Annotated in this window: 50 protein-coding genes, 1 tRNA gene, 1 other RNA gene and 1 CRISPR repeat array (2 of these 53 running past the window's edge); of the genes, 35 read left to right on the forward strand and 17 right to left on the reverse strand. The window is 32.7% G+C overall.

Annotated elements, in window-relative coordinates; all coding sequences use genetic code 11:
- The 5 genes from AAGV28_RS07970 to cas2 form a co-directional block, all read left to right on the forward strand.
- Nucleotides 1-260, forward strand: the 3' portion of a protein-coding gene (locus AAGV28_RS07970; protein WP_373406292.1) for a hypothetical protein. The gene continues 52 nt to the left of window position 1, outside the view; the window shows 260 of its 312 coding nt (coding positions 53-312); its start codon lies off the left edge, out of view; the stop codon is at nt 258-260.
- Nucleotides 261-473: 213 nt separating this feature from the next.
- On the forward strand, nt 474-905 hold the full coding sequence (tnpA, locus tag AAGV28_RS07975; RefSeq protein ID WP_373406293.1) for an IS200/IS605 family transposase: 432 nt from the start codon (nt 474-476) through the stop codon (nt 903-905).
- A 3-nt stretch (nt 906-908) separates the two neighbouring features.
- On the forward strand, nt 909-1085 hold the full coding sequence (locus tag AAGV28_RS07980) for a hypothetical protein (protein WP_373406294.1): 177 nt from the start codon (nt 909-911) through the stop codon (nt 1083-1085).
- Nucleotides 1085-2014, forward strand: a complete 930-nt coding sequence (gene cas1 / locus AAGV28_RS07985; RefSeq protein ID WP_373406295.1) for a type II CRISPR-associated endonuclease Cas1 — start codon at nt 1085-1087, stop codon at nt 2012-2014. The genes AAGV28_RS07980 and cas1 overlap by 1 nt, the downstream gene beginning before the upstream one ends.
- Entirely contained in the window at nt 2007-2354 is a 348-nt protein-coding gene (gene cas2, locus AAGV28_RS07990; protein WP_144892671.1) for a CRISPR-associated endonuclease Cas2, read from the forward strand. Before cas1 ends, cas2 begins: the two co-directional genes overlap by 8 nt.
- A gap of 116 nt (nt 2355-2470) precedes the next feature.
- Nucleotides 2471-7818: direct repeats of the CRISPR family, unit length 46 nt; unit sequence GTTGGGAATTATAAGCTAAAATACAATTTTGAAAGCAATTCACAAC.
- Nucleotides 7819-7863: 45 nt separating this feature from the next.
- Here cas2 and AAGV28_RS08005 read toward each other — a convergent pair.
- The 6 genes from AAGV28_RS08005 to AAGV28_RS08030 all read right to left on the reverse strand — a co-directional run bounded on the left by AAGV28_RS08005 (nt 7864) and on the right by AAGV28_RS08030 (nt 12073).
- The gene (locus tag AAGV28_RS08005) at nt 7864-8412 is read right to left on the reverse strand and encodes an IS630 family transposase (protein WP_373406372.1); all 549 of its coding nucleotides are present in this window, start codon (nt 8410-8412) and stop codon (nt 7864-7866) included.
- Nucleotides 8412-8912, reverse strand: a complete 501-nt coding sequence (locus AAGV28_RS08010) for a helix-turn-helix domain-containing protein (RefSeq protein ID WP_373406298.1) — start codon at nt 8910-8912, stop codon at nt 8412-8414. The genes AAGV28_RS08005 and AAGV28_RS08010 overlap by 1 nt, the downstream gene beginning before the upstream one ends.
- 596 nt (nt 8913-9508) lie before the next feature.
- Nucleotides 9509-9582 (reverse strand) — tRNA-His (locus AAGV28_RS08015).
- 74 nt (nt 9583-9656) lie between these two features.
- On the reverse strand, nt 9657-10373 hold the full coding sequence (gene bshB1 / locus AAGV28_RS08020; protein WP_373406299.1) for a bacillithiol biosynthesis deacetylase BshB1: 717 nt from the start codon (nt 10371-10373) through the stop codon (nt 9657-9659).
- Nucleotides 10374-10539: 166 nt separating this feature from the next.
- Nucleotides 10540-11601, reverse strand: a complete 1062-nt coding sequence (locus tag AAGV28_RS08025; RefSeq protein ID WP_373406300.1) for an isochorismate synthase — start codon at nt 11599-11601, stop codon at nt 10540-10542.
- Between the two features lie 37 nt (nt 11602-11638).
- On the reverse strand, nt 11639-12073 hold the full coding sequence (locus AAGV28_RS08030; protein WP_373406301.1) for a PaaI family thioesterase: 435 nt from the start codon (nt 12071-12073) through the stop codon (nt 11639-11641).
- Between the two features lie 139 nt (nt 12074-12212).
- Between AAGV28_RS08030 and AAGV28_RS08035 the strand changes: the two genes are divergently transcribed.
- The 8 genes from AAGV28_RS08035 (at nt 12213) to AAGV28_RS08070 (ending at nt 24431) form a co-directional block, all read left to right on the forward strand.
- Nucleotides 12213-13724 carry a hypothetical protein gene (locus AAGV28_RS08035; protein WP_373406302.1) on the forward strand — a complete coding sequence of 504 codons (1512 nt, stop codon included), beginning with the start codon at nt 12213-12215 and terminating at the stop codon, nt 13722-13724.
- Nucleotides 13725-14006: 282 nt separating this feature from the next.
- A complete protein-coding gene (gene purL / locus AAGV28_RS08040; RefSeq protein ID WP_373406303.1) occupies nt 14007-17699 on the forward strand; it encodes a phosphoribosylformylglycinamidine synthase in 3693 nt (1230 codons plus the stop codon).
- 124 nt (nt 17700-17823) lie between these two features.
- Nucleotides 17824-18579: a LuxR C-terminal-related transcriptional regulator gene (locus tag AAGV28_RS08045; RefSeq protein WP_373406304.1), complete on the forward strand. Its 756-nt coding sequence runs from the start codon at nt 17824-17826 to the stop codon at nt 18577-18579.
- Nucleotides 18580-18742: 163 nt separating this feature from the next.
- Nucleotides 18743-20038, forward strand: a complete 1296-nt coding sequence (locus tag AAGV28_RS08050) for a tetratricopeptide repeat protein (protein WP_373406305.1) — start codon at nt 18743-18745, stop codon at nt 20036-20038.
- A gap of 18 nt (nt 20039-20056) precedes the next feature.
- Nucleotides 20057-21376, forward strand: a complete 1320-nt coding sequence (locus AAGV28_RS08055) for a tetratricopeptide repeat protein (protein ID WP_373406306.1) — start codon at nt 20057-20059, stop codon at nt 21374-21376.
- A 32-nt stretch (nt 21377-21408) separates the two neighbouring features.
- On the forward strand, nt 21409-23115 hold the full coding sequence (locus AAGV28_RS08060) for a hypothetical protein (protein ID WP_373406307.1): 1707 nt from the start codon (nt 21409-21411) through the stop codon (nt 23113-23115).
- Nucleotides 23116-23300: 185 nt separating this feature from the next.
- Nucleotides 23301-23741, forward strand: coding sequence for a DUF2059 domain-containing protein (locus AAGV28_RS08065; protein ID WP_373406308.1), 441 nt, complete (start codon nt 23301-23303; stop codon nt 23739-23741).
- Nucleotides 23742-24005: 264 nt separating this feature from the next.
- The gene (locus tag AAGV28_RS08070) at nt 24006-24431 is read left to right on the forward strand and encodes an HIT family protein (protein ID WP_373406309.1); all 426 of its coding nucleotides are present in this window, start codon (nt 24006-24008) and stop codon (nt 24429-24431) included.
- 463 nt (nt 24432-24894) lie between these two features.
- Here AAGV28_RS08070 and AAGV28_RS08075 read toward each other — a convergent pair whose 3' ends face one another.
- Nucleotides 24895-25773 (reverse strand): SDR family oxidoreductase, encoded by an 879-nt coding sequence (locus AAGV28_RS08075; protein WP_373406310.1) that lies wholly within the window; start codon nt 25771-25773, stop codon nt 24895-24897.
- 121 nt (nt 25774-25894) lie between these two features.
- Here AAGV28_RS08075 and AAGV28_RS08080 point away from each other — a divergent pair, with 121 nt between their 5' ends.
- Nucleotides 25895-26263 carry a winged helix-turn-helix transcriptional regulator gene (locus tag AAGV28_RS08080; protein WP_373406311.1) on the forward strand — a complete coding sequence of 123 codons (369 nt, stop codon included), beginning with the start codon at nt 25895-25897 and terminating at the stop codon, nt 26261-26263.
- On the opposite strand, the gene AAGV28_RS08085 is transcribed toward AAGV28_RS08080, so the two are convergent.
- Nucleotides 26260-27681 carry an ATP-dependent DNA helicase gene (locus tag AAGV28_RS08085; RefSeq protein WP_373406312.1) on the reverse strand — a complete coding sequence of 474 codons (1422 nt, stop codon included), beginning with the start codon at nt 27679-27681 and terminating at the stop codon, nt 26260-26262. The genes AAGV28_RS08080 and AAGV28_RS08085 overlap by 4 nt on opposite strands.
- Before the next feature lie 453 nt (nt 27682-28134).
- Between AAGV28_RS08085 and AAGV28_RS08090 the strand changes: the two genes are divergently transcribed.
- Both AAGV28_RS08090 and AAGV28_RS08095 read left to right on the forward strand, forming a co-directional pair.
- A complete protein-coding gene (locus AAGV28_RS08090) occupies nt 28135-28941 on the forward strand; it encodes a DUF3822 family protein (RefSeq protein ID WP_373406373.1) in 807 nt (268 codons plus the stop codon).
- Entirely contained in the window at nt 28938-29528 is a 591-nt protein-coding gene (locus AAGV28_RS08095) for an RsmD family RNA methyltransferase (protein ID WP_373406313.1), read from the forward strand. Before AAGV28_RS08090 ends, AAGV28_RS08095 begins: the two co-directional genes overlap by 4 nt.
- 72 nt (nt 29529-29600) lie before the next feature.
- On the opposite strand, the gene rnpB is transcribed toward AAGV28_RS08095, so the two are convergent.
- An RNA gene (gene rnpB, locus AAGV28_RS08100) (RNase P RNA component class A) lies at nt 29601-29966 on the reverse strand.
- A gap of 132 nt (nt 29967-30098) precedes the next feature.
- On the opposite strand from rnpB, the gene AAGV28_RS08105 reads away from it, so the two are divergent.
- The gene (locus AAGV28_RS08105) at nt 30099-30404 is read left to right on the forward strand and encodes a hypothetical protein (protein WP_373406314.1); all 306 of its coding nucleotides are present in this window, start codon (nt 30099-30101) and stop codon (nt 30402-30404) included.
- A gap of 197 nt (nt 30405-30601) precedes the next feature.
- Here the strand turns inward: AAGV28_RS08105 and AAGV28_RS08110 are convergent, their stop codons facing one another.
- The 4 genes from AAGV28_RS08110 to AAGV28_RS08125 all read right to left on the reverse strand — a co-directional run bounded on the left by AAGV28_RS08110 (nt 30602) and on the right by AAGV28_RS08125 (nt 34034).
- A complete protein-coding gene (locus tag AAGV28_RS08110; protein WP_373406315.1) occupies nt 30602-31129 on the reverse strand; it encodes an NADPH-dependent FMN reductase in 528 nt (175 codons plus the stop codon).
- Nucleotides 31126-32058 carry a YihY/virulence factor BrkB family protein gene (locus AAGV28_RS08115; RefSeq protein ID WP_373406316.1) on the reverse strand — a complete coding sequence of 311 codons (933 nt, stop codon included), beginning with the start codon at nt 32056-32058 and terminating at the stop codon, nt 31126-31128. The genes AAGV28_RS08110 and AAGV28_RS08115 overlap by 4 nt, the downstream gene beginning before the upstream one ends.
- A gap of 310 nt (nt 32059-32368) precedes the next feature.
- Nucleotides 32369-33463, reverse strand: a complete 1095-nt coding sequence (ychF, locus tag AAGV28_RS08120; RefSeq protein WP_373406317.1) for a redox-regulated ATPase YchF — start codon at nt 33461-33463, stop codon at nt 32369-32371.
- A 220-nt stretch (nt 33464-33683) separates the two neighbouring features.
- Complete coding sequence (locus AAGV28_RS08125) at nt 33684-34034, reverse strand: 4Fe-4S dicluster domain-containing protein (protein ID WP_373406318.1); 351 nt, start codon at nt 34032-34034, stop codon at nt 33684-33686.
- Between the two features lie 135 nt (nt 34035-34169).
- On the opposite strand from AAGV28_RS08125, the gene AAGV28_RS08130 reads away from it, so the two are divergent.
- From AAGV28_RS08130 to AAGV28_RS08155, 6 genes are all read left to right on the forward strand, one after another.
- Nucleotides 34170-35228 (forward strand): acyl-CoA reductase, encoded by a 1059-nt coding sequence (locus AAGV28_RS08130; RefSeq protein ID WP_373406319.1) that lies wholly within the window; start codon nt 34170-34172, stop codon nt 35226-35228.
- 93 nt (nt 35229-35321) lie between these two features.
- Entirely contained in the window at nt 35322-36392 is a 1071-nt protein-coding gene (gene serC / locus AAGV28_RS08135; RefSeq protein WP_373406320.1) for a 3-phosphoserine/phosphohydroxythreonine transaminase, read from the forward strand.
- A gap of 251 nt (nt 36393-36643) precedes the next feature.
- Nucleotides 36644-37594: a D-2-hydroxyacid dehydrogenase gene (locus tag AAGV28_RS08140; RefSeq protein ID WP_373406321.1), complete on the forward strand. Its 951-nt coding sequence runs from the start codon at nt 36644-36646 to the stop codon at nt 37592-37594.
- A gap of 96 nt (nt 37595-37690) precedes the next feature.
- Nucleotides 37691-38248: a hypothetical protein gene (locus AAGV28_RS08145; RefSeq protein ID WP_373406322.1), complete on the forward strand. Its 558-nt coding sequence runs from the start codon at nt 37691-37693 to the stop codon at nt 38246-38248.
- 115 nt (nt 38249-38363) lie between these two features.
- On the forward strand, nt 38364-38801 hold the full coding sequence (locus AAGV28_RS08150; RefSeq protein WP_373406323.1) for a DUF6146 family protein: 438 nt from the start codon (nt 38364-38366) through the stop codon (nt 38799-38801).
- Nucleotides 38802-38833: 32 nt separating this feature from the next.
- Nucleotides 38834-39148 (forward strand): DUF6787 family protein, encoded by a 315-nt coding sequence (locus tag AAGV28_RS08155; protein ID WP_373406324.1) that lies wholly within the window; start codon nt 38834-38836, stop codon nt 39146-39148.
- Here the strand turns inward: AAGV28_RS08155 and AAGV28_RS08160 are convergent.
- Both AAGV28_RS08160 and msrA read right to left on the reverse strand, forming a co-directional pair.
- Nucleotides 39145-39411: a hypothetical protein gene (locus AAGV28_RS08160; RefSeq protein WP_373406325.1), complete on the reverse strand. Its 267-nt coding sequence runs from the start codon at nt 39409-39411 to the stop codon at nt 39145-39147. The two genes, AAGV28_RS08155 and AAGV28_RS08160, sit on opposite strands and share 4 nt — an antisense overlap.
- Nucleotides 39412-39420: 9 nt before the next feature.
- On the reverse strand, nt 39421-39972 hold the full coding sequence (msrA, locus tag AAGV28_RS08165) for a peptide-methionine (S)-S-oxide reductase MsrA (protein WP_373406326.1): 552 nt from the start codon (nt 39970-39972) through the stop codon (nt 39421-39423).
- A gap of 157 nt (nt 39973-40129) precedes the next feature.
- Between msrA and AAGV28_RS08170 the strand changes: the two genes are divergently transcribed.
- From AAGV28_RS08170 to AAGV28_RS08205, 8 genes are all read left to right on the forward strand, one after another.
- Complete coding sequence (locus AAGV28_RS08170; RefSeq protein WP_373406327.1) at nt 40130-40819, forward strand: ABC transporter ATP-binding protein; 690 nt, start codon at nt 40130-40132, stop codon at nt 40817-40819.
- A gap of 91 nt (nt 40820-40910) precedes the next feature.
- Nucleotides 40911-41675, forward strand: coding sequence for a TIGR02757 family protein (locus AAGV28_RS08175; RefSeq protein WP_373406328.1), 765 nt, complete (start codon nt 40911-40913; stop codon nt 41673-41675).
- Between the two features lie 1037 nt (nt 41676-42712).
- Complete coding sequence (locus AAGV28_RS08180) at nt 42713-43081, forward strand: response regulator transcription factor (protein WP_373406329.1); 369 nt, start codon at nt 42713-42715, stop codon at nt 43079-43081.
- Between the two features lie 18 nt (nt 43082-43099).
- Nucleotides 43100-44209, forward strand: a complete 1110-nt coding sequence (locus AAGV28_RS08185; protein WP_373406330.1) for a hypothetical protein — start codon at nt 43100-43102, stop codon at nt 44207-44209.
- A 2-nt stretch (nt 44210-44211) separates the two neighbouring features.
- Nucleotides 44212-45642: a glycosyltransferase family 2 protein gene (locus AAGV28_RS08190; RefSeq protein WP_373406331.1), complete on the forward strand. Its 1431-nt coding sequence runs from the start codon at nt 44212-44214 to the stop codon at nt 45640-45642.
- A 27-nt stretch (nt 45643-45669) separates the two neighbouring features.
- Nucleotides 45670-48096, forward strand: coding sequence for a sulfatase-like hydrolase/transferase (locus AAGV28_RS08195; RefSeq protein WP_373406332.1), 2427 nt, complete (start codon nt 45670-45672; stop codon nt 48094-48096).
- A complete protein-coding gene (locus AAGV28_RS08200; protein WP_373406333.1) occupies nt 48096-49361 on the forward strand; it encodes a YaiO family outer membrane beta-barrel protein in 1266 nt (421 codons plus the stop codon). Before AAGV28_RS08195 ends, AAGV28_RS08200 begins: the two co-directional genes overlap by 1 nt.
- A 237-nt stretch (nt 49362-49598) precedes the next feature.
- Nucleotides 49599-50948, forward strand: coding sequence for a DEAD/DEAH box helicase (locus tag AAGV28_RS08205; protein WP_373406334.1), 1350 nt, complete (start codon nt 49599-49601; stop codon nt 50946-50948).
- 135 nt (nt 50949-51083) lie between these two features.
- Here the strand turns inward: AAGV28_RS08205 and AAGV28_RS08210 are convergent, their stop codons facing one another.
- Nucleotides 51084-52193 carry a lactonase family protein gene (locus tag AAGV28_RS08210; RefSeq protein WP_373406335.1) on the reverse strand — a complete coding sequence of 370 codons (1110 nt, stop codon included), beginning with the start codon at nt 52191-52193 and terminating at the stop codon, nt 51084-51086.
- A 255-nt stretch (nt 52194-52448) separates the two neighbouring features.
- On the opposite strand from AAGV28_RS08210, the gene AAGV28_RS08215 reads away from it, so the two are divergent.
- From AAGV28_RS08215 to AAGV28_RS08230, 4 genes are all read left to right on the forward strand, one after another.
- Nucleotides 52449-54377 carry a BatA domain-containing protein gene (locus AAGV28_RS08215; protein ID WP_373406336.1) on the forward strand — a complete coding sequence of 643 codons (1929 nt, stop codon included), beginning with the start codon at nt 52449-52451 and terminating at the stop codon, nt 54375-54377.
- A 15-nt stretch (nt 54378-54392) separates the two neighbouring features.
- A complete protein-coding gene (locus tag AAGV28_RS08220) occupies nt 54393-55646 on the forward strand; it encodes a dihydroorotase (protein WP_373406337.1) in 1254 nt (417 codons plus the stop codon).
- Between the two features lie 3 nt (nt 55647-55649).
- Nucleotides 55650-55976, forward strand: coding sequence for a hypothetical protein (locus AAGV28_RS08225; RefSeq protein WP_373406338.1), 327 nt, complete (start codon nt 55650-55652; stop codon nt 55974-55976).
- A 114-nt stretch (nt 55977-56090) separates the two neighbouring features.
- Nucleotides 56091-56738: an alpha/beta hydrolase gene (locus AAGV28_RS08230; RefSeq protein WP_373406339.1), complete on the forward strand. Its 648-nt coding sequence runs from the start codon at nt 56091-56093 to the stop codon at nt 56736-56738.
- A gap of 462 nt (nt 56739-57200) precedes the next feature.
- Here the strand turns inward: AAGV28_RS08230 and AAGV28_RS08235 are convergent, their stop codons facing one another.
- Nucleotides 57201-57671: the final stretch of an FKBP-type peptidyl-prolyl cis-trans isomerase gene (locus AAGV28_RS08235; protein WP_373406340.1), read on the reverse strand. It continues 528 nt past the right edge of the window; 471 of the gene's 999 nt are visible here — the last part of the coding sequence; its start codon lies beyond the right edge, outside the window — the gene reads right to left on this strand; its stop codon occupies nt 57201-57203.

Below are 57671 nucleotides of genomic sequence, written 5' to 3' on the forward strand. Positions count from 1 at the left end.
AAATTCAAAAGCTGGAGGCGATTCAAAAGCTGGAGGCAATTCAAAAGCTGGAGGTAATTCAAAAGCTGGAGGCAATGCAAAAGCTGGAGGCAATTCAAAAGCTGGAGGAAATGCAAATGCTGGAGGAAATTCAAATGCTGGAGGAAATTAAAATGCTCGAGGAAATTCAAATGCTGGAGGAAATTCAAAAACTGGAGGAAATTCAAAAGCAAAAAATAATTCAAAAGCTAAAGCAGGAGGCAATTCAAAAGTTGATTTAAAATTAGAGACATTTAAAAATTACAAAATGAAAAAAAATGGATTAAATTTATAATTCAGGATGCCTCAAAATCAATAGGATTGGGTTTTACCCCAATCGATACTATCGAATGTTTGAGATTGGCTTTTTCCAAAAAAATTAGGCTAAAGCCTTTTTAAATAAATCATTAAATCCCTCCAGCTAAAGCTGGAGGCAACTCAATAAACCACAAAATATGCCCTACATCAAAACCTATATTCATTTTGTTTGGAGTACAAAAAACAGAATTCCTTTTCTGGACAACAAAGAATTAAGACAAAAAGTGTGGCATCATATCAAAGAGAATGCTAAAGACAAAGGCATTTTTGTAGATTTTGTGAATGGATATAAAGACCATTGTCATTGTTTGGTTTCTTTAGGAGCCGACCAAACCATTCAAAAGACAATGCAACTGATAAAAGGAGAATCATCCTTTTGGATTAACAAAAACAAATTCTGTTTAGACAAATTTGAATGGCAGGATGAATATTTTGCTGTTTCAGTTTCGGAATCTATGCTTGACAAGGTTAGAAATTACATTAAGAACCAAGAAGAACATCATAGCAAACAAAGCTTTCAAGAAGAATATGATGAATTCATGGATAAATATGATTTTCGAAATAAATAAATTTTGGCTAAAGCCATTTTTAAAATCAATTATCATCCTCCTCCAGCTAATGCAGGAGGCAATTCAAGGGAAAATGCCAAATCAATAGGATTGGGCTTTAGCCCATTCGAAACAAATAATACAACCCAGATTGGCTTTAGCCAAAATATTTCACAATCATTTTTTAATCCAAAAAAATAATGATAAAAAGAACCCTATTCTTCGGTAATCCTGCTTATTTGAGCTCCAAAAATGAGCAAATAGTAATTTCTTATCCCAGCCCCTCCCCAGCCCTCCCCGAAGGAGAGGGAGAAAAAAAACAAGAAACCAAAACGGTTGCCATAGAAGATATTGGTGTTATCGTTTTGGAAAACCAACAAATCACAATTACAAATGGTTTACTCGAAAAACTGACTAACAATAATGTAGCATTAATCAATTGCGACCAATACCACTTACCTATTGGTTTGTTAATGCCGCTTAGTGGTCATACCGAACAAACGGAGCGTTTTAAAAACCAAATTAATGCTTCTGTTCCGCTAAAAAAGAATTTATGGCAACAAACCATTAGTTCCAAAATTATGAACCAAGCGGGATTACTCAAAGAAAAAGGAATTCCTTGCCGGAAAATGGAACTTTGGGCAAAAGAAGTTACCTCGGGGGATGCACTCAATCATGAATCGAGAGCAGCCGTATTTTATTGGCAAAACCTCATCAAAATTGAAAATTTCACAAGAGGTCAAAAAGGAATTCCCCCTAATAATTTATTGAACTATGGGTATGCTATTTTAAGAGCGATTACAGCAAGAGCGATTGTCAGTTCTGGAATGTTGCCTACTTTAGGTATCTTTCATCGCAACAAATACAATGCTTATTGCCTAGCCGATGATATAATGGAACCCTATCGGCCTTATGTAGATTTGATTGTGTGTCATATTATGGAAACCGAAGATAGTTATGACGAACTGACTATTGAAATTAAAAAACAATTGTTAAGTATTGCAACCATCGATGTCTTTATAGACGGAAAAAATAGTCCGTTGATGGTTGCCATGAGCAGAACAACCCATTCCTTACACGAATGCTTTGAAGGAACAGCAAGGAAAATTTTATACCCTGTTTATGTATGACGAACATTACACCCGTTTAAATCAATATAGAAGTTTGTGGATATTAGTATTTTTTGATCTGCCCACCGAAACACGCAAAGAGCGTAAAATTGCTAGTACTTTTAGAAAGAAATTATTAGACGATGGTTTTTCTATGTTCCAATTTTCCATCTATATGCGTTTTTGTGCCAGTAGAGAAAATGCCGAAGTACATACTAAAAGAATAAAAAACAATCTCCCCGAACACGGAAAAATTGGTGTGATGCAAATAACCGACAAACAATTTGGGATGATGGAACTTTTTTATGGTAAAAAACCAATAGAACCCGAAAAACCTTCTCAACAATTAGAACTTTTCTAATAAACAGGATTAGAAAAAACACCAACTCACGGTAATACAACAAAGAAACACTACTTCTTTTTATTTTCAAAACAAGCTCATAACTACCAACATATCAAACGATTGACTCTCGGTATGTTGGGAATTATAAGCTAAAATACAATTTTGAAAGCAATTCACAACCCGGTGTTGTAACTGATTTGGATGTTTCTGGTTGGGAATTATAAGCTAAAATACAATTTTGAAAGCAATTCACAACTCTTCTGACATTGTTTTTTGTTGAATTAAGTTGGGAATTATAAGCTAAAATACAATTTTGAAAGCAATTCACAACTACTTTCGGATAATCTTCATTCAGAATCGCGTTGGGAATTATAAGCTAAAATACAATTTTGAAAGCAATTCACAACTGCAATCTTCAGAAAAACCTTTAGCGGTGGGTTGGGAATTATAAGCTAAAATACAATTTTGAAAGCAATTCACAACTCTCCAGCTGTTGTTGGTGGCGCTTTATGTGTTGGGAATTATAAGCTAAAATACAATTTTGAAAGCAATTCACAACTCAACTGCTATCGCGTGGCTTCCAGAACCGTTGGGAATTATAAGCTAAAATACAATTTTGAAAGCAATTCACAACTAACGAGCATAAATTTGATTCAGTACGGAAGTTGGGAATTATAAGCTAAAATACAATTTTGAAAGCAATTCACAACTTTGGCTGAATTGTTAAAAATCCGGACTTCGTTGGGAATTATAAGCTAAAATACAATTTTGAAAGCAATTCACAACTATTCTTAGTGAGGTTAATACAAATCTTTGTTGGGAATTATAAGCTAAAATACAATTTTGAAAGCAATTCACAACTACCATATCCTTACTTACTTATTTCGTTTAGTTGGGAATTATAAGCTAAAATACAATTTTGAAAGCAATTCACAACACAATTCCAAAGGTGGTCAAATATGACGATGTTGGGAATTATAAGCTAAAATACAATTTTGAAAGCAATTCACAACAATAAGCATGAGCGTCTAATTGCCATTGGGTTGGGAATTATAAGCTAAAATACAATTTTGAAAGCAATTCACAACTAAAAGCTATGATGAATTCATTCCAAAAATGTTGGGAATTATAAGCTAAAATACAATTTTGAAAGCAATTCACAACTTGTGCGTTACAAACTCTTGAAGTTCCACCGTTGGGAATTATAAGCTAAAATACAATTTTGAAAGCAATTCACAACGCCAAGAAATGAATAATAGAAACTAAAACGTTGGGAATTATAAGCTAAAATACAATTTTGAAAGCAATTCACAACTTTCCGTCATTTATTGACTGGTCAAATTTTGTTGGGAATTATAAGCTAAAATACAATTTTGAAAGCAATTCACAACATTCAAAACATTTAAAACCTGAGGGTCTTAGTTGGGAATTATAAGCTAAAATACAATTTTGAAAGCAATTCACAACAAAACACCCCTTCTAAATGTTGGTAATCTGGTTGGGAATTATAAGCTAAAATACAATTTTGAAAGCAATTCACAACATAAGGAAATAAGTATTAATGGGGAAAAAGTTGGGAATTATAAGCTAAAATACAATTTTGAAAGCAATTCACAACTCTAAAAACTTACTTACTTCGCAAACCACTGTTGGGAATTATAAGCTAAAATACAATTTTGAAAGCAATTCACAACACTTCAAAACCAGTTCTATCTACATTTTTTGTTGGGAATTATAAGCTAAAATACAATTTTGAAAGCAATTCACAACACAGCTTGGCTTCAAAAAGAAAGTAAAATAGTTGGGAATTATAAGCTAAAATACAATTTTGAAAGCAATTCACAACCAAGGGGTCTTAGAAATAATAACCCGGGTAGTTGGGAATTATAAGCTAAAATACAATTTTGAAAGCAATTCACAACTTTACACGCATTATTAAAATCGCCACTAGGGTTGGGAATTATAAGCTAAAATACAATTTTGAAAGCAATTCACAACTCTAAGTGAAGCGATGAATAGTTCCCAGAAGTTGGGAATTATAAGCTAAAATACAATTTTGAAAGCAATTCACAACGGAGATTTACAAAATACTTTGGAGAAATCAGTTGGGAATTATAAGCTAAAATACAATTTTGAAAGCAATTCACAACACTCGTTTGGGTGTGGCAAACTTTCAGGTTGTTGGGAATTATAAGCTAAAATACAATTTTGAAAGCAATTCACAACAGCTAAAAAATTATGCTATTTTTATTAAAAGTTGGGAATTATAAGCTAAAATACAATTTTGAAAGCAATTCACAACATAAATAGGCATACTGTTTTTTTTATAACGTTGGGAATTATAAGCTAAAATACAATTTTGAAAGCAATTCACAACTCGGATCCAGAAGAGAATTTTCAAACCGTGGTTGGGAATTATAAGCTAAAATACAATTTTGAAAGCAATTCACAACCAATGAGGTTTTGAATAAAATATGATAAAGTTGGGAATTATAAGCTAAAATACAATTTTGAAAGCAATTCACAACCAAATTGCTATGAATACTGCTATGGCAATTGTTGGGAATTATAAGCTAAAATACAATTTTGAAAGCAATTCACAACTAGGGAACACTGTATATTTCAATGAAGATAGTTGGGAATTATAAGCTAAAATACAATTTTGAAAGCAATTCACAACCGCTCACTTGATAATTGTGGATGATCCATTGTTGGGAATTATAAGCTAAAATACAATTTTGAAAGCAATTCACAACAGAAATAGACAGGATGCAATGGTATAGAATGTTGGGAATTATAAGCTAAAATACAATTTTGAAAGCAATTCACAACCACTATCATAAAAACAGTGAAGCCTTTTTTGTTGGGAATTATAAGCTAAAATACAATTTTGAAAGCAATTCACAACCTAGCTCCTAAACCTTGTTCGATACCTCTTGTTGGGAATTATAAGCTAAAATACAATTTTGAAAGCAATTCACAACCGTTTACTTATCCATTGTACGATCGATTTTGTTGGGAATTATAAGCTAAAATACAATTTTGAAAGCAATTCACAACTGGGGAACAACTGATTATTATCCTAAAAAGTTGGGAATTATAAGCTAAAATACAATTTTGAAAGCAATTCACAACTTCAAGAAGAAACAACTGTTAAAAAAAAAGGTTGGGAATTATAAGCTAAAATACAATTTTGAAAGCAATTCACAACCAAGAATTAGCGAGTTATTAGCAGAAGAAAGTTGGGAATTATAAGCTAAAATACAATTTTGAAAGCAATTCACAACTAAAAGCCTGTACTGATTACCAACATTTAGGTTGGGAATTATAAGCTAAAATACAATTTTGAAAGCAATTCACAACGGAATGGCTATCCAAACTATGACAGAGATGTTGGGAATTATAAGCTAAAATACAATTTTGAAAGCAATTCACAACGATATTCTCCTTGTAAGTGTAATTCAACTGGTTGGGAATTATAAGCTAAAATACAATTTTGAAAGCAATTCACAACTCAGCAAAATACCTATCAATCCGCGCGCTTGTTGGGAATTATAAGCTAAAATACAATTTTGAAAGCAATTCACAACGAAACCGATACTCCAGTGTTTGGCATCTGCGTTGGGAATTATAAGCTAAAATACAATTTTGAAAGCAATTCACAACAGTTTCAGATTTCATATTTTCAGAAGAATAGTTGGGAATTATAAGCTAAAATACAATTTTGAAAGCAATTCACAACCTATAATCTATTCCTGATGGTCCAGGATTGGTTGGGAATTATAAGCTAAAATACAATTTTGAAAGCAATTCACAACGTAGTTTTGTTCGTAACTTTTTACAAATATGTTGGGAATTATAAGCTAAAATACAATTTTGAAAGCAATTCACAACAGAAACGAGCTGCAGAAGATGAGCTATTTGGTTGGGAATTATAAGCTAAAATACAATTTTGAAAGCAATTCACAACGCTTACCAAAATGATTGAATCATATAATAAGTTGGGAATTATAAGCTAAAATACAATTTTGAAAGCAATTCACAACATTTTTGCAACCATAACGCAATATAACGAGTTGGGAATTATAAGCTAAAATACAATTTTGAAAGCAATTCACAACTCCGCAGTCAAACAATATTCTGAACCATATGTTGGGAATTATAAGCTAAAATACAATTTTGAAAGCAATTCACAACGGGATAATGGTCTCGAAGCTTTTGTTTCTGTTGGGAATTATAAGCTAAAATACAATTTTGAAAGCAATTCACAACACAGAAGTGTTAGACAGGGATTCTTAGGTGTTGGGAATTATAAGCTAAAATACAATTTTGAAAGCAATTCACAACGGGTTTTACTTGTTGTTTGCAAGTTTCCAAGTTGGGAATTATAAGCTAAAATACAATTTTGAAAGCAATTCACAACAACAGAGTAATGGACTTATTCAAATAATAAGTTGGGAATTATAAGCTAAAATACAATTTTGAAAGCAATTCACAACTAGTTTCGCCCCATTGAGCGAACTCTTTTTGTTGGGAATTATAAGCTAAAATACAATTTTGAAAGCAATTCACAACGCAAGGCTCAGGACGCACAATGGTTGCTGCGTTGGGAATTATAAGCTAAAATACAATTTTGAAAGCAATTCACAACAGATTTAAAAAAAGACGTGCTTTTGTGGTGTTGGGAATTATAAGCTAAAATACAATTTTGAAAGCAATTCACAACGTGTTGAGATCTATCTTGTTGAGATTCCAGTTGGGAATTATAAGCTAAAATACAATTTTGAAAGCAATTCACAACCAACATTAAACATTCTTATTTTTGAATAAGTTGGGAATTATAAGCTAAAATACAATTTTGAAAGCAATTCACAACTACAATGAAAAAAACCGTGGAAAAACTTTGTTGGGAATTATAAGCTAAAATACAATTTTGAAAGCAATTCACAACACCAACAAATCTTCCTGTTAAAAATCCTGAGTTGGGAATTATAAGCTAAAATACAATTTTGAAAGCAATTCACAACTACATCAAGAGAAGACTGCATCAACAATTTGTTGGGAATTATAAGCTAAAATACAATTTTGAAAGCAATTCACAACAAAGGCATTAACAACGCTTCTTGCTTGATGTTGGGAATTATAAGCTAAAATACAATTTTGAAAGCAATTCACAACCAACTTAGAACAAGGAAAGTTTGGTATTGAGTTGGGAATTATAAGCTAAAATACAATTTTGAAAGCAATTCACAACTTGGCAAAAAGGGCAAGGTTTAGTAACCGAGTTGGGAATTATAAGCTAAAATACAATTTTGAAAGCAATTCACAACTTGGCAAAAAGGGCAAGGTTTAGTAACCGAGTTGGGAATTATAAGCTAAAATACAATTTTGAAAGCAATTCACAACTTTAGGTTCTTCTGTTATTTCAATAGAATGTTGGGAATTATAAGCTAAAATACAATTTTGAAAGCAATTCACAACTTTAATTCGCCTTTTATACCAATTATGAATATATAGTAGTCTAATTTTATTTAAAAAAATAACTAAATCCACAAAGACTCATAATAAATTCTTTTGTGATTAAAGTTTCTACTATTTGGTCTAGTTTTATTTTAAGTTCTTCCATTGTTTTATAAATTTGATTTGTTGTTTTTCGTTTCATATTTAGCCAAACTAATTCAGCTGGATTTAACTCTGGAGAGTAAGGAGGAAGAAAAAGCAAGGCTATATTTTCTGGTATCACTAATGATTTTCCCTTATGGAACGCTCCGTTGTCTAAAACAATGACTTTAAATTCCTCAGGTTTCTTTTTTGAAAATTCATTTAAAAATATTTGAAAATTATCACCATTACAATAAGGTAACTCCATGACTAAACTATCACCATTATAGGGTGAAAAAGCCCCAAAAATATAAGTTGATTTAAATACATTTTGGTAAGCACAAATTGGCTTAACCCCTTTTGCCGTTAGAGATTTTCCGTTTCTAGTGAATAATCCAAACCGACTTTCATCCTGAACATAAAGATTAAAGGATGAAAAATCTGCGGAGACATTTTTTAAAACAGATTCAAGAATTAAAGGGAAGTTTTTTTAAAACTATCTACCGCAAGTTCATTTTTATTCACATGACTTTTACGGGCAACTTTTATTTTAGCACCAAAATGTCTTTTTACATAACTATTTGTTGTTTGATAATTAATGCCTTGCGACATGTAATTCTCGGTTATCCATTGAATTAAATCAATATATGAGGTAAAAGCATCTTTAGGAGAATGCAAACGGCTTTCTATTGCCTGGTGTAGTTCAGGACTAATTATAGATGGTTTAAAACCGATTCTACCATGCGATAATAAACCTTCAAGTCCGTTTTTAGAATAGGAAGTTCTCCATTTTTGAGCAGTGTTATGATTAATTTTTAAAATTTTAGAGAGAGCGTCTTTACTTAATAATATTTCACTCCTTTTTAAAACCAATAACATTTGTATTCGGTTGTTTAAATGAACTGGTTGTTTTCTCATTAACAACTTAAGTTCTTGTTCACTTTCTTTTACCAGTATAAGTTTTGCTTTTGCCATAGTCAAATATACAATTTATATTTATAAATTAGTCTAATTTAAAACAAAAAAATAGCCTGGTTTAATCAGGCTATTTTACAATCATAATTGGTATTATTTTTGCCCTGTGTGTTGGGAATTATAAGCTAAAATACAATTTTGAAAGCAATTCACAACTTAGGTCTTTTGTTTGATTTATAAGCTGTTGTTGGGAATTATAAGCTAAAATACAATTTTGAAAGCAATTCACAACTTAGTTTGTAGTGTTGTAATCTTACTCGCTGTTGGGAATTATAAGCTAAAATACAATTTTGAAGGATCAATGCTAAATGTTATGGAGAAACATAAAAAATATGCTCAAATTTTTTTTACCGCAGAGAACGCAAAGATTTTTATGAATGGCTTCTAAAAGCAAAAAGTTCGCATAGTTAAGACAATTCAAAACTTTGCGAACTTTGGCTTTTTATAAAAGCTTAGGGCAAAAAACTTAGCGTTCTCTGCATTAATTTTTTTTCTAACTCCACAGGTTTTTATGTTGATCCCTACAACTTTCAAAAAAACATCAAAATTCAACATACAAAAAAAGCCTCGAATTTCTTCGAGGCTTTTGCATTTTGGGTGGATGACCGGGTTCGAACCGGCGACCCTCGGCACCACAAACCGATGCTCTAACCAGCTGAGCTACAACCACCATTTGCTTTGCGGTTGCAAATATACAACGTTTATTGATTTCTGCAAACTATTTTTTTAAAAAAATCAATAAAATTACAGTAAATCCGTTAAACTATTGACAGCCAAACATCTTTCAACAGTAAAACCTTCGGCATGATCTACCCCTACTAATCTTCCTAGGTCTCTGGAGCGGTAATTTAGGCTTTCAAAGAAGTTTTTAGATGTTATAGGCGATTCTGGTTCTGTAGAATTCGGATCATAAAATTGAGAACGATACGCTAAAATAGCTTCGATTTTCTTATCGGTAAACCCTGTGATGTCCACTACAAAATCAGGTTCAATGTTTTTCCATTGAATGTAATGATACACTAATTTAGGTCGCCACGCTTTTTGCGACTCTTCTTCCAGCTCCGTTTCTATTTTTATCAAACCTGATAAAAAACAAGCATCCGAAACCAATTTACTTCCTTTGGCATGGTCAATATGACGGTCATCAATAGCATTGCATAAAACAATTTCAGGTTGATACTTGCGAATCATTTTAATAATTTCCAATTGGTGTTTTTCGTCATTGACAAAAAAACCATCTCTCATGTTTAAATTCTCCCGTACCGAAACTCCTAATATTTTTGCAGCAGCATTAGCTTCATGATCTCTAATTGCTGCCGAACCGCGAGTTCCTAATTCTCCTCGGGTTAAATCTACAATACCTACTTTTTTCCCTAAGGAAACTTCTTTTAAAATAGTTCCCGAACAACCTAATTCAACATCATCGGGATGCGCTCCAAAAGCTAATATATCTAGTTTCATTTTTTCTATTTTTCCTCCCCCACAGCCCCCTCCGAAGGAGGGGGAGACTTTATGGAGTTATATTGTCTAATTTTTATTGATTTTTCGTTTTTACTTTCTGTCTTATCTATACTGAAATCTACTTTCTAAAATCTGAACACTAAAAACTGCTAACTGAACACTAACTTCAAAGCACGCTTTTCATAGTCATCGATTTATTCACACTTTCATTCCATTCTTTTTCTGGAACACTTTCTTTTGTAATGCCACAACCCATATACAAATGGGCTTGTTTTTCTTTAATTTGCATACAGCGTAAATTTACATACAAATCGGATTTTTGTTTTTTCTCGGTAAAATCTTTTTTGTTTAATTCGCCTAAAAAACCTGTGTAATATTCTCTATCGTAACCTTCATTGGCTAAAATAAATTCTTTTGCCGTTTCTTTGGGTAAACCACAAACTGCTGGTGTAGGGTGTAAAACTGAAACTACTTGATTCAGTTTAGATGTCTTATTAATTACGCCCTCAATATCGGTTTTAATATGCAACACATTTCCGGCCTGCACCGTATACGGACTCGAAATAGCCACTTCAGAAGTTAATCCTTTCAGGTTTTCCAATATAAAATCGGTAACAAATTGTTGTTCTGCTATTTCTTTTGACTCCCAAATCACATCGGTTTTTCCTTCAAAATTTTGTGTTCCCGCTAATGCCATCGTGCAAAATTTTTTTCGGCTTGCTTTCAACAATCGCTCTGGCGTTGCTCCCATCCACAAACCTATTTTTGGGTGGTACCAACAATAACAAAAAACGGTTGGAAAACGCTGAATTAATTTGGTAAAAACAGCAACCAAATCAAAATGGGGTACTTCTAAGATTTCTTTTCGAGACAAAACCACCTTGTTAAAAGTTCCTTTCCCAATAACATCCAAAGCCTTTTGAATAAGTTGCTCAAAACGTTCTTTTTCTTGTGGATTTTCTGGATAATCAGAATGTTTTGATTGATCTTCTTCAAAAGAAGCAATATCTGCTTCCCAAATAACCGACTGACTTTTTGGAATCAATATCATCTGATTACCCTGAAATGGCGCAAACACAAAACCCGTTTCATCTAAGGTTTCAGCAAAATACAAATGATCATTTTTTTGAAAAAAACCTCTCACTTCTGTTTTATACGGTTTACTATAAATAACAAAAGGTAAATTTTGAGCTTCTTGTTGCTTCACTTTTATAAAAAAATCAATCATACATTATTGTATTAAAAGTTTGTTTTTCGAATAAAATCTAGCTTGTTTTCTTTCTTTTTGGCAAAACCATATTTGTCAATTTACAAAGCGAAATCAGATTATCTCTTTCGTCCACAATGCGAATTTCCCATAAATGAATGCTTGCTCCCTGGTGAATGATTCTTGCCGTTGCAGTAAGTACACCTTCTCGCTTAGCTTTTAAATGATTGGCTGAAATTTCAATCCCACGCACTTCGCTCACTTCGGGATTGATAAATATAAAGGAAGCGGCACTGCCTACACTCTCGGCCAAAGCTACCGAAGCACCACCGTGCAACAAGCCCATGGGCTGATGAACGGTCGGATTTACTGGCATTGTAGCAGTCAAAAAACCTTCTCCCGCATCCACATATTCAATATTTAAGGTTTCCATTAAGGTGTTTTTCGAAATACGATTACAGTATTCCAATATCTTTTCTTTATCGAATGTCATGAATTTTATTTTAATCGATTGTAAAAATAAAGAAAAGAATAGAGACTATGTATTAAATGGGAAGCATATTCTTCAATCAGTTTTAAAATTTAATCCTAACCAATAAGATTTTTTCTATTTTTACAAAAAAACAAAAACCATGCGTCCTTTTTCGCTATTATTTATCTTCGGAATATTACTTTCAATCTGTTCTTGTCGTACCGATTTTTCTACTGTACCCAATGATGGAAAATTAGTTTTTTCGAAAGATACCGTTTTTTTAGACACTGTTTTTTCGACCATTAGTTCGAGTACGTATTTGTTAAAAGTCTACAATCAGAGTAAAAACGATATTACTATTCCAACGATTAAATTGAGTAAAGGTCTCAATTCTAAATTCCGTATGACCGTTGACGGAATGCAGGGCGAAAACAACAAAATTTTCAATAATGTCACGCTGTTAGCCAATGACAGTCTCTATGTTTTTATCGAAACCACACCCATCATTGCCGATGCGAATCCCGATGATTTTTTATACACCGACGATATTGAATTTGATAGCGGAACTAATTTGCAAAAAGTAGCCTTACTTACTTTAGTAAAAGATGCTGTTTTCTTGTATCCAAAGCTTTTAAGCAATGGAAAAACCGAAACAGTAACTTTTGACAACAACGAATTGAGTGGTTTTTATCTTGACGAAAATGATGCTGTAAATGGCAACGAACTGCATTTTACCAATCAAAAACCTTATGTGATTTATGGTTACGCCACCGTTCCTGAGGGCAAAAAAGTAGTTTTTGATGCAGGTGCTCGTGTTTATTTTCATGCTAATTCGGGTTTGATTGTACCACAACTAGCTAGCTTAGAATGCAACGGAAACGTTTCTGCTACTAACAAACAAGAAAACGAAATTATTTTTGAAGGCGACCGTCTCGAACCCTTGTATGCTAATGTGCCTGGACAATGGACTACAATTTGGCTTCGTGATGGTAGCACAGCACACAAAATAAATCATGTTACCATCAAAAATGCGACAATAGGTTTACGAATTGACAATCAGGACAACACCACCGTTTCGATAAAAAACAGCCAAATTTACAATTCGTCCAACTATGGAATTCTGGCTCAAAATGCAAAAATTGAAGGCGAAAACATAGTTATCAACACCGCTGGAGAAGCGGCATTAGCGTGTACTTACGGTGGGAATTACCAGTTTACACATTGTACTTTTAACAACAACTGGAAGAGTTTCCAACAATTTGCTCTAGAAATCAACAATTACAAAACAGGCGCAAACCCAGAAACGTCTAATTTAACCCAGGCTACTTTTAACAATTGTATCATTTATGGTGCTTTTTCTAACGAATTAAATTTGGATAAAAAAAATGCCGCAACTTTTGAATACCAATTCAATAATTGTCTCCTAAAATCGGATGCAAATAGCTCGAATCCATTATATAATTTTAATAATACCGTTCATTATAACAACATTATCCTCAATCAAAATCCTCGTTTTTTATCCGTTCAAAACAACCAATTGAATATTGACAATACTTCTGCCGCTTTCGCAAAAGGAAATCCGGCTTATTCCATTCCGTTAGACATTAATGGAAAAACCAGAACTTCACCTCCTGATTTGGGTGCTTATCAAAGTATGGTGTTTCCTGAATGAGTTTAAAAATTACCGCAGATTCGCAGATTTTTCAGTTTAGTTTGTCATTCCGACGAAGGAGGAATCTCATCAAGTGACTCACACAACGGAGATTCCTCCTTCGTCGGAATGACAAGACTGAGTAAACACTACAAATCAAACTCTATCTGAATTCTACCTTCTACAAACTTACAAAGAGCACCAAAACATACTAAAAACGACTACTTTAAAAAGTCTTTTTTACACTTGTCCGTCCTGTTTTTTTAAACTAAATTTGCATCGCAATTCATCAAACACAAAACAATGATTCATTTCTTTGAAAACCAAAGCAACGCAATTTTTGCCGTACAAACACAAGGCGAAATTTCGGCTCAAGATATTTCTAAACTGAACTGGCTTTTTGCCAATGCAAATAAGATAGAGAAATCCGTATTGACGGATTTTTTTGTTGGTCCTCGCGCCACGATGATTACGCCTTGGAGTACCAATGCTGTTGAAATTACTCAAAATATGGGGATTTCTGGAATCATTCGTATCGAAGAATTTTACAAAGCATCAGAAGATTTTACTGATTTCGACCCAATGCTTTCTCAAAAATACACCGAATTAAATCAAGATATTTTTACCATCAATGTACAACCAGAAGCCATTTTGGATATTGAGGATATTGCTGCTTACAACAAACAAGAAGGTTTAGCTTTAAGCTCAGAAGAAGTAGACTATTTAGATAATTTGGCAACCAAATTAGGTAGAAAACTAACGGATTCTGAAATTTTTGCTTTCTCACAAGCGAATTCAGAGCACTGTCGTCACAAGATTTTCAACGGCACTTTTGTTATTGACGGCGTTGAAAAAGAAACTTCTCTTTTCAAATTAATCAAGAAAACATCACAGGAAAACCCTAACGATATTGTTTCGGCTTATAAAGACAATGTCGCTTTTGTAAGAGGACCAAGAGTGCAACAATTCGCTCCAAAAACGGCCGACAAACCTGATTTTTATGAAGTAAAAGAATTTGATTCGGTTATTTCATTAAAAGCAGAAACACACAATTTCCCAACCACTGTGGAGCCTTTCAACGGAGCTGCAACAGGTTCTGGAGGAGAAATTCGTGACCGTTTGGCTGGTGGTCAAGGTTCGTTGCCAATGGCTGGAACTGCGGTTTATATGACTTCATACTCTCGTTTGATGTCCTTCGACTCCTCTCAGGATGACAGAACTTGGGAAAAAGGAATGAACGAAAGAAAATGGTTGTACCAAACTCCAATGGACATTTTAATCAAAGCTTCAAACGGGGCTTCTGATTTTGGAAATAAATTTGGACAACCGTTGATTACAGGTTCTGTTTTGACATTTGAACATGAGGAAAAAGCTTCGACAGGCTCAGCTCAGGCTCGTAAAATTGGTTACGACAAAGTAATCATGCAAGCAGGTGGAATTGGTTACGGAAAATTAGATCAGGCTATCAAACACAAACCACAAGAAGGCGATAAAATTGTTATCCTTGGTGGAGAAAATTATAGAATCGGAATGGGTGGTGCTGCGGTTTCATCAGCAGACACAGGAGCTTTCGGTTCAGGAATTGAATTGAATGCTATTCAACGTTCCAATCCAGAAATGCAAAAACGTGCTGCTAATGCCATTCGTGGTTTGGTAGAAAGCGATCATAACCCAATTGTTTCCATTCACGATCATGGTGCTGGTGGACACTTAAACTGTCTTTCAGAATTAGTGGAAGAAACTGGAGGATTGATTGATTTGGATAAATTGCCGGTGGGTGACCCTACACTTTCGGCAAAAGAAATTATTGGTAACGAATCGCAAGAAAGAATGGGATTGGTTATTGGTAAAAAAGATATTGATACTTTACAACGCATTGCCGACAGAGAGCGTTCGCCAATGTATCAGGTGGGTGACGTAACTGCTGACCACCGTTTTACATTCGAATCAAAATCCACTGGTGCAAAACCAATGGATTATGCTTTGGAAGATTTCTTTGGAAGTTCTCCAAAAACCGTAATGACTGATAAAACCATTGACTACAATTATTCAGCATTAGAATATTCCGCAGCCAAAATTGCTACTTATTTAGAACAGGTTTTACAACTAGAAGCTGTGGCTTGTAAAGACTGGTTGACTAATAAAGTAGACCGTTGTGTAGGTGGAAAAGTAGCCAAACAACAAACTGCAGGATCATTGCAGTTGCCATTGAACAATTGCGGAGTGGTAGCTTTGGATTTCCAAGGAAAAGAAGGAATTGCAACCTCAATAGGACACTCTCCTATTGCATCGTTAATTGACCCAGTTGCTGGAACAAGAACGGCTATTGCGGAATCATTATCGAATATTGTTTGGGCTCCTATTAAAGACGGATTGAAAGGGATTTCTCTTTCGGCCAACTGGATGTGGGCTTGTAAAAATGCAGGTGAAGACGCTCGTTTATATGCTGCTGTTGAAGCTTGTTCAGACTTTGCAATCGAATTGGGAATCAATATTCCAACCGGAAAAGATTCGCTTTCGATGAAACAAAAATATCCAAATGACGAAGTAATTGCTCCAGGAACGGTAATTATTTCGGCTGGTGGAAACTGTACTGATATTAGAAAAGTAGTTGAGCCAGTTTTACAAAAAGACGGTGGTTCTATTTATTATATCAATTTGTCTCAGGATGATTTTAAACTAGGAGGAACTTCATTGGCACAAACCTTGAATGCCATTGGAAACGAAGCACCAACAATTAAAGACGCTGCTTTCTTCAAAAATGCGTTTAACACTTTGCAAGAATTGATTTTAGACAATCAAATCTTAGCTGGACATGATATTGGAAGTGGTGGTTTGATTACTACTTTGTTAGAAATGTGTTTTGCTGATGTGAATTTGGGAGCAAAAATTGATTTCTCTGTTTTTGAAGAAAATGATTTGGTAAAGATTCTTTTCGCTGAAAATATTGGAATTGTATTTCAAGCAAAAGAAGATGCAAGAATCGAAAACAAATTAAAAGAAAACAATATTGAATTCTTTAAAATTGGTTCAGTGAATAGTACTGAAACTTTAGACCTTGGACTTTCGACTTTTGACATCAAAAAATACAGAGACATCTGGTTTAAAACGTCTTTCTTATTAGACCAAAAACAATCTAAAAATGGAACAGCTCAGGCACGTTTTGATAATTACAAAAACCAAGTTTTAAATTATACTTTTCCTGCTCATTTTACTGGTAAAGCACCTGTCATCTCGAGCGCAGTCGAGAGACCAAAAGCAGCTATTATTCGTGAAAAAGGAAGTAATTCGGAACGTGAAATGGCAAACGCTATGTACTTAGCCGGTTTTGATGTAAAAGACGTTCACATGACCGATTTGATTTCGGGTCGTGAAACATTGGAAGACATTCAGTTTATTGGAGCTGTTGGAGGATTCTCTAATTCAGATGTTTTAGGTTCGGCTAAAGGTTGGGCTGGAGCATTCAAATACAACGAAAAAGCAAATACAGCTTTGAAAAACTTCTTTAAAAGAGAAGATACTTTATCGGTTGGAATCTGTAACGGTTGTCAGTTATTTATGGAATTAGAAGTAATTAATCCAGAGCATAAAGTTCACGGAAAAATGCTTCATAACAACAGTCACAAACACGAAAGTATTTTTACATCGGTAACTATTCAGGAAAACAAATCGGTGATGTTATCTACTTTAGCTGGAAGCACGCTTGGAGTTTGGGTTTCTCATGGTGAAGGAAAATTCAATTTACCAGAACCCGAAACCAACTACAATATCGTTGGAAAATACGGTTACGATAGCTATCCTGCAAATCCTAATGGATCTGATTTCAACACAGCCATGTTATGTGACACAACGGGTCGTCATTTGGTAATGATGCCACACATTGAGCGATCTACATTCCAATGGAACTGGGCAAATTATCCAAAAGACAGAAATGACGAGGTTACACCTTGGCATGAAGCATTCGTAAATGCTAGAAAATGGATTGAAAAAATCTAATTTTTAGTTTTAAATATTAGAAAGCGTTCTCGAAAGAGAGCGCTTTTTTTATGAAATAAATTATTACAAAATTATTCTTTATTAACATTTTTTTATGTTAATTTGCTAGCATAAATAATAAATTATGCTTCCAAATATACAGAACCTACATGATGTTTGGCTTTCTAACAGGACAGCTAAAACGTCTTCTACTAATCAAATCTCTTTTGATGATCTTACTAACTCCATTATAAGCACAGGACCATTTTCATTTTATATCATCGATTTTTTTGATATGTCTCTTTCTCATATTAGTCCTTCAATATATGAAATGCACGGATTTAATCCAGAATCTATAACTTTTAATGATGTGTTAGGAGCTATTCATCCAGAGGATATCAACTTTGTTATAAAGGCTGAAGATTTTTTGACAAAATTTTTCTCTGATACTATTGGTCGTGAAAAATTATTGACTTACAAAATTAGTTATAGTCACAGAGCAAGGCTGGCAAGCGGAGAATATGCATTGTTTAACCATCAAGCATTAATGCTCACTATGGATGACAATGGTGGCTATGGTAAATCATTAAACATCCACACCCGTATCGACCACTTAAGCAATTTGAATACCTACAAAATATCACTTATTGGACTTAATGGTGAACCGTCATTTATGAATTTAAGTCTTGATGAAGAAAATAAGGAATTTAAAGAATTTTCTAAAAGAGAGATTGATATTATTAAACTAATAGGAAGCGGTTTAAACAATACTGAAATTGCCGAAAAACTCTTTATTAGTCCTCTAACAGTTAAGAAACACCGCAATAATATACTGACGAAATCCGATTCTAAAAATACGGCAGAACTTATTAAAAACTGCATTCTTCAGGGGATAATTTAGAATTTCTTAATAAAAAATACTCCAAAAGGTGTATTTTTTTTAAACTTCGGTTAAACTAGTTTTGTTGCAATTGCAAAAGAGGTTAAAAACCTTTAAATTAAATATTGGTGGAAATAAGTAAGAAATTCAAAGATTAATTAATTAATTAACTAAAAAAATAATTATGAAAATAAAATTTTTATTATTGGCGGTACTAATACTGTTTTGCTTAAATAATGTCAATGCACAATCTCATATTTCCACGGGTAAATATGCTTGCCAATTAGTCCCTAAATCTAGAGGTTATGAGAAATATACATGTCCTGCATGTGCGGCAAATGATGTAAAGGTAGCCCAAGCAAAGGCTGCAGAAGATAAACGTAGAACTGATGCCGCTATTGCTAAAGCAAATGCTGATAAAGCAGCACGTGATTTGGCTTATAAAAAAACGCAAAAAGAAAGAGAAGAGAAAAATAAAGTAACAGAGGTTAGTCTAGCAATGCCCTCGGATGCATCTTTGCCAAATTCAAATTCGAATACAGAAAACACTAATTCCAATTCAATTAGTGAAACACCTGTATATACACCTACTTATACCAAACAGGATGTTACCAACCAGATGATTAACCAAGCTGCAACTTTGGCGGGTGGTTTAATAAACGATTGGAATGCTAATTACGAAAAGAGAATGGAAAAAAGGAAAGCAGAAGAAAGTGCAGCATTTGAAGCGGCTTACGAAAAAAAGACCGAAAAATTTAAGGCTGTGTACTTACCTTTAATGGATTTGGCAAAGAAAGGAGATGAAAATGCAAAAATGATATTATATTTTGCTAGTAAGGAACTCAGACGTGAATATCTTGTCCCACAGCGAGATCAGTGGTATCAAAAGGCATTAGCCAATAATAATACAGATGCCCAATTGTTAAAAGCATTCAATCTTATTCTTTCTTACAAAAAAGGAGATGAAAGTCCAGTTCCTTATGTGGAAAAAATAGCCGAGAAAGGAAGTGTAGATGCTATGGTGATGCTGGGAGATTGGTATGACATAAGTGATAAAAGTAGATTTGAATTTGGAGGGAATGATCCAAAAAAAGCAATGGAATGGTATGAAAAAGCAGCAGCAAAAGGAAGTCCTAATGCCATGTACTATTTAGGAATGATATATAAATATGGAAGGACTTATAATTACTCTGGACCCATAAAAAAATGGCACGTCAAATATGATGTTGTTCCTGATGAAAAAATAGCATTTGATTGGTTCACAAAAAGTTTACAGCCTGATGTTGTACAATCTATATTTTCAAATGGAACTTCATACGAACGTTTTTCATCCGGATTCAATCATGAAACATACCCAGAACTGGCTTACTTTTATAGAAAAGGGAAAATAGTGCCTAAAGATAAAGCAAAAGCAGATGCGCTAGAATTTAAGGTGCTGTTTGCCTATAAAAATAAACAAAAATATGAATATGTAGATTAACATTTAAAAGAAAATATTATGAAAGTAAAAATTTTATTATCGACACTGTTGATACTATTTTGTTTAAACTATGCGAATTCACAATCACATATATCTACGGGGCAATATGGCTGCAGGCTTGTTCCATCTTCGTTAAATACAGAAAAACATCTTTGTCCTGCATGTGCTGCAAATGATTTAAAGGTAAAACAAGCAAAGGCTGCAGAAGAAAAACGAAGAAGTGATGCCGCAATTGCTAAAGCAAATGCTGATAAAGCAGCACGTGATTTGGCTTATAAAAAAGCGCAAAAAGAAAGAGACGAAAAAAATAAAGTAACAGAGGTTGGTCTAGCAATGCCCTCGAATACATCTTTACCAAATTCAACATCAAATACAGAAAACACTAATTCCAATTCAATTAGTGAAACACCTGCATATACACCAACTTACACCAAACAGGATGTTACCAATCAAGTGATTAACCAAGCCGCAACTTTAGCGGGTGAATTATTAAATGATTGGAATGCGAATTATGAAAAAAAACAGGCACGACTTGATGCAGAGTATAAGCAAAAGATATCCGATGAATATGATGCAAAGAGAAAAAAAGAGAAAACCAAATTTGTAAAAGAATTTTTACCTCTAATGAGACAAGCCGAAAATGGAGATGAAAACGCTAGATTAATATTATACTTTTCTAGCGAAACTCTTTTTTTTAGTACTCATTTACTAACTCAAAATTGGTTCGATGAAGCAAAGAGTAAAAACAATATAGATGTCTTGTTATATGAATTGAGTTTTGGAGGATATAGCGAAGAGAATATTAATAAATTAAAAAATGTGTCTGATATGGGAAGTCCTGAAGCTACGCTAATATTAGCCGATTGGTTCAATAAAAAAGAAACTAAAAGTTGGGGACAATTTCAGCGTGGAGGAGAAAATGTAGAAAAGGCTTTAAAGTGGTATGTTAAAGCTGCAGAGTTAGGTAGTCCAATGGCTATGTATCGTTTAGCTATGATTTATAAATATGGAGTTACACATCCAGAAGAAGAGCGTATGTTTCGAAAATTAAGAATGGAATACAGTAATTCTATTAAAAATGAAAAACTTTCATTTGAATGGCTTTCTAAAGCAGCTTTACTGGCTAATTTTAAGCAGACAATATTTTCCCGAATATTACAAACTGAATTTACTACGGACACTTTTACTCCATTTGTATTTAAAGAATTGTCTATTATGTACAATAAAGGAAAAGTTGTTAAAAAAGATAATCTAAAAGCTAAAGAGCTCGCAATGTTAGCTGAAAATTATAAGCCTGCGGTTGAAAACGAAAAGTTCTACATTACTGAAAGGTATTAAAAAACTACTAATAATAGCAAGATTTAAGGGTTATGGCTCACAACGATAATCAAATTAGACAAAAATATTTTTCAAACCATTCTAAACTAAAAATTACTATGAAAAAAATTATACTATTTGCTATGCTATTTGGAATGAGTAGTGTAAACTGGGGACAAGATAAAATAACTTGTTTAACAGCTAGTGGGCCTGATTTATTAGAGACTAAAAAAGAAGTAAAATATGGTACGCCTTTATGTGTTGAAGTATTAGGAGTTAATACTTTTTTAATGAAAACATATTCAACATATACCCCTATAAATTTTGATTTTAGTACAAAAGGATTTTTAGACTTTAATTTCCCTGAAAAACAAAGCACATCTGAAGCAGAGGTAAATAAAAAAGGTAAACTAAGTGATATTAACATTGTTTCAGAGATGATTTTACTTGAAAATAAAATCGATAATAAAAAAATTCTAATTAATAATTTAGAATTGAAAATGGCTACTTCGGGAAGTAATGATATTGACAAGCTACAGATAAAAAATTTAGAAGAAGAGATAGCTAATTTAAAAATCAAATCAGATAAGTTGGATGAAGAAATAAAAAAGTTAACCAAAAATAATGAAAAACTTAAAAAGCAATATGATTCAATTTTTAATATTGTTACTCAATCTCAAAAATTCAAAGATGAATTTAAGATTTTTCAAAAACACTTTTTAAATATTGATAAATATACAACACTAAAAAATACCCTTTTAAAACAGATAAATAGGGATAGCATATTTATAAGTAATACAAAAAACTTTCAAGCACGAAGTAAATCCAGTTACAATGCTGTTTATGGACTTGAAGATGATCATTTAAAACAAAAAATAAAAGTAACAGAAGAATTAAGCAATCTTGAAACATCATACCTGAATTTAGTTTCAATATTCGAACAGTTAAATATTTCATTCAAAAACAAAGAGCTTAAACTTTCTGGAGAATTGAAAGATGGGAAAAATGTTTTAAAATTTGATAAAATTACCGCTAGTTTTGAAACTAAATATCTGTTTGGAGAAGAAATGAAAAAGGTAAAAGTAATTAATGATAGTTTAATCCAATCAAAAAACAGAACTAAAATAATTGAAGAAGCACAAGCAGGAATAGATCTTTATGATGAGATTATGAATAGTAATTTTACAAAAACAATTATATCAGATAATGTTTATGATGATAGTGCAAAAATAAAACTTCAATTAAAAAACAACAAAGGTAAAGTAGTGTATGAATACCGTGAATTCGAAGTGAAGTCTTATGGTAATTGGAAAGTAAATGGAAGTGCAGGATATTTTTTAAATTTTATATCCGATGATAATTATACTATTAGAAAAAAAAATGAAACAGACCCGATATCTAAAACAGGTATTTCAAAAGCTAGTAGTAGTGCTTTAAAACATTCATTAGGCGGATTACTCCATGCATATTACAATTTTAAAGGAAGTGTAGATGCTGGATTTTCGGTAGGATTAAGCATCAATGATAATGCAAATGTTGGTTTTTATATGGGAGGAAGTGTATTTTTAACAGAAACGAATCGATTAGTAATAACATCTGGAATTTCTTTCAATAAAATTAACAAAATTAGTATGTCAAACCTAGTCTTTGAAGAGACAAAACAGCAATATAATTTTACAAATGAATCAGATACAGAAATCAGATATGATGAAGTTTACAAACCTGCTCTTTTTATAGGTATTAGTTATAATCTATTTTAAAATTAAGCTTTTACATTGTGTAAATACCAGAAAATGGATTGAAAACAACTAAATCTTAGTTATCTAAATATAAAAAAGCGTTCTCGAAAGAGAGCGCTTTTTTTTGTGGGATAATTTTTATTAGTCAATTTTAAATCCTTACTTTTGATTAATTATAAACCTATAAATTACAAATCAACCAAACCATGAAAAAATCATTCTTAATTTTAAGTTTCTGTGTTCTTTCTCTTTCAGCAAATGCACAAAGCACTTCAAAAAGCGAAAAAATAAATCAATTGATGGAATTAACAGGTTCTGGTAAAATGGGAATCCAAGTTATGAACCAAATGATTAATAGCTTTAAGACTGCTCATTCTTCAGTTAAAGATGAATTTTGGGAAGATTTTAAAAAAGAAATAAAAGCAGAAGATATTACCAATATGATTATACCTATCTATGATAAGTATTACACCGAAACTGATATTGATCAAATAATTACATTTTACAATTCTCCTGTTGGAAAAAAAATGATTGCAACAATGCCACAAGTCATGCAAGAATCTATGGCTGTTGGGCAAGTTTGGGGAAAACAAATTGGCGAAAAAGTTCTAGAACAACTTAAAGCAAAAGGGCATTTAGAAAAATAAACCTCTCTGGACTTAAAGTCCGTAGATTTGGTTTGGCAGATTGAAAGTCTGTGAGGTTGAAAAGTAAAATCCACCGCAAATTCGCAAATTTAAAGACTTGCAAAGAAAAAAATAATTTGCGAATTTGCGGTGAATATTTTTAGAACCTGAAAGGAAAATACACTAAAGCACATAGTTTTAACTATTTTTGAGATCAATAAAATAGTATGAACAACTTTGCCTGAATCTATCAAAAACACTTTACTAATTTTATAAAATAAAAATATGCCATCACCAGTTTCTGAATGTTTGTATTGCCAGGAAAACGAAACATTACACAACCTAATGATTAAAATTACCGATTTGAAAGTATCGCAATTGTTCTTGTTTAAAGAGCAATCGTACACAGGTCGTTTGAATGTAGTTTACAAAGACCATGGAGTTGAATTTCATGAACTAAGCAACGAACAACGCAATGCTTTTATAGATGACGTTGCAACCACTGCAAATGCTATTGCAAAAGCCTTTAATCCTGATAAAATCAATTATGGTGCTTTTTCAGATACTTTGTCACATTTGCATTTTCATATTGTTCCAAAATACAAAGACGGATATGGTTTTGGAAGTGTTTTCGAAATGAATCCAAACAAAGTAGCACTTTCGGATACTGAATATGATGCGATAATTGAAAAAATTAAAGCAAACTTATAAAAGTCTGTTTAAATTTATTTAAAAAAAGAAATTTTCTTTTTCCCCGCCCCTAAAGGGTGGAAAATTTCTTGAAAATTCATCAAAATTACACCCTTTAGGGTTAGGGGAAATTAATTTTAATGAATTTTTGACAGGCTCTAAAAGTCTTCAAGCTTTAGAAATAGAAATCCTCTTTTTAAATCGGTTAAAAAGAGGATTTTCTTTTATCATGTTCTTTATACCTAGATCAATAGGAATACGGATCTGTCTGCCGACAGGCAGTTTGAATTGATTTTAACAGAATACCATAGATTAAAATGGAATCGGTAGCGTTTTTTTTTCGTAAATAGAGACGCAACTTGAACATATTTGATCTTTTATCTCTACACTTAATAAGTTATAAACTTACAGAAATCAAAAACTTATGTGTCTTAATGGCTTTTCGATCTTGGGTATTTTTTTTTAAATCTTTTCTTTGAAAAAATTATTTTAGATAAACCGCTTTTAAAAAATCAGCTAAAGTTGTTGGTTTTCTTCCTAATAATTTTTCCAAATCACTTGATTCAGCCTGAAATTCTCCTTGCTTGATTGCTTCCCCAAAACTTACAAACATTCCGATATATTCTGCTGGTACAGCTGCGTTTTTCAGTACATTTGAAAATATTTCAGCACTTGGACTTGTATAACTTACTGTTGAATTGGTAATTTCGCTCAAAGTATCCGCAATATTTTGCATCGAATATTTTTCTACATTATTCATAGCATATTCTTTATTTTCGTGTCCAGTTGAAGTCAAGACATTAGCCACTGCTTCAGCTAAATCATTTCTCGAAACATAAGCAGCCTGACCTTCGCCAGCAGGAAAAAAGATTCCTTGTTCTAGTACTTTTTCTCCAAGGAACATTGGCAGTACATCCAGATACAAATTATTTCTAAAAATAGTATAATTGATTCCACTTGTTTTGATAGCATTATCAGTATCAATATGCGATTGAGCTAAAAAAGCAATCGGAGAGGTTTCTGTCTCATTTTTACGTTCAAAACTGGTATATAAAATGTGTTTGACTCCAGCTTCTTTTACGGCTTTAACCACATTCAATTGTTGTTTACTACGGTTTACCAAATCAGTTCCAGAAACCAATAACAATTTATCGATTCCTTGAAAAGCTGCTAACAAAGAATCATAATTATCATAATCCCCTATTTTTAAATTGATTCCTTTTTGCTTTAAGTCTGATGCCTTTCCTTCATCTCTAACCAAAGCCGAAATAGTATTTGCAGCAATTCCTTTATTCAATAAAAAATCGATTGTTAATCTCCCAAAATTTCCTGTAGCACCTGTAACTAAAATTTTTGTATTCATTATTTTTAAATTTTTATGATTAATTTTTATTCAAAGTTAACTACATTTGCTATATAAAATATAGTAACATACTAAAATATATCGATATACTTTAGTATACTAACAATAAAATCAACAGATTATGGAAATGGAAAATGCAATTAGTTTCAAAGAAGCCAAAGCCTGCCCGATTCAGTTTGTGTTAGCAGTAAATGATACTTTAAATGTAATTAGCGGAAAATGGAAATTACCTATTATAGGTTCTTTATTATTTGAAAAAAGACGATTCACAGACATTCAACGCAATATTCCAAAAATTACACCACGCATGTTATCCAAAGAATTGAAAGATTTAGAAGTGAACGGAATGGTCAAACGTACCGTTTATGATACCACTCCAATTACAGTTGAATATGAATTGTCCGAATCAGGAAAATTATTAAGTGATGTGCTGGACAAAATGTTGGAATGGGGTATGCAACATCGTGAAGCTACAATTGGTAAAAATTAATCCACAAAACTTTCGTCTTTAAATCCTATTAGGTACAATTTGTTTTTAGCACGAGTCATGGCGGTATACAACCAGCGAATGTAATCCCGGTCAATTCCATTAGGCAAATACGGTTGTTCTATAAAAACCGTATTCCATTGCCCTCCTTGCGATTTGTGACAAGTAATGGCATAAGAAAATTTCACCTGAAGTCCGTTGAAATATTCGTTGGCTTTTACTTTTTGGAATTGTTTGAATTTGGTTTCGCCTTCATAATCTTTTAAAACTTCCTGATACAATCGGTTTGATTCTTCGTAAGTCAATGATGGTGATTCACTTTTTATGGTGTCCAATAACAAAACCGTTTCAAACGGAATCTGATTGGGATAATCGACCATTCTGATTTTTACTTTGGCAAACTTAAATCCGTACAATTCTTTGATATTAAAAATCTCCAAAATTTCGATAATATCACCATTGGCAATAAAACCAGCTTCATCAGATTCTTTCAACCAAAAATAGTTGTTTTTGACCACCATCAAAAAATCTCCAGTAGACAATTCACTTTCTTTATCCAGAATTTTAGTTCTGATTTGCTCATTATATTGATTCGCTCTTTTATTCGAACGAACAATAAATGCGGTATCTTCGATACTATAATTACTGTAAGCCGAATTGATCGCATCCTGAATATCGTAACCATCAATGAGTCGAACGATGTCTTTGAACTTTCGAACATTAAACTGAAAATCGGTAATAAAAGAATCTTTCAATAATTCCCGAAGTTCGGTAGCATTATACAAAATCCCAGAACTCTCTTCCTGACGCATTACTTCGTCGAGTTCGATATAATCAACTTCCTTATTATAGTTCATACTCAAAGTACGAATATCCAAAGCTGGGCTAATGTCTAAATTTACAGGAGGCAACTGAGCGGTATCTCCCAAAAGAATCATCTTGCAATTGGTCCCCGAATACACATACGAAATCAAATCGTCGAGCAAAGAGCCGTTGGCATACATTTTAGAATCGGAATCCACATCTGAAATCATCGAAGCTTCATCGACTATAAAAATGGTATTTTTATGTTTGTTTTGTTGTAACGTAAAAGAAACACCGCCACCTGTATTTTTCTTTGGAAAATAGATTTTCTTATGAATAGTAAAAGCAGCTTTGTTCGAATAATTTGCAATTACCTTAGCAGCGCGACCTGTTGGCGCCAATAAAACATATTTTTTATTGATTTCTAAAAGATTATTTACGATTGTTGAAATAACAGTGGTTTTTCCCGTCCCAGCATATCCTTTAAGAACAAAAATGCTATCATTAGTTGTTTCAGTCAAAAAGATGGCAATCTTTTGAAAAAAAATATCCTGATTGTAAGTGGGAGAAAACGGAAATTTCTTTTTTAAAAGACTGTAAAACTGGGAGGAAATCATTGTTATTATTTTGTTGCAAATTACGTTTAATAAATGACAATTTCAAAAAGCAATGACAATGGCAATAAAAATCAATAGCAATAGCAATGGCAAAAACCAATCTTAATTTCTAAAAGAAATGGCAAAAATAATGGCAAAAACCAATCTTAATTTCAATACTGATTTAAGAGGTTTAAACAGATTATTTTTCCCGATTGTCATTACTTTTACTATTACTCTTTTTCCTCACAGTTTGTCATTCCGTAGGAATCTCAAAGAACAATTAAGATAAAATGTATAGATTCCTACGGAATGACAAAAAACTTCGCGATTCCTTCGTGTCTCTTTGTGGTAAAACTTTCGACAACTACATTACTCTTGAAATTACTATTGATTTTTGAAATTGTTATTGGCATTGCCATTGCTATTGCCATTGAAATTTGTAAGTTTGTCATTCAGAAAAAACATTCATTAATGGACATTACCGAAAAGAAATATAAAAAACTCTCCATTCAGGTTTCTTTGACTGGACTTTCTTTTTGCTGTTTTGACACGCTGAACAATACCGTTTCATCATTCAAGGAAATCCATTTTGATCCTTTCGAGAAAAATTTAAAAATAGAAGATTTGTTTGCGAATGCTTTTGCAGAACATTCGGAACTGAATGAACAATACGATGACGTTCTTGTAATTCACAACAACAATCTATCGACTTTTGTTCCTACGCCACTTTTTGACGAAAATTACCTGGGAAGTTATTTGCAATACAATACCAAAGTTTTTGAAACTGATTTTTTTGCTTTTGACGAAATCAGCAATTACGAAATCAATGCCGTTTATATTCCGTATGTGAATATGAATAATTTCTTTATAGACAAATTTGGTTCTTTCGAATACAAACATGCCAACAGTATTTTGGTCACTAAATTATTGGATGCATCCAAAAATGTGGACACTAAAAAAATGATGGTGCATTTTAATGCCACTCATTTTGAAATCGTGGTGATTCAAAACCAAAAGTTATTGCTTTTTAATTCTTTTGAATACCAAACTCCCGAAGATTTTATTTATTACATCTTGTTCACTGCCGAACAACTGAATATGAATCCCGAAAATTTCCCTTTGGAATTAATTGGGAACATTACTGCCGAAAGTCCGTTTTTTAAAATGGCTTACAAATACATTCGCAATGTTTCACTTCTTGATGTGGAAGATTTACGATGGAACAATTATTTTTCTGAGGCCGAAAACAGAAATCATTTTATACTTTTCAACTCATGAGAATCATTTCAGGAAAATACAAAGGAAGACGCATTAGCCCACCAAAAGGTTTACCCGTTCGCCCTACAACCGATATGTCCAAAGAAGCTTTGTTCAATGTTTTAAACAATCATTTTAGTTTTGATGGTTTAAAAGTCTTGGATTTATTTGCTGGAACTGGAAATATTAGTTACGAATTTGCTTCTCGCGGAAGTTCGCCTATCACTTCTGTTGATGGTGATTTTGGTTGTGTAAACTTCATCAAAAAAACGGCTTCCGAATATGATTTCCCAATTGCTGCAACTAAAAGTGATGTTTTTAAGTTTCTTGAAAAATGCAATGCTTCGTTTGACATCGTTTTTGCCGACCCGCCTTACGGATTAGACCAAGCCACTTTTGAAAAAGTAGTTTTACTTGTTTTCGAAAGAAACATTTTGAACGAAGAAGGAATGATGGTGATCGAACATTCTAAATATACTAAGTTGAGTCACATGGCTAATTTTTCTTTTCAGAAAATTTATGGCGGTTCTATTTTTAGTTTTTTCGAATTTGAATCGGAACAAGAAGTAGAAGGCGATTCTTTAGAAAATGATGGTGATGAAGAATAAACGAGTATAATTGAAACCTCTCAATAAAAACCATTAAGGAAATAATTCTTTAATGGTTTTCTTTTTTGAAAGAAAAAAAACAGACCTATAAGCCGGATTCTGTTCTCGTCTTGTTCCGAAAAACGAAACGATACCTTATCATTTATCTAGCCTTGTTGTTACCAACAAGATCGAGCTACCTACCCTTCAACAACGGACGAGAAATCCTTAAATGCTGATATACTTGGTATTTCACCGCATAGAGTTTACCTGGTTTCACTACAGCATTACCTGTACATACTTTCTGTTGCACTTGTCCTATCCGCCGCGGCGAATGACGGGTGTTACCCGCTATGCTTCTCTGTGGTGTCCGGACTTTCCTCTTTATTCCGAACTTGATTCGGAATCTTTTCAGATGCTGAAACGAGTTCAGCATAAAGCGATAAGGCGGTCTGTGCGGCAAAAGTACAATAATTAAACCGTGGTAACAAGTCTAATAAAACTACTTTAGCAAGCAATTTACAATACATTAGAGATAAATTGGTTATATTTAAAGTCTTGTCTTTAATAACTTTTAAAACATTCAATAGTATGGACACAATATATCATTATGCTTCTGTTTCAATAGCTTTAGACGAACTAAACGAAAATGGTTTTAATTACGACTTCAACCAGCATGAAGATGAGATTTTAAAAACCCCTAGCAATTATGAAATCAAACACATCTATCGTTATGAAGGAAATTCTAATCCTGATGATGAAGCCATTGTGTATGGTATCCAATCTAAATCAGGAAAAAAAGGAGTTTATGTAGCTGGTTTTGCTGCCAATTCTATTAATGAAACTGGGCAAACTTTGTTAGATATTGATATTAAATCAAGAAAAAACAGACTGTGATTTTTGTACAATTTTCAATACCATCCAAATGTCTAAAATAAAAAGTACCTGAGGTTTCCTTATTTTTGTTTTGCGAAAAATAAAATAATTTTATAGGACAAGTAGGTTTTATAAATAGGAATCGTTTAACTCCATCATTTTAAATACAAAAATAACACTGCTAGAGTTCTTTTGGCAAAAAAATAGTTTTTAAAAATTTAGATTTCTACACTATGCACAATCACTTTCAACTGATTATCTAATTCTTCATTGGAAATTTTGCCTTTTTTTAAGTCAAAATTGTCATTAAAACTAGGCAATGAAAAGGTAGCTTTCACATCGGCACCATAACGTGGAAAAGCGTTTTTAGCAATTTCTAACACTGACGCTCCTCCTCTACTACCCGGCGAAGTAGCCATCAATAACAGCGGTTTTTCTTGAAATACCTTGACATCAACTCGAGAACACCAATCAAAAATATTTTTAAAAGCGACTGAGAAATTCCCGTTATTTTCGGCTAAAGAAACCACTACAAAATCAGCTGATTGTATCTTAGACAAAAAAGCTTTTGCCAATTCATGTTGCCCTATTTCGGCTTCGATATCCACACTAAACAATGGCATTTGATAATCGTTCAAATCCAAAACCTCTACTGTGGCATTTTCAAAAATAGAAGCGGCATAAGTCGCTAATTTTTTATTGATCGAGTTTTTACTGGGGCTTGCGCCAAAGGCTATTATTTTCATTTTTTTGGTTTTATGAGAGGTTCAATTTCTATAATTTCTTTTTTAATTCGGACCGAATATTTATTTGGTCTAATCGCTCCTCCAAAATTATTGGCATATACTTTTGTAAACTCAGCTCCGAAATATAAAATGATTGCCGAATAATACACCCAAACTAAAATTATTATCACCGAACCCGCAGCTCCATACAATGTTGTTACTGAAGAACTTCCTAAATAAAAACCTATAACAAACTTACCTATTATAAAAAGTAAAGACGTAAATGAAGCTCCAATTAAGGCATCTCTCATTTTGATAATTCCGTCAGGAAGCGTTCTAAAAATAATGGTAAACAATAAGGAAATTATAGCAAAAACGATTATAACATTAAGTACATAAAAAAAATAAAAAGCACTTTCCGGAAAGTAATTCATAATTCGACCGCCTAGTAAATCCATTACCGTATTGACCATTAAACTCACCAACATTAAAAACCCAACCGAAGCTATCATTGAAAACGACATGATTCTATTTTGAATGAATTTTTTTAATCCACGATTAGGTTTTGCACTAATTCCCCAGATATAATTGATTGAACTTTGAATTTCGGCAAAAACACCAGAAGCCCCAATAAGCAACATAACAATTCCAAAAACAGTTACAAATACATTACTATCAGCAAGAGCCACATTCTTAATAGCATTTTGAATTTGGATTGCAGCATCATTACCAATCATTTCATTAATTTGTCCATACAATTGTCCAGAAACAGCTTCCTCCCCAAAGAAAAAACCACAAACCGTAATGATAATAATTAATAATGGCGGAAGTGCAAAAATGGTATAATAGGATAAAGCTGCACTCAATTTAATAGCATTATCATCTAAGAAAGCCAAACTGCTTTCTTTTAAAAGAAATCCTGCTCTGGATAAAAATTCTTTGGGCTTCATTTATTTTGTGAATTTATAATCTTTCAAATTTATACATTTTAGAGTATAAAAATTTTCAATATTCATTTTAAAAATTACAGGATATCCATGTTGTGGATGTAGCGTTTTTTTTAGTTAATAGTTCTGAGTCCTGAGTTCTGAGTTTTTAGTCCCTGGTAACATAGTCCTATTCCTTAGTCGAAAAACTAAATTTTGCAGCTAAGCTTTACACAAAAAAAACTGCCCAATTGCTTGAACAGTTCTTTCTATATTCATATTTATTTTCTTTATTCTTTTCTCTTGCTTCTCGTTTCTTGCTTCTAAAAAAAAACTACACATTAAAACGGAAATGCATCACATCACCATCCTTAACAATATATTCTTTTCCTTCTACTTTGAATTTTCCTGCTTCTTTAGCTTTTGCTTCTGAACCGTAAGTAACATAATCCTCATACGAAATTACTTCGGCACGGATAAATCCTTTTTCAAAATCAGTATGTATCACTCCCGCTGCCTGAGGTGCAGTAGATCCAATATTGATAGTCCACGCACGAACTTCTTTTACACCTGCCGTAAAATAGGTTTGTTGTTTTAACAATTTGTAAGCAGCACGAATTAAAACAGATGCACCTGGCTCAGTCAATCCCATATCTTCCAGGAAAACCTGACGCTCTTCGTAACTTTCTAATTCAGTAATATCAGCTTCAGCACCAACAGAAAGAATAATTACTTCCGCGTCTTCGTCTTTAACCAATTCTTTTACTTGGTCTACATATTTATTTCCGTTTACAGCTGAATTTTCATCCACATTACAAACATACAATACTGGTTTTGATGTAATTAACTGAAACGTTTCTAATAAAACTTCTTCATCATTATTTTGTGGAAGAACGGTGCGAGCTGATTTAGCTTGCAACAATGTTTCTCTTATTCTATCTAAAAGTCCTTTTTCAGTAATTGCTTCTTTATTTCCTGTTTTAGCAGCACGATTTACTTTTTCCAAACGTTTTTCAACCGTTTCTAAATCTTTCAACTGCAATTCGATGTCAATTGTTTCTTTGTCGCGAATTGGATTCACATTTCCGTCAACGTGAACAATATTATCATTATCAAAACAACGCAATACGTGAATAATAGCATTACATTCTCTAATATTTCCTAAGAATTGATTCCCAAGTCCTTCACCTTTACTTGCTCCTTTTACCAAACCTGCAATATCAACAATATCAACAGTTGCCATTTGAACACGTTCTGGTTTTACTAATTCTTCTAATTTATTGATACGTGGATCGGGTACATTTACCACACCAATATTAGGTTCGATAGTACAAAATGGAAAGTTGGCACTTTGCGCCTTAGCATTTGACAAACAATTAAATAAAGTTGATTTCCCTACATTTGGTAATCCTACAATTCCTGCTTTCATGATCGTATTGTTTACAGCTAGCGTTTTTCGCTATGCGTTTTAGTTTTGATTTTAAAAGTTGCAAATATAATATATAAAATTCATAGATAGCCTAATTCCATAATTAATAAGAAACGGCTATTTTTTTTAATGCTACTCTGTCCAAATAGGAATGTTTCAAACAAAAAAAATCCTAAACTTATTTGCTTAGGATTTTTAAAATTTTAATTCAAATATATTCTTATTCGTTGTGCAAGAAAGCTTGTCTGTTTAACAATGTTTCTTCATCTTCAACATGATTATCATCTGGAATACAACAATCTACAGGACATACAGCAGCACATTGAGGCTCATCATGGAATCCTTTACACTCTGTACATTTTCCTGGAACAATATAATACACTTCATCAGAAATTGGAGTTTGAGCATCATCTGCATCAACCTCTGTCCCATCAGGAAGGATTACTTTTCCACTTAATTTTGTTCCATCTTTATATCTCCAATCGTCAGCACCTTCATAAATTGCTGTATTTGGGCATTCTGGTTCACATGCACCACAGTTGATACATTCGTCTGTTATGATAATTGCCATTTTGTTCTGTGTTTGTGTTTTTAAAGCAAAAATCTTGATTGTCAAAAAACATTTGACATAAGACTTTTGACTTTCGATTTATTAAATCTTACTTTTGTGCAAAATTACAATCAAAACATTTCATAAACAAACATTATGACATTAGAAAACAAAAAAAATATTTTTGTAGAATTAGGAAGGTTTTTAAGCCAATTTTCCGAAGCCGAAAACCTCCAAAAAGAAGGTGTTTTAGGCAATGCTATTTTTTTTGATTCTTTTGTTGATTTGATTCAACTTTCGCAATCGCACAATGGCTGGTACACTCCTGAACAAGTGCATTATGCTATACAATCTTGGGCGAAAGCCTTAACCAGCGAGAACCTAAACGAATGGTTGTCTATGTACAATTTTGACAACGTAAAACCTAAAAAAATTGCGCTGATATTAGCCGGAAATATTCCTCTAGTGGGTTTTCATGATTTTCTGTCCGTTTTAATAACTGGACATGATGTTTTAGTAAAAACGTCTTCAAACGACCAACATTTGCTTCCGTTTCTTGCAAAATACCTAATTCATATTGCTCCAGAGTTAGAAAACAAGATTACTTTTAGCGAAGGAAAATTAGAAAATTTTGATGCTGTAATAGCTACTGGAAGCAACAATACAGCCCGTTATTTTGAATATTATTTTAAAGACAAGCCTTCTATTATTCGAAAAAGCCGAAATTCTATTGCTGTTTTAAACGGCGAGGAAAGCAAAGAACAATTAATTGCTTTAGGCGAAGATATTTTTAGGTATTTTGGTTTAGGATGCCGCAATGTTTCTAAGCTTTTTGTTCCAAAAGGATACAAATTTGATTCCTTTTTCGAAGCCTTATTCGAATACCAGAATGTGATTCATTATGAAAAATACGCTAATAATTATGATTATAATAAGGCGGTTTTCCTGATGAGTAATTTTAAATTATTAGACAACGGTTTTCTAACCATAAAAGAAGACAGCAGTCATGCCTCTCCTATTTCGAGTGTCTTTTATGAATATTACGAAAACCTTTCGGATTTAGAAAAAAAACTAGAAGCTGAAGCTGATACTCTCCAATGTATTGTGAGCAATAATTTAATAAAAAACAGTGTTTCATTTGGACAGACGCAACAGCCTAAATTATGGGATTATGCGGATAATATTGATACTATATCGTTTTTGTTAATAACATAGAAAAAATTTTAATAATTATTATGAATAATTTAATGCTTATTCGAGTCCTATTACCGAAATTTGCATTTTAATTTTTTGGACTTAAACTACACCATGAAAAAACACAACTACAGCGCAGGACCATCTATCTTACCACAAGAAGTTTTTGAAAAATCAGCACAAGCTATTTTAGACTTCAATAATTCAGGATTATCAATTTTAGAGATTTCACACCGTAGCAAAGACTTTGTTGCAGTAATGGACGAAGCTAGAGCTTTGGCTCTTGAGTTGTTAGGATTAGAAGGAAAAGGATACCAAGCACTTTTTCTTGGAGGTGGAGCAAGCCTTGAATTTTTGATGGTTCCTTACAACTTGATGAAAGAAGGTGGAAAAGCAGCTTATTTAGATTCAGGAACTTGGGCTACTGCAGCTATTAAAGAAGCAAAACTTTTTGGAGAAACTGTTATTGTAGCTTCTTCAAAAGATGACAATTATACTTACATACCAAAAGGATATGAAATTCCTGCTGATGCAGATTATTTCCACTGTACTTCTAACAATACCATTTTTGGTACTCAAATGAAATCATTTCCTCAAACTAATGTTCCATTAGTTTGCGATATGAGTTCGGATATTTTCTCTAGACAATTGGATTTTTCTCAATTTGATATTATTTATGCTGGTGCTCAAAAAAACATGGGACCTGCAGGAGCTACATTAGTAGTTATTAAAGAAGAAATCATCGGTAAAAACGGTCGTGCTATTCCAAGTATGTTGGATTATGCCAAACACGTTAAGGCGGATAGTATGTTCAACACTCCTCCTGTTTTCCCTGTGTACGCGTCTCTATTGACATTGAGATGGATCAAGGAAAAAGGCGGAATTGCAGCGGTTGAAAAACTAAACAACGCTAAAGCAACATTGCTTTACAACGAAATTGACAGAAACCCATTATTTAAAGGAGCTGCTGTTGAGGAAGATCGTTCTAATATGAATGTTACTTTCTTATTGACTAATCCTGAGCACACAGAAACATTTGACAAAATGTGGAAAGAGGCTGGAATTTCTGGTTTACCAGGACACCGTTCTGTAGGTGGTTACAGAGCATCTATTTACAACTCTATGCCAATTGAAAGCGTACAGGTTTTAGTAGATACGATGCAAGCTTTAGAAAAAGCAGTTTAAATCCCCCTAACCCCGAAGGGGGAACTATATAGATTGTGGGTTTTACATAAGCTAAATAGGTTTTGGGATTTGGAATTTCAGTATTGGAATTTTATTTTAAAATGCTAGCAGAGGCTCTAGCCCCGATAGAAGTGGAAATCCTTGTGGAGGCAGGCATCTACGCCGACACAAGATTGAAACGGATAGCGGGAAATAGCTTCTAAACCATTCAATTAATTTGAGGATAAAACCTCCTAATGTAATAAAAAAACATGAAAGTATTAGCAAACGACGGGATTTCAAAAAGTGGAATCTTAGCTTTAGAAAAAGGTGGTTTTGAAGTAATCACTACAAAAGTTGCTCAAGAACAAGTAGCGAACTACATTAACGAAAATAACGTAAGCGTTATTCTTGTTCGTAGTGCGACTAAAGTTCGTAAGGACATTATTGATGCTTGTCCGGGCATTAAAATCATAGGTCGTGGTGGTGTAGGAATGGATAATATTGATGTGGATTATGCTAAAAGCAAGGGAATTCACGTAATCAATACTCCTGCTTCTTCCTCAGAATCTGTAGCTGAATTAGTTTTTGCTCATTTATTGTCTGGAGTTCGTTTCTTGCATGATTCTAACAGAAACATGCCATTAGAAGGAGACACTAAGTTTGATAACTTGAAAAAAGCTTATGCTAATGGTACTGAATTAAGAGGAAAAACTTTAGGTATTGTAGGTATTGGTCGTATTGGTCAGGCTACAGCTAAAATGGCTCTTGGTTTAGGTATGAAAGTGATTGCTGCTGATAGTTTTATTCCACAAGTAGATATTAAAGTAGAATTCTTTGACGGTCAATCAATAACTACAACTGTTGTTCCACAATCATTAGAATCTTTATTTCAAGAAGCTGATTTCATTACATTACACGTTCCTGCTCAAAACGGTTACATTGTAACTGAAAAAGAGTTTGCTACTATGAAAGACGGTGTAGGTATTGTAAACTGTGCTCGCGGTGGTGTTATTAACGAAGTAGATTTAATAAATGCTTTAGACAGCGGAAAAGTTGCTTTTGCAGGTTTAGATGTTTTCGAAAACGAACCAACTCCGGCAACTCAACTTTTAATGCACCCAAATATCTCTTTGACTCCACACATTGGAGCTGCAACAGGAGAAGCTCAAGATAGAATTGGAACTGAATTAGCATCACAAATTATTAGTTTGTTAAGCTAAAATTTAAGTTTTTATAATACAAAAGGACTCATGGTAAATAGCTATTGAGTCCTTTTTTTTATTAAATTTGGTAACCAATCATATAAAACAAATCTCATGTTAACACAATTATCACAATTAGTACAGGAATTTGGCGCAGATGCAGTTGTAAAAAACGATGCAATTCCAAATGAACACAATGAGGCTGTGCTAAAAGAAACCAGTAATTCTATTTTTTCCAGTTTACAAAAAATAGCAAGCCAAACTGACTTATCGCAAATAGCAGGCATTTTACAAGGCAAGGATATTGATAAAAACAACCCAACAGTAAAAGAAATTACAAATCAAGTATCTCATTCTTTAACCGAAAAGCTAGGAATCAATTCAGCAACAGCAACTAGCACCGCAACAGCAATGATTCCAAAAATATTAGGATCACTAATTTCTAAAGCTAACGATCCTAAAGACAATAGTCTAAATATTTCAGAGCTTTTAAATGCTTTAACTGGCGGGAATAGTCCAGAAAATGCCGGTATTATGGAAGCTATTTCTACTTATGGAATTCATTTTGGACTGGATCAAAATGCAGATGGAAAAGTAGATCTTGATGATGCTATTGAATTGACTAAAAAAGGAGGATTAGGCGGAATGTTGGGGAAACTTTTCGGAAAATAGAACTAGAAAAATAAGTAATCCAAATGCTATTTATTGAAAAGATAAATGGCATTTTTTTGCAAAAACATAAAATCAGCTATTTAATCCGTAATTTTAAGTCAAACTAACTTTTGCCATGAAAAATAAGCTGTATGTATTAACATTAATTCTAGGTCTCATTTTAATTAGTTGCTCTACTCAAAAAGCAACTATTGTAAAAGACAAAACGCTAAATTCAACTAGCAGTGACACTATCAAAATTGTCAATGAAGAATTAGAATATGAAGTTATTATTATTGACCCTGGTTTTTCTTTTTGGCTCAACTCTATGGCTCAACCCCGTGGATTTTACACCCAAAGTTATTTGGAAACCAAAAACCAATTGTATATCAACGAATGGAACAATCGTTTTTATCAACCGGAACGCTACAGCCGTGATTTATATGAAATGAGTATTGATTATGATCCCAATATTGATTATGGTTATGAAGTAAATTATTTAATCTACAACTATATGATCTATTTCCAAAATAATTATCGGCAAAGACTTTTTGGTCGTGTTCCTCTAAGATAATCTTATTATATTTGTTATTATCTAAAGTGAGCATGGACAAGTTAAAAAAACGTTGGGGAATAACATCTAATTATGATTTAGCAATTATTTTTATAGTTTTTGCTATAAACGGTTCACTATCGGCAAAAATCTCTAGTTACGCTATGAATCTTCTAGGAATCGATAGAGAAAACACCCATTGGCTTTTCTATTACATCATCTTAATTGTATTAGTTTTACCCTTATATCCCTTCTTATTAATGTTCTTTGGATACATTTTTGGTCAATCTAAATTCTTTTATCCTTTTTCTAAAAAATTGCTTCGAAGTATGGGATTGGGATTTGTATTTAAAAACAAAAATAATTAGCTTTCTTTTTTTATAATATAATAATAAATCCAGGTTAATGTAAACGATGGGATAATATCCGTCAAAGGTAAAAGTTCTTCAACAAAGGCAATAATTCCACCTATTTTCCCTACGGTTCCTTTATACATTCTGGTCATCAAAAAACCAGCTACTGGAGCCCAAACTACATCTGAAAACTCGCCTAAAAAAGGAATTGTAAACGATAGCATTCCGATAGCATCGAAAACAATTCCTAAAATCAGCTTTTTATATTTATCGTCCATTTTCAGCTCCTACTTTTCTTTTAATTTGTCCTTAAAATAAGTTCTCACTTTATCAATTTTAGGAGTAATTACAAAGGAACAATAGCTTTGAGACTTGTTTTGATTGTAATAATTTTTATGATACGCTTCGGCTTCATAAAAAGTAGAAGCAGCAGCAACTCTGGTAACAATTGGTTTATCAAAAACAGCTTCTTGGGTTAAAAAACGAATACAATCTTCCGAAATCTCTCGTTGTTCTTCATTATGATAAAAAATTTCACTTCTATATTGCGTTCCCACATCATTTCCCTGACGGTTTAAAGTAGTAGGATCATGAGTTGCAAAAAACAATTCTAATAATTCCCCAAAAGAAATTACTGTGGGATCAAAACTAATTTGAATGGCTTCGGCATGACCTGTATCTCCTTGACAAATTTCTTTATATGTAGGATTCACCGTGTTTCCTCCTATATAACCAGAAACAACACTTTGCACTCCTTTTAATTCTAAAAAAACCGCCTCGGTACACCAAAAACATCCACCCGCAAATGTTGCTACTTCTATCATTTCTTCTTTTTCCATACTATTTTTATTAACCGTTTCTCCAAATACAAAAACCATTCTTTACAGAACAGCAACTGTTTCTATTAACTCAAATTTATGCTTTTTAAACTAAAATTATGCTTTTTCTAATTTTTAAATCATTAAAATCTTTGTTTCTTTGTAAAAACTGCCCACTATGATACAAGCCAAAAACTTACACAAATATTACGACCAACTTCATGTTTTAAAAGGAGTTGATATACACATAAAAAAAGGAGAAATCGTATCCATTGTAGGTGCTTCTGGAGCAGGAAAAACAACACTTTTACAAATTTTAGGTACATTAGACAGTCCGAATACCCCCGTCCCTAAAGAGGAAGCAAATCTTAAAAACGGAATTGAGCTTCGAATTAATGACCAAAACATTTTGTCTATGAATGACAAAAATTTATCTCAATTCAGAAATCTAAATTTAGGTTTCATCTTTCAATTTCATCAATTGTTACCTGAATTTACTGCGCTAGAAAATGTATGTATTCCGGCTTTTATAGCCAAAAAATCAAAAAAAGAAACCGAAGAAGAAGCTATAAAATTATTAACTTATCTTGGTCTTTCTCATCGAATCAATCATAAACCCAACGAACTTTCAGGGGGAGAACAACAGCGTGTGGCTGTAGCGAGAGCTTTAATCAACAAACCAGCCGTAATTTTTGCCGATGAACCTTCGGGAAATTTGGATACTGCTTCGGCTGAAAACTTACACCAATTGTTCTTTAAATTAAGAGATGAATTTGGACAAACTTTTGTTATTGTTACTCACAACGAAGAATTGGCTAATATGGCTGATAGAAAACTGGTGATGGTGGACGGACAAATTAGTTTTTAAAAGTAACGGAGTGGCTAAGGCTCTAAGATACCGCCGAACTCAATACTTGCTTTTTAAACTTTTAAACCCCTAAAGCTTCTCCAACAAAAGAATGAACAAAGCTGAACTCAAAGATTTTCTGGACGAAAAAGTAGTACAATACAACACCCTTGATTTTATAGAAAGTGATCCGGTGCAAATTCCGCACTTATTTACACAAAAAGAAGATATCGAAATCGCTGGCTTTTTGAGTGCTACCATTGCTTGGGGCAACCGGAAAATGATTATCAAAAACAGCCATCGCATGATGGAATTGATGGGAAATACTCCTTATGATTTTGTGATGTCGCATTCTGATGAAGATTTGGTACGGTTAGAAACTTTTGTACATCGTACTTTTAATGGTCAGGATTTCATTGGCTTCATTAAAAGTTTACACAACATCTATAAAAATCATGATGGCTTAGAAGCCGTTTTTGCTAAACATCAAGAAGCCAATTCGATGCAAAAAAGCATTTCTGAATTCAAGAAAACCTTTTTTGAAATACCACATTTAGCTCGCACCCAAAAGCACATTTCAGACCCTTTGAATAATTCGGCAGCTAAGAGAATTAACATGTACTTGCGATGGATGTGTCGCCAAGATAATAAAGGAGTCGATTTAGGAATTTGGAAAACCATTGCCCCTGCTCTGCTTTCTTGTCCACTGGATGTTCATTCCGGAAATGTAGCTCGAAAATTAGGCTTACTGACTCGCAAGCAAAACGATGGAAAAGCGCTCTTCGAATTAGATTCTAAACTTCGAGAATTTGATGCCACTGATCCTGTACAATATGATTTTGCTTTATTTGGTCTAGGTGTTTTTGAAGGCTTTTAGTTTTTGAAATAAACAATCCCGTTTTACTATAGTTCGAGCGCAGTCGAGAATCTTTATTGCATCTCGACTGCGCTCGATGTGACAAAAAAATTGAATTTTTATATGACTAACTGCTATTACATTGACTTTACAACCTGCTTTAATACTATCCTCCCTTATCAATCCAAAATCCGTTCGACAGATCATAAAAACAAATCTGTTGAATTAGATCTGTTAGAATAACACAATTAATAGAGAATAAACTAAATGATAGATCCTGAAAAGATTAAGCTACAAAACGCTAAACCAAATATATTTGCATGAATTAAGTAACTATTTAAGTTTTATTTAACTATTTTTTAATGGATCATTTCCCGCTATCTCTCGTTAAATTTATTCAAAAACAAGTTAATTATTCTTTCAAAATTTGCCTTTCCTATCGAAAAATATTCTTCTAAAAAATTATCATATTTATTACTCCTAAAATCATATAAAATATCTAATAGAGCTTTGTTTAAATTGGGCTCAATAAAGAAATTTAAGTTTGATTTTACAATACCCCGATGTAGTGCTATTTGAAATAATATTTGATTTGCTACTAAAACTAAAAAATTACAAAATGGAAAATGCAATCCTAATTGCAAAATGTAACTCCTTAAGGACTTGGAACACTTAATTTCCAAAGTGGTAAAAAAAACTATTTCGAAAATATATAGAAAACCACCTATCAAAGATCCAGATGAATTATTGACTAAGGATAAGGATACAAAACGACAGAAAATCGCTTTTCAAATTAGATACTAAACTTTGAGAATTTGATTCCACTGATCTTGTACAATATGATTTTGCTCTTTTGGGGCTAAGGTTTTGAAAAGTTTTAATTATTTCTGACGAAGGAGCAAAAAAACAAAACACAATTCCTGTAATACTTTTACATAAAATTATCATAAAAAATGCACTTTATCGGTTTTTTTATGCACTTAATCGATACAATTGTTTTTTTTTATTATTTTTACGCTGTAAACAACCCCAATACAAAACTAATAACCTACAAGAAAATGAATCTTTCAAAAAAAATTGTTCTGGCAGAGGATAATTCAATCCTTTCAAAATTGTTGCAATTCAAATTAGAAAAAGAAGGTTATAAACTTTTAATAGCTACTAATGGTAAAGAAGCCGTTGATCTAATTGAGGAGAACAATCCCGACATGATTCTTACTGATATAATGATGCCTTTCATTAGTGGGCTGGAAGTAATTAGCCATGTTAGAAACAAACTGGAAATGAAAACTCCTATTGTTGTATTTTCTTCTGCAGGTCAGGAAGAAATGGTTCTGAACGCTTTTAACTTAGGTGCAACCGATTTTATGAGCAAACCTTTTAGTCCTAACGAATTAATCATTCGTATCAAGAGGTTGTTGCAGTAAAGTTTTAAATCAACTGTTATGTTTGAATTACTCCAAAATAGTATTGTTGCATTATACAATTCGCACCCAATTATTCAATTTTGTATTGATTTATCATTGCTTTTTATAGCAATCATAGTTCTATTACTTATCTATCTAAAAAATCTTAGAAATCGATTACGATTAAAAGGACGAATTGAAGCGACGTATCAAAAAAAATATGAGTCTGATCTTATAGAATATCTATATGCTGGAAATGAGGATGACACTAACATAACTGTACAACAACAAAAAATTGTTGTTTATTTAAAAAAATGTGCTGAAAATCGTTTAAAAAGAAAATTAATAATTGCCACTTTTTTAAAACTTAAAAATGAGATTTCAGGTGAAACTGCCGATGCAATTCAAAATTTATACTATCAAACAGGATTAATCAACTCAGCTACTTCTAAACTTAAAAGCAAAAAATGGGACAGTGTAGCTCGTGCTATAAGAGAGTTAACACAATTTGAAATTAAAGAAGCACATGATGCAATTATTCTATTAGTGAATCATCCTAGGAAAGAAGTGCGTAATGAAATTCAAAAATATTTAGTCAAGTTATTTCGTTTTGATGGACTTAAATTTTTAAATGTATTAGAAAATCCACTTTCGGCATGGGATCAAATTCAATTACTAGAAATTTTAAATAAATTTACTAATTTAGAGATTCCGGAAATGAATAATTGGTTGCAATCTAAAAACAATTCTGTTATCTCATTTACGCTAAAATTGGCTAAAATATACAATCAATTTGGAGTTAAAGACGAAGTTATTGCACTTTTTAACCATCCTAATATCGATATTAGAATTGAAGCGATAGAAGTTGTTACGCATTTAGGAATTTACGAAGCAACTGCAATTTTAAAAGAAGATTATTTTACTAGAACACTAGAAGAGCAAATTGCTTTTTTCAAAATGATGGAAGATATGGCAATGCCTGAAGATATTCCGTTTATCAAAGAGCACATACAACACGAGAATTTTTTCATTCGAATTTCAGTAATGAAAATCTTAAACTTAATTATTGTTGACGAAGATAACACTTTTAGAATCAACACCATAACTCCAGATTACTCAATAGATAACGATTTAACTATAGCCAGTTAATTATGATTATAAATTTACCCGAACAACTCATCAACTTTTTCGATTATATTTTTTTTGGTTTTGCTGCGGCTGCTATATCATCTTATATTATTTTAGCAATAATATCAGCTTTTGAAACCGTTAATTATATGAAAAAAAATAGTTTTGTAAACTATACCGAAATATTATCATCATCCATTTCTCCATCTATTTCTATCATTGCTCCTGCGTATAATGAAAGCTTGAACATTGTAGAAAATGTGCGTTCTTTGCTTTCCAATCATTACGTAAATTATGATGTAATTATTATAAATGATGGTAGTAAAGATGATAGTTTAGAAAAACTAATTGCGGCTTACGATTTAGTTAAAGTAGATTATTTAATCAACAATCAGATTCCAACAAAGCCACTTAGAAAAGGCGTATTTAAATCTACAAATCCTGCTTTTGAAAAATTGATTGTGGTTGACAAGGAAAATGGAGGAAAAGCTGATGCACTAAATTTAGGCTTAAATATTAGTACTAATAAGTATGTTGCCTGTATCGATGTTGACTGTTTATTACTAGAAGATTCTTTGCAAAAAATGATAAAACCTTTTTTGGAAGCTACCGATCACAAGGTTATTGCCGCTGGAGGAGTTATTAGAATTGCAAATTCTTGTATTATAAAAGACGGTAAATTACTTGATATCAATTTTCCCAACAACCGAATTGTAAGAGGACAAATTTTAGAATATCTAAGAGCTTTTCTATTGGGTCGAATGGCATGGAGTAAACTTAATGGATTATTAGTTATCTCAGGAGCCTTTGGATTATTTGATAAAAAAATCGCACTTGAAGTAGGTGGATACGACACTAAAACAGTGGGCGAAGACATGGAAATTATTGTACGAATGAGACGCTATATGGAAGAACAAAAAGTAAAATATAAAGTGGCTTACATTCCAGATCCTCTATGTTGGACAGAAGCTCCAGACAGTTACAAAATTTTTATCTCTCAAAGAAACCGATGGACTCGTGGTACCATTGAAACACTTAAAAAACACAGAAAAATAGGATTCAATCCTAAATACAATTCATTAGGAACTCTTAGTTATCCATATTGGTTTTTATTTGAAAGGTTAGCTCCCATTGTAGAAGTGCTAGGCTTGTTTTACTTTTTATTACTTATTGTGACCAATAATGTTGTTTGGGATTACGCCATAGTATTTCTTGTTTTAGCCTATCTTTTCACAGTATTATTTTCTATAATTACCATCATAACCGAAGAGCTTACTTATCACCAATATACTAAAAAAGGAATGGGCTTGCAACTCGTCAAAACTGCTTTTACAGAACCCATACTCAATCATCCCTTTATTTTATATGCAGCAATAAAAGGAAATTTTGATTACTATTTCAACAAAACCATCAAATGGGGCGAAATGACTCGAAAAGGAATGAGCAATAATTAATTTTAAAATTTACACAAATTATCTTCAATGGACAATAATCAACAAGTAAAAAATCACTTTAGCTATGGCTATTTGTGTTTTTCAATGGCAATCACTTTTTGGTTCATTAGTATTTTCGAAATTTTAGCTAAATATTACGCTGGAATTGCAATTCCTAACAGTGGCATTGCGCTATTTTACAAACTTATTAATGATTTTTGGACTGTTTTCTTAATCAGTCTTTTATTTTTACCACTCTATTTCATCTTGCATTATAGCAAGATGAAATGGAAAGACATTCCTGTAAAAGTTGTTTTTTTACTAATTATTATTGGTCAATTTGCATTAACTAAATACCATTTAACTACATTAGTAAATCTAGGAGCTGATTTTTTAGGGTATTCTACTGATGATATGTACACCACCGTAACAGCATCAGAAACATTTTCTATTTTATATTTTGTACCATTTATTTTTTTTCCATTGTTCTTTTGGGGAATTAACACCTTAATTTCAAAAAAAATAAATTCCAAAAACTTATATGCAATTGCTGGAATAACTACTGTTTTTTGTTTTGGAATGAAATTTTTTATACCAAATATTTCAGAATCTCAGTTTCAAAATAAGTTTGCCTATTTTACAACCGATATTATCCGATTTCAAGAAGATAAAAAACAATTCAGTGCTGCCAATTTAAGTTATAAAAAAGAATATCCTTTGTTAAAGCCTTTTTCAGCCACACCTGATGTTTTAGCTCCTTTTTTCGAAATTAAAGACGAAAAACCAAATATTGTTATGATTATTGTGGAGGGATTGGGCGATGAGTTTGTTGGGAAAAATGAATACCGTGGCTTTACCCCATATTTAGACTCCTTAATACCAAAATCATTATATTGGGAAAATTTTGTTAGTAATGCTGGACGAACATTTGGAGCCTTGCCTTCTATTTTAGGTTCATTGCCTTACGGCGAAAAAGGTTTTCTGGAAATGAAACCCTTACCAGCTCACAGCTCACTTATTAGCATTTTAAAATCTAATGGTTACAACACTACTTTTTACTGTGGTGATGAATCCAGTTTTGACCACCGTATCAATTTCTTAGAATACAACAACATTGATGATGTTATTGATATTAATAAATTTGGGCCAAGCTATAAAAAAACAAAAGCAAACTCTGGAGGTTTTAGTTGGGGCTATCCTGATGCTGAAATTTTCAAAAAGACGCTTACTGAAATTGAAACTAAAAAAGGGCCGCGCTTAGATATTGTTATGACCTTAACCAATCATGAACCTTTTGATTTTCCAGAGAAACCTGAGTATTTAAAAAAAGTAGATCATATTATCAATACAAACAAAACGCTAGACCTTTCAAAATCGGAAGTTGAAACCTATAAAAACATCTACGCGAGTTTGTTGTACACCGATCATTCGATTCAAAAATTCATGGAATCTTATGCTAAAAGACCTGATTATAAGAACACTATTTTTGTGATAACCGGAGATCATCGTTTGATTCCAATTGCCCAAAAAGACAAGTTATGCCGTTTTCATGTGCCATTGTACATCTACAGTCCGATGCTCAAAAAAGCTGAATCCTTTAAATCGGTTTCATCTCATTGGGATATTACTCCTAGTTTACTTTCGTTTTTAATGAATAATTATAAAATGAATAAACTGGAAAAAACAGCTTGGATGAGTTCTGGTTTAGACACGGTAAAGCGTTTTAGAAACATTCATACTATTCCTATTATGCAAAATAAAGGCGTAATCAATGAGTTTATCTATAAAGAATATTTATATTCAAATGGCGATTTGTTCAAAATTGATCAAAACTTTGAAACCACTAAAATTAGCGATAGTGAACTCTTAAAAACAATAGAAGATAGTTTACAAGAAACAAAAAAACTCAATGCTTATTTGACTCAAAAGAACAAAATTATACCAAAATCTTTGTTGATTTACAGCAAAGCATCTTTCGAATTTTCAAAAGAAGAATTAGCATTTATCAAAAAAGAGACTGCGAAATTAAACACCGATCAAATCTTCTTTAAAGCCAGAGATTTAGCATTTAATAGTCAAAGAAAAGAAGCACGTGTACTATGCAATTACATCTTAAATGAATTACCTAATTATGCCGATGTAAGAACGTTAAAAGGAAGAACGCTAGCATGGGACAAAGATTATAAAAACTCTGAAAAAGAATTATTAGAGGTTATAAAAAGAACGCCTTTCTATTATGATAGTTACCTTGCTTTAATGGACGTTTATTGGTGGACTAACCAAGATAAAAAAGGAATTCAAATTGCTAAACAAGCTTTAAAAAACGACGTTAAGAATCCTGAATTAGGTATTAAATTAGCTAAAGCATACCTACGAACAAATCATAACGCTATGGCACATCAAACCATTGATAGTATGCTAAAAAAAGACCCAAACAATAGTGAATATATCAAACTCAAAAAAGAATTGAAATAATGATAAGCAAACCAATTATCAAATTAGCGATACTGTTTACATTTGCTTGCTTTTTCCAAATGCAAGGACAAGTTGTTACGCCATACAATGGGAATCCTGATACTTCTTTTGAAACAGCAAGACAACTGGCTTTTAATCAACAAAGAAAACAGGCACAAGACACCTTAATAAATATCTTGAAAAAATATCCAAACTATCATGATATTCGTAGTTTCCTAGCTTCTACCTACGCATGGGATGGCGACTATAAAAAGGCCAGAAAAGAGTTTGCTTATGTTATTGAAAAAGCACCTCAAAACAAAGAAAACTGGATTGCTGCTATTAAAAATGAATCTTGGAGTGATGCACATTATGACGCTTTAGCAATGGCTAAAACGGCATTGAAGATTTTTCCAAACAATCCCGAAATTACTTTGCTAAAAGCTACCGCGCTAAAAAACACTAATAATCCACTAGAGGCACAAACTGAGGTAAAAACTATTGTTACCAACAACCCAGAAAATCAAGAAGCCAAAGAATTCTTAGATAATTTAAACAGTACATTGCGTACTAATACTATTGGATTAAGAGCAGCAGTAGATATATATTCTAAAGTATTTGATCCGATGCAATACTACACCTTAAGTTATGGTAAACAAACAAAATACGGAAGTATTATAGGTAAATATAATTTCAACCGTCGTTTTAACGAAAATGGTTCTCAAATAGAATTTGATTTGTATCCTAAAATAACCAAAGGATTGTATGCTTATGTAAATATTGGCTTTGCAAATACTTTCCTTTTTCCAGATTTAAGATATGGCGGCGAATTGTACAAATCACTACCACATAGTTTAGAAATTTCGGCAGGTTTTCGAACTTTAAAATACAGTACTACAACTAATATTTACACAGGTTCTATTGGTTGGTACACTGGAAATAGTTATTGGTCATTACGCCCTTATTTTACCCCTGGTGAAGGAGGAACTAGTACATCAGCTGCATTAAACTATAGAAAATACAGAAGTAATGCCGATAATTATATCGGTTTGTTATTCAGCATGGGGGTTTCGCCAGAAATAAACCAATTTAATGATGCAAACAATGCGGCAATTGTAAATTTAAAAACACAACGTTTTAACCTAAGTTACTTCTTTACAACTAATAAAAATAAAAATGCTTTAGGCGCACAATTGGATGTAGCGCATCAAGAAATAAGTTTTGATCCAGGGAATTATTTTTGGATTTATTCGCTTACAATTTCCTGGGATTTAAGATTCAAATAAATCATTTTCTAAGCTCCATCTGCAACACCAATCATTAATCAATTCCACAGCAAATTGGCAAATTTTTATTTTTTGAAATCGTCAATATGATTCTGATTTTTTATTCGGCTACAATTTCAGTATTGAATGTTGAAAAGGGTAAATTTTAATTAGCGAATTTGCGGTAAAAAAATAAGCTAGCCTTTCTATTTTACCGTTATTTTCAAAAAGACTATCTTTGCACAAAATATACGTTTTATGGCTACTTTCGAGCAATTCAATCTTCCTAAATCATTACAAAAAGCAATCGATGAATTAGGGATTACTACCCCAACTCCTATTCAGGAGAAATCTTTTTCTGTAATTATGTCTGGAAGAGATATGATGGGAATTGCACAAACAGGTACAGGTAAAACCTTTGCCTACTTATTACCAATACTAAAACAATACAAATTTAGTGTTACGCATACTCCTAAAATTGTCATTTTAGTTCCTACCAGAGAGCTTGTTGTTCAGGTTGTAGAAGAAATAGAAAAGCTAACCCAGTTCATGTCTATTCGAACTATTGGGATTTTTGGTGGTGTCAATATCAATACACAAAAAAAATCAGTCTATGAAGGTTCAGACATTCTTGTAGGAACTCCAGGTAGAACCATGGATTTAACGCTAGACAATGTGGTGCGCTTTGAAGACATGCAAAAGTTGATTATTGACGAATTTGACGAAATGTTGAATTTAGGTTTCCGAACTCAGATTACAGCCCTATTAGCGATGATGCCTAAAAAACGTCAGAACATTTTATTTTCGGCGACTATGACCGATGAAGTTGATGCTATTTTGAACGATTATTTCGATTATCCAGAAGAAGTAACTCTGGCAGCATCAGGAACTCCATTAGAAAACATCAAACAAATCACTTATAACGTTCCTAATTTCAATACCAAAGTCAATTTGCTAAAACATTTATTAGCAACCAACGAAGACATGAGTCGGGTTTTGATTTTTGTAAATAACAAAAAGATTTCCGATATGCTTCATGAGTCTATCGAAGAAGATTTTGAAGGGCAATTTGGTGTGATCCATTCCAATAAGTCTCAAAATTACCGTTTAAATACAATGGCTTCCTTCCAGGAAGGAGCACTTCGCGGATTGATTACAACGGACATTATGGCCAGAGGTTTGGATATTTCGAATATTACTCATGTAGTCAATTTTGAAATGCCCGAAGAACCTGAACTGTACATGCACCGTATAGGTCGTACTGGTCGTGCCGATGCAACAGGAACTGCAATTAGTTTTGTTACACCACGCGAACAAGAAGCTAAAGTTGAAGTTGAAGTGCTAATGAATACAGAATTAGCAATTGAAGATTTCCCTGAAGAAGTGGAAATTTCTATAAAATTAATTGGCCCTGAAAAAGACAGACAGCCGATTAAAATTTTAATGAAAAAACCAAAATTGACAGGAGATGGTGCTTTTCAAGAAAAAAGCAAAAAGAACAAAAAAGTCAATTTGGGTGGACCTGGTGTCACCAAGAAAAAAACGCATGGTTCTGTTAATAGAAACATGCTAAAAAAACAAGCTGCAAAAAAGAAGAAGAAAAAATAAGAGAACAGATTTTAGAAGGCAGATTATAGAAAGCACAAAAAAAATCAGATTTTAGATTAGATGTTGTCCATCTTAATCTAAGATCTGATTTTTTCATTCCCACTTCTAACTTCCAGCTTCTAACTTTTAGAAACTTTACTTTGTAAAAACCACGCAAACAGGAGAACACAATTCGATTCTTTTTCCTGTATCAGTTAACTCCCCTGTTGTCTTATCTCTTTTAAAAATGACTACATTATTCGAATATTGATGGGCAACCAAAAGAAAATTCCCCGAAGGATCAATGGCGAAATTTCGAGGTCCTTGACCCAATGTACTCGTTTGTCCTAATGACTCTAACTTACCATTCTTTTTAACTTTAAAAATAGAAATAGTATTTGCCTCTCCTCTATTTGAAGCATATAAAAATTTCCCGTCAGGCGAGATATGAATATCGGCTGAACTAAAAGTTCCAGTGAAACCTTTTGCCAAAATAGTAGTTTCATCTATTTTTTTTAATTTTCCATCCGAATAATTAAAAGTAGTTAAGCTACCATCTAATTCTTGTAATAAATAAACCTTTTTTCCGTCATTACTAAACGTTAAATGTCTGGGTCCACTTCCTAATTTCACAGCAATACTATCTGAAATTCGCAAAGGTTCATTTGTTGAATTGGAATCATAATGATAAGAATACACCTTGTCGATCCCTAAATCATTAGCTAAAACAAACTTTTTATCCGGTGAAAAATAAACCATGTGAACATGTGGTTTCTCTTGTCGTTCTACATTTATTCCTTTACCAAAATGCTGAATTACCTGTTTAGCTTCTGTTATACTTCCGTCTTCATTCTTTCCAAAGACAGCAATATTTCCTCCAGAATAATTAGCAACAATAACATTTTTTTCGTCATTAATAATATAACAAGGATCTGCACCTTTAGAATCTTGCTGATTCATGAGATTTATTGTGCCACTTTTGGAATCAAATTTAAACGAACTTACTGCACTATTAGCGCCATTTTCATTAACAGCATATACAAATTGATTATCATTAGAAACCGATAAATAACTAGGACTAACAACCGAAGAAGAAGCATTTTTAAAATTAAATTCAGCAGTATCCATATCAAAATCATAGACATAAATACCTTTACTTTCGCAACTGTTAGTATAAGTACCAATAAGTAAATTCAATTTATTTTCCTGAGCTTGAACCCGAATACAAAACAACAACACACATGCAATTAGAATACCTTTTTTCATTTTCTTATTTTTATGAATGCTAAAATACATATTAATCCACAACGGATAATCTAATAAAAACATGATTTGGTTTGGCAGACTGAAAATCTGTGAGGTTGAAAAGTAAAATTCACCGCAAATTCGCAAATTATTTTTTTCTTTCCAAGTCTTTAAATTTGCGAATTTGTGGTGAATATTTTTAGAAGCTGAAAGGAAAATACACTAAAGTGCATAGTTTTAACTATTTTTGGGTACTAAATAAAATCAAAAATAAGAATGCAATTCAAACATCCCGAAATTTTATACTTTCTGTTCTTATTGATTGTACCTATTTTGGTTCATTTGTTTCAATTCCGCCGATTTAAAAAAGAATATTTCACGAATGTTCGGTTTTTAAAATCACTAACTATTCAAACCAGAAAAAGTTCGAAATTAAAAAAATGGTTGTTGCTTTCTTGTCGTTTATTGTTGCTTACATTTATTATTTTGGCTTTCGCCCAACCTTTTTTTGAAGCTAAAGACAACAAGAATAGTTCTAATGAAATGTATATTGTTCTCGACAATTCTTTTAGCATGCAAGCCAAAGGAAAAAAAGGCGAATTACTCAAAAGGGCTGTACAAGAATTACTGGAAGCAACTCCCGAAAACAAAAATTTCTCGCTTTTAACCAATACCGAAAGTTATTGGAATACAGATATAAAATCGGTTAGAAGTACGTTACAAAATTTAAAATACAGTGCCATTCCGTTTGAATTAGATCATGTAATAGCCCAAATAAATGCACATTCTACAAATGCAAAAAAAGATATTGTTATTATAACGGATGCTATTGGAATTGACCCAAAACAACTCAAAAACATTTCTAAAAATGATGTGAGTTATTTTATCATTCCAAAATCAGAACAAAAAAACAATGTTGCTATTGACAGCGTTTTTATTAACGAAACAACAAATGATTTCTATGATATTAATGTGAACGTATCCCGTTTTGGAGACGATATAAAATCCATTTCATTGGCCATTTACAATCAAAATAAATTGGTTGCAAAAACGGTTGCTAACCTAGAAACTTCGAAAAAAACTTTGCATTTTACTATTCCTAAACAAGAATTTCAAGGCTACGTTTCCATTTCTGATAACAGTTTGAGTTATGACAATACCTACTATTTTAGTATTTCGAAAGTCAAAAAAACCAATATTATTAGCATTGGCGAAAGTGCCAAAAGTCAATTTCTACAACGCATTTACACCGCTGACGAATTCAATTACAGCAATACTGAATTAACTGCTTTAAACTACAACAACCTTGAAAAACAAGACGGAATTGTTTTGAACGAATTAGACGAAATTCCGCAAGCCTTACAAATTACGGTAAAAGATTTTGTTCAAAAAGGCGGAAATCTTATAGTAATTCCGTCGGCAAAAAGCTCCATTGCCACACTCAATTCTTTTATGGGGAATTTTGGAAAAATCCAATTCAAGTCTTATGAAAATGTGGAAAAATTGGTCAGTAAAATCAATTTCAATCATCCACTATTTTCTGGTGTTTTTGAAAATAAGATTACTAATTTCCAATATCCTTCTACCAAAGCTTCTTTTGCTATTTCCAATTCTAATCCTGCAGCATTATTTTATGACGATCAAAGTGCTTTTTTATCAACTATGATTACAGCTGTTTCGGCAGTTTATTTGTTTTCGGCACCTATCAATACCGAAAATTCTAACTTTCAACAATCGCCATTAATTGTTCCTGTTTTTTATAAAATGGCTCAGTTTAATCAAAATAATGGTGTAAATGCACTGACTATTGGTAATTCAAATCCGTTTATCGTAGATGCTTCGCTTTCGAAAGACGGAATTTTAGAAGTTAAAAATTCGAACGAAAATTTCATTCCTATTCAGCAAATTATGAATGCTAAAGTGAAGATGACTTTTAATGATTTGCCTTTAGAAGCAGGGAATTTCGAAATTTACAATCAAAAACAATGGATAGAAAACATTAGTTTTAACTACAATAGAACTGAAAGCAATCGAAACCCGTTGGACAACAACTTGCTATCCGAATACAACACCGCCGATTCTATTGAAAGTGTTTTTCATGATATACAAACCGACCGAATGGATAATCAACTTTGGAAATGGTTTGTTATCTTTGCACTGCTCTTCCTACTATGCGAAATGGCTATTATAAAATTCCTGAAATAAAAACTTGCTCTTTATATGAAACTAATCATCCGAAACGCCAAAATTATCGACCCTCAAAGTCCTTTTCATAATCAAACGGTAGATATTTTAATAGTAGATGGATTCATTGAAAAAATTGGAAAATCATTAGACAATTCAGACAATGCAGAAGAAATAAAACTAGACAATGTTCATGTTTCACAAGGTTGGTTTGATAGCAGTGTTTGCCTTGGAGAACCAGGTTTTGAAGACCGTGAAACGATTGCAAATGGACTTGCTGTTGCTGCAAAAAGTGGCTTCACAGGCATTGCTTTACAACCTAATTCTTTTCCTGTAATTGACAATCAATCTCAAATTAATTTTGTGAAAAGCAAAGCCAATTCGAGTGCTACTGAACTTTTCCCGATTGGTGCTTTGACCAAAAATGCCGAAGGAAAAGATATGGCGGAATTGTTTGATATGAAACAAGCGGGTGCCATTGCCTTTGGTGATTACAATAAAAGTTTAGACAATGCCAATTTGCTAAAAATTGCCTTGCAATACACCCAGGATTTTGATGGCTTAGTGATTGCTTTTGCCCAAGATGAAAAAATAAAAGGAAACGGTGTGGCTAATGAAGGCGTTGTTTCTACTCGTTTGGGACTGAAAGGAATTCCGAATTTAGCCGAAGAATTGCAAATAGCCCGTAACTTATTCTTACTCGAATATACAGGTGGAAAAATGCACATTCCAACTATTTCTACTGCAAAATCGGTTGCTTTAATCAAAGAAGCTAAAGCCAAAGGATTGCAAGTAAGTTGCAGTGTGAGCGTACATCATCTAACATTGACCGATGAAAAACTAGATCATTTTGATACCAGATATAAAGTTGCTCCGCCATTAAGAACCGAAGAAGACAGGCAGGCTTTATTAGCTGGAATTTTGGACAATACCATCGACATGATTAGCAGTGACCATAATCCAATGGACATTGAACACAAAAAGATGGAATTTGATATGGCAAAAAATGGAACGATTGGTTTAGAAAGTGCTTTTGGCGCTTTGATGAACGTATTGCCTTTAGAAAAAGTAATCGAAAAATTAACTTCTGGAAAAGCGGTTTTCAACATTGAAAGTTCTTCAATAAAAGAAGGTTCGAAAGCGAATATCAGCTTATTCAATCCTGAAGTAGAAAGCATTTTTACTAAAACAGCTATTTTATCGAAATCTAAAAACTCTGCCTTTTTAGGAATGGAATTAAAAGGAAAAGCATACGGAATTGTAAATCAAGGAAAATTAATTTTAGCATAAACAATGAACAATACAATTGAAGAAGGAAAAACAGCCGCAATAACCAGTTATATTTTAGGAATTGGCGTTTTTATTGCCATGTCTATGAATGCCGAAGACAAAAATCCTTTCGCCTCTTTTCACATTCGTCAAGGACTAGGGATTACCTTAACGTTTATTTCGCTGGGCTTGATTATTAGTAATTTTGACAGTATGATGATATCGGCTCCAATGTGGATATGTGTTTCGGTACTTTGGTCGTATGGTATTTTTAGCGCTATAAAAGGCGAAACGAAACCGATGCCACTTGTTGGAAATTTATATCAAAAATGGTTTAAAAGCATCTCTTAAAATCTCAAAAAAACAAATCCCAAATTCCAACCTCAGTATAATATAGAAGAAGAATCAAGTTCCAAAACTGAACACTAATCCCGAAGCTTCGGGACTGAACACTGAACACTAACTATGAATCTATCCTTAGAACACCTCATCAGAGAACCCAAAATAAAATTAGATAAAAACCCTTTATTGCTATTATTACACGGTTACGGCAGCAATGAAGCCGATTTATTCTCATTTGCATCTGAATTACCCGAAGAATATTATGTTATTTCGGCTCGTGCTCCTTATGATTTACAATACGGAAGTTATGCCTGGTACGCTATTAATTTTGATGCCAATGAAAACAAATTTTCAGATCACGAACAAGCTAAATTATCTAGAGATTTAATCGCTCAATTTATTGATGAATTAATTGCTAACTACCCTATTGACAAGGAACAAATTACTTTATTAGGCTTTAGCCAAGGTGCTATTTTGAGTCAAGCAATTGCGCTCTCCTATCCTGAAAAAGTTCAAAAAGTCATTGCCTTGAGCGGCTATATCAGCGAACCTATATTTGAAGAAAATTATAAAAACAATGACTTTTCAAATTTAAAAATATTTGCAGCTCATGGAACAGTAGATCAGGTAATTCCAGTAGAATGGGCTAGAAAAACCAAATCCTTTTTAACTAATTTAGGAATTGAATCCGTTTATAATGAATATCCAATAGGTCATGGCGTTTCGCCTCAGGTTTTTAATGATTTTAAAAACTGGTTAATTCAGAAATAAAAAATTTTAACTATTTCATATTCATAATTTTCAATTGTCTCCAGCTTTAGCTGGAGGGATAGGGAGTCAATGTCGAATTGGCTTTAGCCAAAATAGTTTTCTTTTGGCTAAAGCCATTAAAAACTAGCTGAATTTTATTCCTCTAGCTAAAGCTCAATGTGATTAAGTTTAACTTTTCAGTCGTCACTTCGAGTAATTTTAAATAATAATACGATAGCTTTATTATTTAAAATTGTATCGAGAAGTTTTATATAAACTAGACGATATTGGCTTACAATTTTTTGTCTCAAATTGTAAGACCCAAACGGGCGAATCCTTAGCTTAATGACATTGAGCTTTAGCTGGAGGTAATTAGTGTCTTAAATAGGATATACTGAATAGTTACAAAAAATTTACATAAAAAAATCCCGTCTGGTTCTAAAAAACGAGACGGGATTTTTTATATTTCAATACTACTGCTTTTTAGCGGCAGTTTTTATCTAAATGTTTTTTCTTTCTGTCTGGATTAGTTGTATTTCCATTACAATCCGGAATTAAATTAAAAGGAGTTATAACTCCATTTACCGTTATTTCAGATCGTGTAGTAAAACCATCGCCATCATCATCAACATCTCTAAAGTCCGGTATTCCATCACCATCAGTATCGTCGTTGTATACATTACCATCACCGTTAATATCTTCAAGATAAGAAGGAATTCCATCATTATCAAAATCCGATCTTTTAACAGCATACAATTTAAAACTAAACACTAAAGGAGAGTAACTTGGTATAGAACCTTGTACTCTATTATAATAAGCTAAACCAGAAGGTAAAAACATCACTCCTGCTCCAAAATTATTATAAGTAACTGTTCCGTCTGCATTAGAGACAGGAGTGTCTCCAGTCTTAAACTCAGGAAAAACCTCACTCCAACCTGTAACAACATTATTTAA

The organism is Flavobacterium zubiriense (assembly GCF_041729725.1).
Lineage (GTDB): Bacteria > Bacteroidota > Bacteroidia > Flavobacteriales > Flavobacteriaceae > Flavobacterium > Flavobacterium zubiriense.

What these genes read in the sequence shown, in the direction of transcription:
- cas1 (WP_373406295.1), top strand. Translation starts at nt 1,085, where the DNA reads ATGATAAAAAGAACCCTATTCTTCGGTAATCCTGCTTATTTGAGCTCC.
- AAGV28_RS08160 (WP_373406325.1), bottom strand. Translation starts at nt 39,411, where the DNA reads ATGGACGATAAATATAAAAAGCTGATTTTAGGAATTGTTTTCGATGCT.
- AAGV28_RS08140 (WP_373406321.1), top strand. Translation starts at nt 36,644, where the DNA reads ATGAAAGTATTAGCAAACGACGGGATTTCAAAAAGTGGAATCTTAGCT.
- AAGV28_RS08170 (WP_373406327.1), top strand. Translation starts at nt 40,130, where the DNA reads ATGATACAAGCCAAAAACTTACACAAATATTACGACCAACTTCATGTT.
- AAGV28_RS08205 (WP_373406334.1), top strand. Translation starts at nt 49,599, where the DNA reads ATGGCTACTTTCGAGCAATTCAATCTTCCTAAATCATTACAAAAAGCA.
- AAGV28_RS08145 (WP_373406322.1), top strand. Translation starts at nt 37,691, where the DNA reads ATGTTAACACAATTATCACAATTAGTACAGGAATTTGGCGCAGATGCA.
- AAGV28_RS08105 (WP_373406314.1), top strand. Translation starts at nt 30,099, where the DNA reads ATGGACACAATATATCATTATGCTTCTGTTTCAATAGCTTTAGACGAA.
- tnpA (WP_373406293.1), top strand. Translation starts at nt 474, where the DNA reads ATGCCCTACATCAAAACCTATATTCATTTTGTTTGGAGTACAAAAAAC.
- AAGV28_RS08080 (WP_373406311.1), top strand. Translation starts at nt 25,895, where the DNA reads ATGGAAATGGAAAATGCAATTAGTTTCAAAGAAGCCAAAGCCTGCCCG.
- AAGV28_RS08210 (WP_373406335.1), bottom strand. Translation starts at nt 52,193, where the DNA reads ATGAAAAAAGGTATTCTAATTGCATGTGTGTTGTTGTTTTGTATTCGG.
- serC (WP_373406320.1), top strand. Translation starts at nt 35,322, where the DNA reads ATGAAAAAACACAACTACAGCGCAGGACCATCTATCTTACCACAAGAA.
- cas2 (WP_144892671.1), top strand. Translation starts at nt 2,007, where the DNA reads ATGTATGACGAACATTACACCCGTTTAAATCAATATAGAAGTTTGTGG.
- AAGV28_RS08180 (WP_373406329.1), top strand. Translation starts at nt 42,713, where the DNA reads ATGAATCTTTCAAAAAAAATTGTTCTGGCAGAGGATAATTCAATCCTT.
- AAGV28_RS08025 (WP_373406300.1), bottom strand. Translation starts at nt 11,601, where the DNA reads ATGATTGATTTTTTTATAAAAGTGAAGCAACAAGAAGCTCAAAATTTA.
- AAGV28_RS08130 (WP_373406319.1), top strand. Translation starts at nt 34,170, where the DNA reads ATGACATTAGAAAACAAAAAAAATATTTTTGTAGAATTAGGAAGGTTT.
- AAGV28_RS08225 (WP_373406338.1), top strand. Translation starts at nt 55,650, where the DNA reads ATGAACAATACAATTGAAGAAGGAAAAACAGCCGCAATAACCAGTTAT.
- AAGV28_RS08070 (WP_373406309.1), top strand. Translation starts at nt 24,006, where the DNA reads ATGCCATCACCAGTTTCTGAATGTTTGTATTGCCAGGAAAACGAAACA.
- msrA (WP_373406326.1), bottom strand. Translation starts at nt 39,972, where the DNA reads ATGGAAAAAGAAGAAATGATAGAAGTAGCAACATTTGCGGGTGGATGT.
- ychF (WP_373406317.1), bottom strand. Translation starts at nt 33,463, where the DNA reads ATGAAAGCAGGAATTGTAGGATTACCAAATGTAGGGAAATCAACTTTA.
- AAGV28_RS08045 (WP_373406304.1), top strand. Translation starts at nt 17,824, where the DNA reads ATGCTTCCAAATATACAGAACCTACATGATGTTTGGCTTTCTAACAGG.
- bshB1 (WP_373406299.1), bottom strand. Translation starts at nt 10,373, where the DNA reads ATGAAACTAGATATATTAGCTTTTGGAGCGCATCCCGATGATGTTGAA.
- AAGV28_RS08095 (WP_373406313.1), top strand. Translation starts at nt 28,938, where the DNA reads ATGAGAATCATTTCAGGAAAATACAAAGGAAGACGCATTAGCCCACCA.
- AAGV28_RS08110 (WP_373406315.1), bottom strand. Translation starts at nt 31,129, where the DNA reads ATGAAAATAATAGCCTTTGGCGCAAGCCCCAGTAAAAACTCGATCAAT.
- AAGV28_RS08155 (WP_373406324.1), top strand. Translation starts at nt 38,834, where the DNA reads ATGGACAAGTTAAAAAAACGTTGGGGAATAACATCTAATTATGATTTA.
- AAGV28_RS08065 (WP_373406308.1), top strand. Translation starts at nt 23,301, where the DNA reads ATGAAAAAATCATTCTTAATTTTAAGTTTCTGTGTTCTTTCTCTTTCA.
- purL (WP_373406303.1), top strand. Translation starts at nt 14,007, where the DNA reads ATGATTCATTTCTTTGAAAACCAAAGCAACGCAATTTTTGCCGTACAA.
- AAGV28_RS08200 (WP_373406333.1), top strand. Translation starts at nt 48,096, where the DNA reads ATGATAAGCAAACCAATTATCAAATTAGCGATACTGTTTACATTTGCT.
- AAGV28_RS08190 (WP_373406331.1), top strand. Translation starts at nt 44,212, where the DNA reads ATGATTATAAATTTACCCGAACAACTCATCAACTTTTTCGATTATATT.
- AAGV28_RS08060 (WP_373406307.1), top strand. Translation starts at nt 21,409, where the DNA reads ATGGCTCACAACGATAATCAAATTAGACAAAAATATTTTTCAAACCAT.
- AAGV28_RS08230 (WP_373406339.1), top strand. Translation starts at nt 56,091, where the DNA reads ATGAATCTATCCTTAGAACACCTCATCAGAGAACCCAAAATAAAATTA.
- AAGV28_RS08075 (WP_373406310.1), bottom strand. Translation starts at nt 25,773, where the DNA reads ATGAATACAAAAATTTTAGTTACAGGTGCTACAGGAAATTTTGGGAGA.
- AAGV28_RS08125 (WP_373406318.1), bottom strand. Translation starts at nt 34,034, where the DNA reads ATGGCAATTATCATAACAGACGAATGTATCAACTGTGGTGCATGTGAA.
- AAGV28_RS08195 (WP_373406332.1), top strand. Translation starts at nt 45,670, where the DNA reads ATGGACAATAATCAACAAGTAAAAAATCACTTTAGCTATGGCTATTTG.
- AAGV28_RS08055 (WP_373406306.1), top strand. Translation starts at nt 20,057, where the DNA reads ATGAAAGTAAAAATTTTATTATCGACACTGTTGATACTATTTTGTTTA.
- AAGV28_RS08115 (WP_373406316.1), bottom strand. Translation starts at nt 32,058, where the DNA reads ATGAAGCCCAAAGAATTTTTATCCAGAGCAGGATTTCTTTTAAAAGAA.
- AAGV28_RS08030 (WP_373406301.1), bottom strand. Translation starts at nt 12,073, where the DNA reads ATGACATTCGATAAAGAAAAGATATTGGAATACTGTAATCGTATTTCG.
- AAGV28_RS08175 (WP_373406328.1), top strand. Translation starts at nt 40,911, where the DNA reads ATGAACAAAGCTGAACTCAAAGATTTTCTGGACGAAAAAGTAGTACAA.
- AAGV28_RS08150 (WP_373406323.1), top strand. Translation starts at nt 38,364, where the DNA reads ATGAAAAATAAGCTGTATGTATTAACATTAATTCTAGGTCTCATTTTA.
- AAGV28_RS08090 (WP_373406373.1), top strand. Translation starts at nt 28,135, where the DNA reads ATGGACATTACCGAAAAGAAATATAAAAAACTCTCCATTCAGGTTTCT.
- AAGV28_RS08085 (WP_373406312.1), bottom strand. Translation starts at nt 27,681, where the DNA reads ATGATTTCCTCCCAGTTTTACAGTCTTTTAAAAAAGAAATTTCCGTTT.
- AAGV28_RS08185 (WP_373406330.1), top strand. Translation starts at nt 43,100, where the DNA reads ATGTTTGAATTACTCCAAAATAGTATTGTTGCATTATACAATTCGCAC.
- AAGV28_RS08220 (WP_373406337.1), top strand. Translation starts at nt 54,393, where the DNA reads ATGAAACTAATCATCCGAAACGCCAAAATTATCGACCCTCAAAGTCCT.
- AAGV28_RS08035 (WP_373406302.1), top strand. Translation starts at nt 12,213, where the DNA reads ATGCGTCCTTTTTCGCTATTATTTATCTTCGGAATATTACTTTCAATC.
- AAGV28_RS08215 (WP_373406336.1), top strand. Translation starts at nt 52,449, where the DNA reads ATGCAATTCAAACATCCCGAAATTTTATACTTTCTGTTCTTATTGATT.
- AAGV28_RS08050 (WP_373406305.1), top strand. Translation starts at nt 18,743, where the DNA reads ATGAAAATAAAATTTTTATTATTGGCGGTACTAATACTGTTTTGCTTA.
- AAGV28_RS08010 (WP_373406298.1), bottom strand. Translation starts at nt 8,912, where the DNA reads ATGGCAAAAGCAAAACTTATACTGGTAAAAGAAAGTGAACAAGAACTT.